The sequence below is a fragment of the Intrasporangium sp. genome (assembly GCF_032907665.1).
GTDB lineage: Bacteria > Actinomycetota > Actinomycetes > Actinomycetales > Dermatophilaceae > Intrasporangium.
Map to the genome: position 1 here is coordinate 1 of NZ_JAJJPG010000007.1, position 46,618 is coordinate 46,618.

The following is a 46,618-nucleotide window of genomic DNA, read 5'->3' on the forward strand; positions in this document are numbered from 1 at the left end:
CACACCAGACGCGCCACACCCAGCAGCCGCGACAGACCCCGTGGACCCGACCGGCAGGATCGACGCGACCGGCGCGAGCAGGCCCGTGGACCCGACCGGCGCGCTGGCGCAGGTGCCGGTCGAGGTGCAGCTGGTCATCACCGACCGCGCCCTGCTCGCCGGCGACGACAACCCCGCCCACATCCCCGGCTACGGACCCGTCCCGGCCGGCTGGGCCCGCGACCTGCTCACCCGGTCCCTCCACGACGAACCCGACCAGCCACACGCCCCAAACGACCCGACACGCCGGCGACAACGACATCGGGCCAAGGTCTGGCTGCGCCGCCTCTACACCCACCCCGACACCGGCACCCTGGTCGCCCTCGACTCCCGACGCCGCCTGTTCCCACCCGGCCTGCGCCGCTTCCTCATCACCCGCGACGGCACCTGCCGCACCCCCTGGTGCGACGCCCCGATCCGCCACGCCGACCACGTCACCGCCCACCAGCACGGCGGCCCCACCACCGACACCAACGGCCAAGGCCTCTGCACCCGCTGCAACCTCGTCAAGGAGCAACCCGGCTGGCACACCCAGGTCACCGACCCCGGCCCCACCACCGGCAGCCCCCGACCCCACACCATCACCATCACCACCCCCACCGGACACACCCACACGACGACCGCCCCACCCGTCCTGCCCGCACCCACCGGGCCGCCCGGAGTGCTGAGCTTCGCCATCGACCGCACCCGGGTCCCCGCCCCCGGCAGCCCGTTCGAGGTCCGCGTCACCGACCTCCTCGCGAGCTGACCCACAACCTGGCCCAGCGGCATACGGCACGATGGAACTCGTGACTGAGGATCCGCGCGCCTGGGTGCTGCACGTCGATCTCGACCAGTTCATCGCTGCCGTCGAGGTCCTGCGCCGCCCGGAGCTGGCCGGCAAGCCGGTCATCGTCGGCGGTCGCGGAGACCCGAGCGAGCGGGCCGTCGTGTCGACAGCGTCCTACGAGGCCAGGGAGTTCGGGGTCGGCTCCGGGATGCCGCTGCGGCTCGCAGCCCGGAAGGTGCCGGATGCCGTCATCCTCCCGGTGGACGCGGATGCCTACAACGCCGCGTCCGAGCACGTGATGGCCACGCTGCGAGGCCTCGCCAGCGAGCACGGACCAGTCGTCGTCGAGGTGCTCGGCTGGGACGAGGCGTTCGTCGGTGTGACGACCGACGACCCGGAGGCCTTCGCCCGACACGCCATGGCCGAGGTGCTCGAGGCGACGCAGCTGCACTCATCGGTCGGCATCGGGGACAACAAGATCCGGGCCAAGATCGCCACCGGCTTCGGCAAACCCCGCGGCGTCTTCCGCCTGACCAAGGACAACTGGCTCGAGGTCATGGGCGACCGACCCACGATCGACCTGTGGGGAGTCGGCTCGAAGATCTCGAAACGCCTGGCTGCCCTCGGCATCGAGACCGTCCGGCAGCTCGCCTACTCGGACGAGGAGGCGCTCGTCGCGGAGTTCGGCCCTCGAATGGGCGCGTGGTATCGCGAGCTGGGTCGCGGCCTCGGCTCAGCCGTGGTCGACGCCAGCCCGTGGGTCGCCAGGGGCCACAGCCGCGAGACGACCTACCAGCAGAACCTCACCACCCAGGACGAGATCCGTGACGCGGTCCGCGTGCTCGCCGAGCAGGTCCACGCCGACACCGCGAAGGAGGGTCGGCCCGTCTACCGGGTCACCCTGAAGATCCGCTACGCCCCCTTCTTCACCCAGACGAAGTCAAGGAAGCTCAAGGCGCCCACCCACGACAAGGACGACGTCGTGGCGGCCGCCGTGGCGCTCGCCGAGACGGTCGAGCCGGGTCGGGAGGTGCGGCTGCTCGGGGTCCGCGCCGAGATGGTCATGCCCGAGGAAGGCGACCCGGCCGAGCGGACTCCCATCCGCGGGCGGCTCTGAGAGCGGGAGCAGCCTCGCGCACTCGACGAGCGTCGTCAGCGGTCCCGAGGGCGGAGCCCCTCCCACCGCGCGAGTCTCTCGGCAACCTCACGCTCACGCTCGGCGTTGCGGCGAGCCCGATCCTGCTCAGCCGCGGCGGTCATCACGCCCCGGTAGACACTGACGATCGCGAGCGCCGTCGCACTGTAGGCCGCGATGGCCAGGACGAGCGCATTGCTTCCGCCGCCGAAGGCGGACCGGAAGAGGTGGAGGAACACTGCCGCCGCGCCGGCGACGGCGGCGAGGACGAACCACAGGATCGTCGCCCGGGTCACGGTGGAGTGCACGGCGTCACTCTCGCACAGGCGCGGGCACGGTGGGCAGGGAGCCTCCGTTGAGCCACAGGGGCAGCTGGTCGGCGAAGTGGTCGTCGCCCGCGATCCCTGACGACCCCATCGGGACGACCCACCGGCTCGCGTCACGGTCGGCGAGGTCCCACACATAGCGGGCCACCGGACCGATGTAGCAGCGATCCGTCACCCCCGGCGCGCTCCCGGCCGCGAGGACGCACCCCTTGTCGCCCGGCACGGGAGCGTCCGGCGCCGTCGGGAGGCCGCCGAGCCCGTCGAGGGCATGCACGGGGTCGAACCAGTGGCGATCGCCCCACACCGTCACCGTGTCCCCCTGGCGGGACACGCGCTCGAGGGCCTCGGCCACTCCGGCTGCCACGTCGATCCCGTGCCCGGCCGCGCCGTGCACCATCGCGTGCCAGCCGATCCCGACCTGGAGCGGCACGGTGAGCCAGGTGGTGAAGAGCCGGGAGTGGCCGGTCGGCTCGTGCAGCGGGGCGAGCGCGGGGTGCTCGGCGAGCCACTGGACGAGGGCGCTGCGCCACTCGGCGAAGACCGCCGCACCCCGGCTGTGCGGCAGACTCAGCCCGTCCCACGCGAGCAGCGCGTCACGCACGCCTGCCGCGGCGCCGGACACGCCTGCAGCAGAGACGAGCTCGCGCATGAGCGCAGCCTGCCCATTGAGGGTGTCGACGTGGATCGCGAGGAAGTCGTCGGCGGTCAGCCCGCGGCGCTCTCCGAGCAGCTCGCGGATCCGGGCGGCCCGGAACGGGGAGGCGTACTCCACGCCGAGCCCGCCGCCGCTCGCCCGGTCGTTGGCGCTGACCAGCACCTCCTCGACGGGCGTGGCTGCACCCTGTCGCCAGCCGGTCCACTCGTGCCTGGGGTCCCAGGCGTCGACCGGGACCTCCAGGTTCACCGCTGCGCGCTCGGCCACCCGCCCGACGACGAGGTGCCGGACCGCGCCGCTCGTGTCGGCGACGACGGCGCTGTTCACCGGCTCCACCCAGCGCGACAGTGCCGCCTCGACGTCGTCGACGGTCCGCGAGCGCAGGAGCGGCAGGAACGCGTCGAAGCCGAGGTCCAGGGTGACCTGGGCGGGGGTGCGAAGGCTGAAGCAGTCCGGACCCGGGCTCTCCGGGACCTCTGCCGAAGGCTCCAGCGCCGCATCAAGACCCTTCTCGAGCCCCGTGACCACCGGGCCCCGCTCGGTCGTCACGACGGGAACCTCGACCGGCTCGGCGCCGCGGACGACGACCGTGTCGAGCGTGCACGTCGCCGGTCCCCAGCCGTCGACGCCGAGCGCCTCGAGCGTGCCGTCGGATCGCCGTCTCAGCTGCTCCCGGGTGAGGTCCTGGTAGTCGGCCATCGCGTTGGTGATCCCCCAGGCGACGGAGCCGGCGTGCGCGAAGTGCTGAACGCCGGGCACCCCGGGGAAGGCGAAGCCGACGACGTCGAAGTCACTGCACGCGAGGCCGACCTGCTGGTAGCAGCCGGGCACCTCGATGGTCCGGTGCGGATCGCCACCGATGAGCGGAAGGCCGCTCGCCGTGCGTTCGCCGGTGACGGCCCAGGCGTTGCTGCCCGACTGGGTGACGCCCTCGGCGTGGAAGAGCGGCAGCCAGTCCGCGCCGAGCCGGTGCACCACGTGGTCGTTGAACAGCTTGGCCGGGAAGGTGCCGAAGAGCAGGTGCACTGCCCAGAAGATGCCGAGCGGTGTCCACGGTTCCCAGGGCCGTGGGCCGGCTGAGTAGTCGTCCAACCCCAGGAGGCGCAGCTCCTGGGCACGGTGCAGACCTGTGGCGAGCCGGTCGTTGACCCCGTCGACGTAGGCCGACACCCAGGCGCGCGTCTCGTCATCGAGCCGCTCGTAGCAGGCCTGCACGGTCGGCTCGAGCCGCACCTGACGGGCGAAGCGGTCCCACGGCAGGCCCTCCTCGCCGATGTACTCCGCCGTCCGCCCCTCCATCCGCCACCGGAACCACTCGAGCTGCCACGCGCGGTCCTCCGCCGTGACCTGTCCCTGGAGCCTGGCCAGGTCGAGGACGGTCGGCGCCGTGAGGTGCGGGATGCCGTGCGAGTCGCGGCGGACCTGACCAGTCATGTCGGACAGCATCACGGCAGGGAGCCTTCCACGTCCATGCCGATTCGTTGCCGGGCCAAGGCGCCCGGGGGTTGCACGAGCCGCCGCCACGGGGTCGGCGTGCGGCTAGGTTTGGTCCATGGTGCGCGGAGAACGCAACGTCCTGGGGGGCGACCTCGAGCTGTGCAGCGCCGACCCTCTCACCGGCTTCTACCGGGACGGGTTCTGCACGGCGGGGCCGGAGGACCGAGGGAGCCACACCATCTGCGTGGTCGTCACCGCCGAGTTCCTCGACCACCAGCACAGCGTCGGCAACGACCTCGTCACGCCACGCCCGGAGTGGCGCTTCCCCGGCCTCGCGCCGGGCGACCGCTGGTGCGTCGTCGCGACGCGTTGGCTCGAGTCCCACCAGGCGGGATTCGCCGCCCCGGTCATGCTCGCCGCCACCCACGAACGCGCCCTCGACGTCGTCCCGCTCCAGCTGCTCCAGTCGTATGCCGCTGACGTCCCCGACGATCCCAGCTCCCTCCTCTGACGGCAGGCCCACCGGAGCTCCCCCGCTCCGTCGAGGGGACGGGAGCGCGCAGGTTGAGAGCAATCTGACCATTTCTCCCCATGGAGGCCCTTGAGGTCCGACAATCAGGGATCGGCGCCTCGTGCCGTTCAGCCCCCGTCCCCGAGTGACGCCCGGAGGAGTCCATGCGCGTCGTTCGTGTCCGTGTGACGCGGGTGAGCGCTGCGCTGCTCGTGTCCACGGCAGTGGTCGTCGCCTCCTGCTCCGGCAACCCAGGGGTCGAGATCAGCCAGGCTCCCCGCGGCAGCGTGCCGACGCAGACGGTCACCGTCACGGTGTCGGCGTGGCGGACCGCGACCCAGACCGTGACCGCGACGACCACGATGGTCACCCCGACGACCGTCCTGGCGACGCCGACCGTGACCGTGACGCTGCCGCCGCGCCCCGTCGTGACCTCAACGGCGCCGTTCGACCAGGCGAGGGCCATGGCGAGCTACCAGGCGATCATCGGCGACATCACGGCTCTCGACGCCACCGGCGGTGCGGGAGCAAGCGCTGCCCTGCGTTTCGAGTCCCTCGCCCGCCATCTCACCGTGCTCGAGACGACGACTGCCCCGCCCGGGCTCGACCCGCCCAGCTTCTTCGGCCGGGTCGCCTCGCTCCGGCTCTTCGCCGACGCCGCCTCCGCGGAGGCGCTTGCCGGATCCCCGCAAGCACCCGCGCGCTACGCCGTGATCCGGTCCGAGGTCGCAGTCCTCCTGTCCATGGTCAACGGGGCGCTCCGCACGAGCCTCGCCCTGCCCACCCCACCGGCGACAACCGCCCCCTGAGGCGCCGTCCAGGGCCGTCCAGCGCCGACCGACACCCGCAGGCGCGCCGGCGTCGACCCGGCACGACTGAACCAGACCGGTCTCGGTGTCGTATCCACGTCCCACCACCCGATCTCACGGAGGGGCCTGCCATGCATCGAACCCGTTTCCTCGTCGCGGCCGCCGCTGTCGCCGCGTCCGCAGCACTCCTCGCCCCGGCCACAGCCTTGGCCGACGGGCGCCCGCTCTCCACCGATCTGCTCGGAGCCAACGAGCCCGGAGGGGGTGACCCGGACGGCATGGGCACCGCCGACGTCTGGGTCAACGTGGGCCAACGGGAGGTCTGCTACGCGCTCGCCGTATCGGGGCTCGATCCCGTCGTGGGCGCCCACATCCACAGCGCCCCAGCCGGCATCAACGGTCCGATCGTCGTTCCTCTCGAGGCACCGGTCTCCGGGACGTCCAGCGGCTGCGTGACGGTCGACCGATCGCTCGCCAAGGCGATCCTCAAGGCGCCCCAGGTCTTCTACGTCAACGTCCACACGACCGTCTTCCCGGGTGGGGCCATACGCGGCCAGCTCGGCTGACGCCCGCCCGAGCGGTCAGGGGCGGGGCAGGGCTCGGCCGAGCCGACGCGCAGCATCCGGGATGGCGTCGGCTTCGATGGTGCCGATGCCCATGACCAGCCCCTGCACCGGCGGCTGCTCGAGGTAGCGCGGCGTGAGCGCCTCGGTGCGCACGCCATGGCGCGCTGCCGCCGCGGCGATGGATCGGTCGTCGACGGACTGGTCGCGGAAGTGGACGCACACGTGGAGCCCGGCGACCGATGGCACGACCTCGAGCACGTCGTCGAAGCGGGACAGCTCGGCCAGCAGGCGACGCCGTCGCTCGCCGTAGACGCGGCTTGCCCGGCGCACGTGCGCCGCGTGATGGCCCTCGGCGATGAAGTCCGCCAGCGCGCCGTGCGTGACGACGTCGCCCTCCCACATGCTCACTCGCTTCGCCTCGCGCAGGGCGGGCTGCAGCGAGAGAGGGGCGACGAGATAGCCGACCCGGAGGGAGGGGAGCAGGGACTTGGAGAAGGTGCCGACGTAGATGACCCGGCCCTCGCGGTCGAGGCTCTGCAGCGGCTCGAGCGGGCGGTCGGAGAAGCGGAACTCGCTGTCGTAGTCGTCCTCGAGGATCACGGCGTCGTGGTCGACCGCCCATCGCAGCAGGGCAGCACGCCGGGACAGGGTCATGGCCACCCCGGTGGGGAACTGGTGCGACGGTGTGACGTAGACGATGCGTGCGTCGTCGGGCAGGGCGTCCACGACGAGGCCCTCGCGGTCGACCGGAATCCCGCGCACGACCGCCCGGTGGGTCGCGAAGAGCCGACGGGCGGCCGTGTAGCCGGGGTCCTCGACGGCGACGACGGTCCCCGGCTCGACGAGCACCCGTGCGACGAGGTCGATGGCCTGCTGGGCCCCGACGGTCACGATGACGTCCTCGCCCGAGCACACGACCGACCGGGCCAGGCCGAGGTGACGCGCGACCTCGTCGCGCAGCCGGCGGTGGCCGCGGCCGACGTAGGTGAGGTCCTCGAGCCGTGATCGTCTCAGCTGGGTCGACACGAGGCGGCGCCAGACCTCGAGCGGGAAGAGCCGGCGATCCGGCAGGCCCGCGTAGAGGTCGTGGACGCGGCCGTCGAGCGGACGCTCCGGCTCGCCGCCTGGGGTCAGCCACAGCTCGAGCGGTTGCACGGCGCCTGACCGGGCTCGCCGCTCCCGGTCCTCGGCGCCGGTCGCGAGCGCCACCTCCGAGACGAACGTGCCCGAGCCGGTCCGGCTCTCGAGGAAGCCCTCGGCCACGAGCCGGTCGTAGGCCGACGTCACGGTGCCGCGCGCCACTCCGAGCTGTTGCGCGAGGTCGCGGGTGGCGGGCACCCGGTCGCCGCGCGCGAGCCGTCCGTCGAGGATCGCCTCGCGCAGAGCGGTGTAGATCCGGGCGGTCCGGTCGCCCGGGGAGTCGAGGCTCACGTGGATGTCCACGAGGAGATCGTAATCGGACCAGCCGACTGCGGGAGAAGCGGACCTGCTCAGCGGTCCAACCACGACCCGAGCATGGAGTCATGGCACCCCGCACCCGACCCGTCACGGCCGCGGCTCGCCCACCGGGGCAGCCCGCCGGACCCTCGTCAGCGCCGGCGGCCCACGGCACGCTCACGGTCGCCCAGGGCACCGCCCTGTCCGTCGGAGCCGTGCTCGGCACGGGCGTCATCACCCTGCCCGCCCTCGCTGCGGCCGTCGCCGGCCCCGCCTCGCTCGTCGCGTGGGCTGCCCTCGTCCTCCTCTCGGTGCCGCTCGCCGCCACCTTCGCCGCGCTCGGCGCCCGGCTGCCGGACACGGGAGGGGTCTCGACCTATGTCCGGCGGGCGTTCGGGGACCGGGCTGCCGGGGCGATCGGCTGGTGCTTCTACTTCGCCATCCCGGTCGGGGCACCGCCGGCGGCGATGATGGCCGGCGGCTACGTCGCCGACGTCGTCGGCGGTGGGCGCGCGACGACCCTGGTCGTCGCGGTCGTCCTCATCCTCGGCACCGCGGCGATGAACGCCGTGGGGCTGCGGCTGTCGGGCCGGGTCCAGCTGGGCCTGGCCATCACCCTGGCGCTCCTCATGCTCGTCACCATGACGTTGGCCTTCCCGCACGGCGACCCGGATCACCTGGCGCCCTTCGCCCCGCATGGTTGGGGCGGTGTTGCCACCGCGGCTGCCCTCCTCGTCTGGGGCTTCGCGGGCTGGGAGGCGGTCGCGCCGCTCTCGGCCGAGTACCGCAACCCGCGCAGAGACGTCCCGCGTGCCACGGCAGTCGCTGTCGGCGTCGTCGGTGTGCTCTACCTCGGTCTCGCCTCGGCGAGTGTGCTCGTCCTCGGCTCCTCCGCGGGCCAGAGCGAGGCGCCCCTGTCCGACCTCATGGCAGTCGCGCTCGGTGAGGGCGCCCGCGTCCTCACCGCGGTGGCGGCGGTCATGCTGACGCTCGGCACCATGAACGCCTACTTCGCCGGCGCGTCCCGCCTCGGGGCCGCTCTGGCCCGCGACGGCGCGCTCCCCCGCCTGCTGGCGCGCGGCAGTGGCCCCGGTGAGGTGCCACGTCCCAGCCTCGCCGTGCTGACCCTCGGCGCCGGCCTGTCCCTCGTCGTCGCGGCCGTCCTCGAGCTGGGCCTCGCGCCCCTCATGCTCCTCACGACGGGGTGCTTCACCCTCGTCTACGTCCTCGGCACCGGCGCGGCGCTGCGTCTGCTGCCGAGGTTCTCCCCCGGCTGGTGGACCGCGGCCGTGGCTTTCGTCGCGGCCCTCGGGCTGCTCGCCGTCAACGGGGTGCACACGCTCTGGGCCCTGGGGATCGCCGCGGCCTCGCTGGCCTACCGGGCCCGCGGGCCCGCCAGGGTGACCGCGTCCTCCCCCTGAGCCCAGCGGCATACGGCCTCCACGACCCAATTGGGGCGAACCCATTGCGCCCGGTCACGGGGAAGGGCAGGCTCGCCCTCACAGTCTCAATGGGGAGGACCCACATGCACGTCTCACGACTTCGTGCAGTCGCAGCCGCAGCGGTCGGGGCGCTGCTGGCCGTGCCACTGCTCGTCGCGCCGTCCCAGGCGGCCGGAGGGCCCGCTGAGCGAGCCGCCGACCGACCGGGCAAGCCGCTCACCGTCATGACCCGCAACATCTACCTCGGCGCCGACATCAACCGTCCGGTCCGGGCGGCCCAAGCCGCGGCAGCCGCACCGGGCGCCACCCCGGAGTCGATCATCGCGGCTCTCGCCGTCGCGACGGACCAGACCCGGCGCATCGTCGACCAGACGAACTTCCCAGTGCGCTCGAAGCTCCTCGCGAGCGAGATCGCCTCGACCAAGCCGGACCTCGTCGGCCTGCAGGAAGTCGCGTTGTGGCGGTCGGGGCCGATCAACCCCGCGGCGATCGCCAACCCGAGCGCCACGACCGTCGACTACGACTTCCTCCAGATCCTCCTCGACGACCTCGCCGCTGCCGGCGTCGAGTACGAGGCGGTCAACATCGGCGAGCGGGCCGACGTCGAGGCGCCCGCCTTCACCGCGACGGGCCAGGACATGCGCAACGTCCGGCTCACCATGCACGACGTCATCCTCAAGAAGGCCGACAACTCGTTCCGCGTCACCGGGTCGCACGACGAGATCTTCGACGCCAACCTCCCCGTCTCGATCGCCGGAGCGGAGCTCAACTTCTCCCGCGGCTACCAGTGGGTCGACGTCCAGGCGGGCAGGCAGAAGCTCCGCTTCGTCAACAGCCACTTCGAGGCGTTCAGCTCCGACCTCGCACTGTTGCAGGCCAAGCAGACGGTGGCTGAGGCGACCGCGACCGACCGCACCACCGTCTTTGTCTGCGACTGCAACTCCGACCCGCTCAACACGTCGGTCAAGCCCATCGACCACGTCCCCCACAAGGCGCCCTACGACTTCATCACCGGTCCGGGCGGCTACACGGACCAGTGGCTCGAGTGGGCGCCCGCCGAGGAGGGCTGGACCGCGGGCCTGTCCGAGCTCGTCGACGACGAGACCCCCGCCAAGATCGACCACCGCATCGACATGGTCTTCTCCCACACCCTGGACGGGGAGCCGCTCGACGTCGACCGCGGACTCATCACCGGTGACGAGGTCGCCGACCGTGACCCCGCCACGGGCCTGTGGCCGTCGGACCACGCCGGAGTGCTCCTCCGCCTGCGCGGGTGGTGACCCGAGCACCGACGCACCGCAGCCGTATGCCGCTGAGTGAGCTCAGCGGCATACGGCTTGCTTTCGCGGTGACTGCACCCGGCAGGGCAGGATGGGCGCATGTCGACGCGCAGTGAGCACCAGGCCGTCGTCGAGCGAGCGGTCGCCGAGTACCGCGAGCGGCACCCTCGGCTCGTCGAAGCGACCGGCCGCTACATCGAGATGGTCCAGGAGCTGCTCGACGACGCGGGGATCAACTACCTCAGCGTGTCCGGTCGGACCAAGTCCGTCGAGTCCTTCAAGGGCAAGGCCGAGCGGCTCGTCGACGGGGTCCCCCTGCACCCCAACCCGATCGAGGACATCACCGACGCGATCGGCGTGCGCGTGATCACCTACGTCCAGGCCGACGTCACCGCGGTCGCCGACCTGCTCGCCCAGGAGCTCGCCGTGCTCGACGACCGCGACCTCGGGCTGGAGACGGCACGGGCCGGTAGGTGGGGCTACACGAGTCGGCACCTGCTCGTCGCCGTGGACGCCAGCCGCGTCGTCCCACCGGCCTACGAGCCCCTGCTCCGGCTCGCCGCCTCAGTCCAGCTCCGCACGGTGCTGCAGCATGCGTGGGCCGAGTTCGAGCACGACATCCGCTACAAGGGCAGCGTCCCCGAGGAGTACGCGTCCGACCTCGACCGGCGGTTCACCCTCGCCGCCGGCTTGCTCGAGCTCGCCGACCGGGAGTTCTCGGCGATCCGGGACCGCCTCCAGGTCGCCATCCCCGCCGAGCCGGAGCCCGAGCCCCACGAGCCCCCGGCCGGGCGCCAGATCGGGTCGCAGGACCTCGCCAGGTTCCTCGCGAGCAAGTACTCCGACGCGGGATGGTCGCGCACCGACCACTACGACTGGATCTCCGGCCTGCTCCGAGAGCTCGACATCACCGACGTCGAGACCCTCGACTCCGTGCTCGCACCCATCGACAGCGCCGACGTCACGGCCCGGATGGGCTACAAGTACCCGCCCGGCGCGGTGCGTCGTCTCGATGACGCCCTGCTCGCGTCCTTCGGCGCCCGCTACGCCGAGCTCGAGGGCAACGCGCACCGACGGGCGGCGCTCGAGAGCCGGCTGACGAAGCTGCGCGGATAGGGACGACCCGATCAGCACGGCTTGGCCCGGAGACTCGGGCCCGTCGGGAGCGGGCCCTGACGCTGCGCCCGTTCAGCCGCCGAGTCCTGGCATGCCCGGCAAGGAGGAGATGTGCGCCTGCCCGATCAGGACGCAGGCGAGGGCATTCCTGGCGTAGAGGACCCGACGTCCATCCCGTCTGGCATGCAGCAGCCCCGCCTCGGTCAGCACGGACAGGTGCCCGCTGACGGTTCCGGGGGCGAGCCCGAGGCGATGGGACAGGTTCGTCGTCGTGCGTGGCACGTCGAGCTGTTCGAGGATCGCGGTCCGCGACCTGCCGAGCAGCTGGACCAGGGGAGCCGGGCTGTCCTCACTGTCCGTGTCCCAGACCCGAGCAAACCCCCGCGCGGGATACGAGACCACGACGGCCCGGCTCCGCTCGACAACCACGACGTTCGGCCACCGGAACGCGGAGGGGACGAACCACAGCACTTCATGGTCATCTGTCCGCGGGCGTTGGACGGATTCGGTCGCGACCTGGATCCGGTCCGCACGACATCGGATCGCCGGGTCCAGATCGCCGATCGTCCGGCGCAGGCCGCACGACACAAGGCTCAGCGCCCGGTGCGAGATGTCAGCGCAGAGAACGGATTCCACCCGTTCCCACAGATCGTCGAGCACCGCGCTCCAGAACCCGCCGAGGGCGTGGCTCGCTCGACAGGCGAGGTCCTCCGCGTCCATGGTCGCGAGTCTGCTGCCCGGATCGAGGCGGTGCAGCACGGCCTGGTCGCCGACCACGAGGTCCAGCGGGGTGGTGGCCACGGCCGCGAGGCGATCGGCGGGGCACATCGGACCCGACACGGGTATGGGCGTCAACAGACTGGGCACCCAGCCGCTGCAGCGTGTCAGGTCGAGCAGCAGTCCGAGGTCGAAGTCAGGCCTGGCCGGAACCCGGGCGCGCAGGTGCCTGCTCATCGGGTACCCGCGAGCATGGCTGAGCACGGACAGTGCGGCCACCGCCTCCCACACCGGATCAGCCGCGAACTTGGCGCCTGCCAGGACCTGCGCCGTGAGACCGATCTCGATCATGTGGAACCCCCCGGATTGCTGTGCCCAGGTGCCGCCAAGCCCAGCTGTCACCCGGGCCGGCCTAGTGGTACACGATGGAGGCCACGTCCATGAGGAGTGCCTTGTACCACTTCCAGAGGTCGAGGGTAGGTTCGGGACGCGCAACCCGTCGAGTCCTTTTCGGGCACCGGGCACCCTCGTTCAGCACACCTGCTCGAGGATGCGAAGCAACAGGTCCAGCGCCCGGCGGTAGTCGCGCTCCGCCGGTGCCGCGTATCCGATGACCAGCCCGGGCCGCGCGTTGTCCGGGTCAAGATAGGAGGACCGCACGCCCCACAACCGCAAGCCCTCGGCCCGGGCCCGTTCGTACACGGCCCTTTCGTCGGTGCCTGCCGGCAGCGTGAGAAGGACATGCAAGCCTGCGGGCCTCCCCTCGAGGACGAACCCGCGTCTCGACAATCCGGAGTCCTGCAGAGCGCTGGTGAGCGTGGCGCGTCGCCGTTGGTAGGCCAGCCGTGCCGAGCGGACCGCCGCATCGTAGCCATCGCTGGCCAAGAACTCGGCCAGCGTCAACTGCGTGAGGACGTCGGTGTGCAGATCGGTGGCGACGCGGACGGCTTGCACATCCGGCACCCACTCGGGCGGAAGCACCATCCAGCCCAGGCGAAGTGCGGGCGCCAACGCCTTCGAGGCGCTGCCGAGGTAGATCACCTGGTTGGGGCCCAGTCCCTGCACCGTGCCCAGCGGGGAGCGACCGAACCGGAACTCGCCGTCGTAGTCGTCCTCCAGCACGATGCCCCCGGTGCTCGTCGCCCAGCCGAGCAGGTGTCGGCGACGAGAGGCGGACATGATCACCCCGGTTGGGAACTGGTGGGCGGGCGTGACGACCACGGCGCCGACCTGCCCCAGGTCCCCCGAGGCCAACAGGTCGGTGCGGGCTCCGTGCGAGTCGACCGGGAGGGGCACGACCTCGAGACCGCAGGTGGCCAGGACGTCTCGCTGAAGTGACCACATCGGTTCCTCGACGGCCACGCGGCGCGTCCCCCGGCGGCGAAGCACCGAGCCGAGGACGAAGGTGGAATGGATCGTGCCCGACGTGATGACCGTCGTGTCCGGAGTGGTGTCCACGCCCCGCGTTCTGCCGAGATAGTCCGAGATGGCTTCCCGCAGGGCGGGGACGCCCAAGGGGTGTCCGTAGTCGAAGACGCGCGGACCGGCGCTTGTCAGGGCCTTCCGCGAGGACCGCAACCACGCCGTGACGGGGAAGCGGGTCACATCCGGCACGCCGGGCCGCAGACTGAGCAGGTCGCGCTCTGCGGCGTTCACTGCACTCACGGCCGAGGGCCGGTCCGGCAGGCGCTCGACCACCGTCCCTGACCCCTGCGCTGCCGACAGGTACCCCTCCTCGACGAGCTGGGCATAGGCGGCTGCGACCGTGCCCCGCGACATGGCCAGCTGGTGAGCCAGCGCGCGAGACGAGGGAATTCGCGTTCCCGGTGCCAGCCGCCCACCGCGGATGGCGTCCCGGAGAGCGGTCTCCAGACCTGCCCGGCGACCCAAGCCCTCCGGCAGATCGAGGTCGAGGTTCACCCCAGTGCCGGCGGTGTCAGCCACGACTCGGACCCTACCTGCCCAGCAGGTCGGCAACCACACGGCCTAGCGCATCCCGGTCGCAGCGGCACATCAGTCAGATCACGATTGGGAATTCGGCGATGAATGAATCGTGGTGGGCCCTTTGGCTCGGCATCCACACTTCCGCGAGAAGTGCGGCGCCAGGAGGTTCACCCTACCTCGTCCGCTGCGCCTCGAATGCCGCCGCATCCCCGGCGACATCCTTGTGGCCGACCGCTACACAGGCGGCCGGCAGAGTCATCGAGGAGCCCTCCACATGAAACAACGAACCGCGAAGCGGCCGCTCATTGCGGCGCTCGTCGTCGCCGGCGTCGCCCTTGCCGGCTGCTCGTCCTCGTCGGCGGGCGACACGTCCGCCGATGCCAATCCCACCGACCAAGGGGCCGGCTGGCCCGAGACGGCCGAGATCTCCCTCGTGCCGGGCAAGCCCGGCGGCACCTTCCGGCTGGGCATCGTCGAACCAACGGCGATCGACCCGTACAACGCCCAGGAGTCCGAGGGGATCCTGGTCACGCAGTACCTCTTCAGCAGCCTCGTGAAGTTCGAGCCGGACGGCACTGTGGCCCCCGCTGTGGCAGAGAAGTGGGAGTCAGACGCGAGCTGTGCCACCTGGACGTTCACCCTGAAGAAGGGAACCACCTTCCACAACGGCGAGGAGGTCACCTCGGAGTCCTTCAAGCGCGGCTGGGAACGGGTTGCCGCCAAGACCGCGGCGTCAGACGTCGCGTACCACCTCGCGCCGATCAAGGGGTTCACCGAGATGAACGGCGGAAAGGCGGATTCCCTCTCCGGCGTCGACGCGACGGATCCCGGCGTCCTCAAGGTGAGCCTGGCCGAGCCGGACTGCGAGTTCTACCTGCGGACTGGGCACACCGTCTTCAGCCCCGTCCCCTCGGTGGCTGGGGCAGCCGACAACAAGCAGTTCAACGAGCAGCCGATCGGCAATGGCCCGTTCATGATGGACGGCCCGTGGCAGCACGATGTCGGTATCAAGCTGAAGCGGTTCGAGAACTACACCGTCGGCCCGAAGGCATACCTCGACGCGGTCGAGATCTCCATCACCGCGAACGGGAACCAGGACGAGTACGACGGTTTCAACAACGGCAGCTTCGACTGGGCCAGGATCCCCGTCCCGCTGCTCCCCCAGGCCCGCGCGGCGAACGAGAGCAAGGGCAACTGGATTCGCAAGAACACCAACGGGATGAACTTCCTGCTGCCCATGGTCACCCAGAAGCCGTTGGACTCGGCGGACGCGCGCAAGGCGATCTCGATGGCGATCGACCGGGACGCGATCATCAAGGGGATCTTCGGAGGCTCGCAGACAGCAGCCACCTCGTTCGTTCCGCCGGTGTTCAAGGACGCGTTCCAGGAGGGCGTCTGCACGGCGTGCACGTTCGACCTGGCCAAGGCCAAGGAGCTCGCCGCCAAGGCCGGCCTGGTTCCGGGGACGGAGCTCAAGTTCCAGATCAACACCGGCGGCGGCCACGAGGAGTGGAGCGCCGCGGTCAAGCAGCAGCTGGAGAAGAACCTGGGTCTCAAGGTGGACTTCAGTGCCGTCGAGTTCAGGGACATGCTGGAGAACCAGCAGCAGCCCGGCGCGTCCGGCATCTTCCGCCTCGCGTGGGGCGCCGACTACCCGACTCCTGGCAACTTCCTCGGCCCGCTCCTGTCCACCGCATCCATCGGTGCTCCCGCGGACAAGCCCGTCATCGGCGACAACCGAGGGCGCTACAGCAACAAGGCGTTCGATGACCTGCTCGCCAAGGCGCAGGCCACGAGCGACGCGGGCGCCCGGACCACGCTCTACCAGCAGGCCGAGAAGCTGGCCATCGGCGACGACCTCGCCCTGATCCCACTCTGGAACCGGACACAGAACCGCCTGGCCAACTCGGCGAAGTTCACGAACCTCCGAATGGACTTCAACGAGAACCCGGACCTGTCCGTCATCAGCGTGAAGTAGTCCTCGCGCCGCAGCTCACCGACGACTGCGCGGGCCGGGCAGATCGGCTCCCGCCATCCCACAGGCAGGGACCGGCCCGCGCAGTCCCTTGAGGAGGAACCAGTGGTCCCGTACATCGTGCGCCGCCTGCTCCAGGCCGTCGGTGTCGTCATCGCCGCGACGATGCTGCTGTTCGTCGTGCTGTTCCAGCTCGGCGACCCCTTCGCGTCCAACGGCGACAAGGTCGTCCCACCCGAGGTCCAGGCGGCGCTCCGCGAGAAGTTCGGGATGGACCAGTCCCTCCCGATGCAGTACCTGAACTATCTGGGTGGCCTGCTCACCGGCAACCTGGGGATCGACTTCGAGCAGCGCCGCGATGTGACCGAGCTCATCGGGGCCGCCCTCCCCGGAACCCTGCGCCTGGCCGCGGTCGCAATTGTCATCGACATCCTCATCGGTGTGACCGCTGGTGTCATCGCCGCAGTGTGGCGCTACTCCTTCTGGGACACGCTCGTCACGATCCTGTCCACGCTCGCGATCGGCGTGCCCTCCTTCGTCATCGCGGTGGCGCTGCGGGCGAACCTCAGCGGAGAGTGGATCTTCCCCATGGTCCCCCGCCCGTTCACGGAAGAGGTGCCGTGGTACCTGGAGGTGCTCCTGCCTGCCTTCACCCTGGCGATCATCGACGCGGCGTTCATCGCCAGGCTCATGCGCGGGTCCATGCTCGAGGTTCTCCGCGCCGACTACATCCGGACGGCGCGCGCCAAGGGCCTCAGTGAGCACCGGGTCGTCCTCCGGCACGCCCTGCGCAACTCGGTCATCCCGGTCGTCACCTACGTCGGGATCAGCCTGGGCGTGTTCATGGGTGGAGCGATCATCACCGAGGCGATCTTCCAGTACCGCGGGGTGGGGTTCCTCACCGCCCAGGCAATCTCGCAGAACAACAACCCCGTGATCATGGCGATCGCGACCTTCGCCGTCGTCACCTTCGTGGTTCTCAGCCTCATCGTCGACATCATCTACGCCTCCCTCGACCCCCGCATCCGCCTGGAGTGACGCCATGACCTCCCCGGTTCCTGCCGACACCGCGACGACCACCGCGACGACCACCGCGACGACCCCGCTGGCCCTGGCACCGGACCAGACGCGTCCGCTTGCCGACATCTGGGCGCGGTATCGCCGCAACCGACTCGCCCTCGCCGGGCTCGTCGTCGTCCTCGTCCTCGTGCTCCTCGCGCTCCTCCAGCCCTGGATCACACCCCATGACCCGTTCGAGCAGGACCTGCTCAACGTCGCGGCCACCCCGTCCCCCCAGCACTGGTTCGGGACCGACGTCCTCGGCCGGGACCTGCTCTCCGGCATCCTCTACGGCCTGAGGCTCGCCATCATCGTCGGCGTGAGCACCATGGCGGGGAGCCTGCTGGTCGGCGTCACCATCGGCGCGATCGCCGGCTACCGCGGTGGCATCGTCGATGCCGTCCTCATGCGGGCCACGGACATCGTCCTCGCCTTCCCGTTCCTCATCGGCGCCATCGTCATCGTGCAGGCCCTCGGCGACAGCGTGGCCGTCGTCATCGTCGCGTTGGTCGCGCTCGGCTGGACGACCGCCGCCCGACTGACGCGCGGCCAGGTCCTGTCGATGCGCGAGGCCGAGTACGTCGAAGCGGCAACGTCGATCGGCGCGTCGGGACCGCGGATCGTCATCCGGCACATCCTGCCCAACGCGATCGCTCCCGTCCTCGTGTACGCCTTCACGAGCATCGGCGTCGCCGTCGTCGCCATGGCCGCGCTCGCCTTCCTCGGTGTCGGCGTCCCCGCCGACGTGCCCGAGTGGGGTCGCCTGATCAGCCAGGCCATCCCGCAGATCCAGGTGCCGGACCGCCAGTTCCTGTGGATGTTCCCGGCTGGAGCCATCTGCCTGTTCACGCTCGCCTTCGCGCTCGTCGCCGACGGGCTGCGTGACTCACTCGACCCGAAACTGCGATAGGACCGCGAATGACCACCCAAGACACAGCGCGTGGGTCGCACCTGCTCGAGGTCAAGGACCTCCGCGTCCACTTCGATGTCGGCCAGCGGGTCGTCAAGGCGGTGGACGGCGTGAGCTGGAGCATCGACGAGGGGGAGACCCTCGCCATCGTCGGCGAGTCGGGCTCGGGCAAGTCGGTGTCCGCCATGACGATCCTCGGCCTGGTCCCCACCCCGCCCGCACGGATCCCCGGTGGCCGGGTCTTCTTCCGGGGTCGTTCGTTGCTCGACATGTCAGAGAACGAACAGCGGCAGCTCCGGGGTCGCGACATCGCGATGATCTTCCAGGACCCGTTGACCGCACTGAACCCGGTGTTCCGGATCGGGGACCAGATCGCGGAGATGGTGCGCCAGCACCAGCAGGTGTCACGAGCGGCCGCCCGTCGCAGGGCGCTGGACCTGCTCGGGGAGGTCGGCATCCCCAACCCCACACAGCGCATCGACCAGTACCCCCACGAGTTCTCGGGCGGGATGCGCCAGCGCGTCATGATCGCCATGGCGCTCGCCAACGACCCGAAGGTCCTGCTCGCCGACGAGCCCACGACAGCCCTGGACGTCACCGTGCAGAGGCAGATCATGGCGCTGCTCGGGCGCCTGCAGGAGGAGCGCAACACCGCGATCGTGCTCATCACGCACGACCTCGGCCTCGTGGCCAGCCACGCCGACCGCGTCAGCGTCATGTATGCCGGCAGGGTCGTGGAGACCGGCACGTGTCGCGACATCTTCCATCAGCCGCGCCACGCCTACACGCTGGGCCTGCTCACCAGCCTGCCCCGCCTCGACCGGCGCACCCAGGAGCGCCTGGCACCGATCCCGGGTGCGCCTCCGAACCTGGCGCTGGTGCCGCCCGGGTGTCCATTCCACCCGCGATGCTCCCTGGCCACGCCCAGCTGCGAGGACGACCGACCGGATCTCATGCGGGTCGGCGCCGACGACCACCACGCCGCGTGCCTGCACACCGATCGAGTGCACGCGCTCGCCACCGGCAGGATCGGCGCATGACCACCGCTGAGGCCCGGGCGCAGCGGATGGCGGAGCCGCCGCAGTCGGATCCACACCCGCCAACGCTGGAGGTCGTGGACCTGGTCAAGCACTTTCCGGTCCGTCGAGGCGCCCTGCTCAAACGGGTGGTGGGTCAGGTGCGCGCCGTCGACGGGGTGAGCTTCACCATCGCCCGTGGCGAGACGTTGGCCCTCGTCGGCGAGTCGGGCTGCGGCAAGTCCACCACGGCCCGTGCCGTTCTGCGCCTCATGCAGCCGACCAGCGGGACCGTCCGCCTCAACGGGGTGGACCTCGGCACGATCGACCCACGACAGCTGCGCCGGAGCCGGGCACAGATGCAGATCGTCTTCCAGGACCCGTACGCGTCCTTGAACCCCCGCATGACGGTCGGGCAGATCCTCGCCGAGAAGCACCAGCTCCTCGGCGACGGCACCGGCGTCTCCCCGGGCACCGTGGGCGACCTCCTCGAACGGGTCGGGCTGTCGGCCGACGTCGCTTCCCGCTACCCGCACGAGTTCTCCGGAGGCCAGCGGCAGCGCGTGGGCATCGCGCGCGCCATCGCGCTCAACCCCAGCTTCGTCGCGCTCGACGAGCCCGTGTCCGCGCTGGACGTGTCGATCCAGGCCCAGATCATCAACCTCCTGGAGGACCTCCAGGACGACCTCGGCCTGACCTACCTGCTCATCGCGCACGATCTGTCCGTCGTCAGGCACATCAGTGACCGCATCGCCGTCATGTACCTCGGCAAGATCGTCGAGACCGCAGGCCGGGACGACCTCTTCGACAACCCCCGGCACCCCTACACCAAGGCACTCATCTCCGCCGTTCCGGTGCCAGACCCCGACGTGGAGACGACGCGCGAGTCGATCATCCTGCGCGGTGACGTGCCGAACCCCGCGGACCCGCCGTCCGGTTGCCGGTTCCGCACCCGGTGCTGGCTGCTCCCCCAGCTGTCGGACGCTGAGCGCCGGCGTTGCATCGACGAGGTACCGGATTTGGAGCCGGCCGCGGGGGCCGAAACGCATGAGGTCGCCTGTCACCACGCGGGCGCGCTCACGTCATAGGAGAACATGGAGGCCGTGTGCCGCTGAGCCAACTCAGGCGGGGATGCCGCGATGTCGATTCCCGCGGGGCGAGTTCGTCAGGATGGTGTGGCGAGGGTCGCCACACCCTGACCGAAGGAGCCGACCATGGCCGACACGTACCTGTTCCTCATCCACGAGCCCGACTGGGACTCCGACGCCTACCTCACCGGCGACGGGTCGGCGGCGCCCGAGGGCCGCGACCCGAGCGCCCCGGCCGAGACCGACTTCCCCGAGCATGCGGCGTTCCAGGCAGCCGTCGCCGAGCTCGGCGCCCGGATCGTCGGGGGCGCGGCCCTGCAGCACTCGAAGTACGGCGGGACCGTCAAGGACGACGTCTACACCGACGGTCCCTTCACCGACACGTCGGAGGTCATCACCGGCTTCTACCTCGTGGAGACCGACGAGGCGACGGCACGCAAGGTCGCCGCCCTCGTGCCATCCGGCGGGCACGTCGAGTGGCGCAAGGTCTTCCCCACGGGGTGACGCTTGCTGGACAGCGAGTTCCAGGACGCGTGGCCGCGCATCGTGCGCGCCCTCGCGTCCCACACGGGGAGCCTCGACGACGCGGAGGAGTATGCCGCTGAGTCCCTTGCGCGCGCGGCTGACCAGCTTCGCCGGCCGGGGTCGCGGATCGACTCCCTGGCGGCGTGGTGCATCGCCGTCGCCAAACGCGCCTGGACCGACGAGCGCCGCCGCCGCGCCGTCGAGGCACGCCTCACCCCCGAGCTCGTTGTGCCGCAGGTGGACCCGACCTCGGTGCCCGACATGCCCGACGACCCACTCGTCCGCGGTTCCGACTCGCTCGACGACCGCCTCGCGCTCCTCTTCGTGGCGTGCGACGACGCACTGTCCGCGACGTCCCAGCTGGTCCTCGCCCTGCGGGTCGTCTGTGGACTGACCACCCGTCAGATCGCCAGCCACCTCGGCATCCAGGAGACCGCTGCCGCCGCGCGGCTCACCCGCGCGAAGCGCACCCTGGCCGAGGCCAGAGGTGCCTTTCGCGTGCCCGACCCGGCGGAGCAGCAGCGTCGACTGCCTGTCGTCCTCGCTTGCGTCGCAGGGATGTTCACGGTGGCTCATCGGACCGTCCTCGACCCGGTCGACGCGCTCGCCGACACCGGGAGGCAAGCCCTCTCGATAGCCGACGCCCTCGTCGCGGCCTTCCCGGCCGACCCCGAAGTGCGCGGCCTCCGCGGTGTCATCCGGCTCGGGCTCGCCCGACGACCGGGTCGGATCGACAGCGCAGGGACGGCGCTCGCCCTCGACGAGGTCGACCGCCGCCGCTGGAACCGAGGGCTGCTCGCGAGGGGGCTCGAGGATGCCACCTTCGCCTCGGCGCGCAGCAGCGGCCGGTTCGCCCTCGAGGCGGCGATCTCCGGGCTCCACTCGGTCGCAGCCACCTATGCGGACACCGACTGGACTCGGATCATCACGCTCTACACCGCGCTGGAGCAGGTGTGGCCCTCGCCGTCCGTCGTCGTCGCACGGCTGGCGGCAACGGCGCACCTGCTCATCGCGGAGCACGAGTCGCCGGCCCGGACAGAGGGGCTCAGGCACGTCGAGGAGGAGCTGCTCCGCTGGGAAGCGAGCCCAGCGGCATACGCCTCCCGCGACGCGAGCCTCACCCTGGCCGACCTCACCTGGCGCACCGGACGCCGGGAGGAGGCGTCCGCCCGCTACCGCGACCTGGCCGAGGTCATGGCGGCGGAACCGCTCCGACTCTTCTGCCTGCGACGCGCCGACAGCTGATCAGGCCGCGACCGCCCCACGGGCCCGCGAGGCCGAGGCCAGGAAGGCCGCGCCGGTCGCGAGGTGCATCGCCGCGAGCAGCGCTCCGCTCGAGGTGTCCTCCGCCAGCGTCAGGGGGCCGATCGCGGAGAGGACGGCGAACAGCGCGGCCGAGACGAGCACGGCGCGCGCCCAGGCGGGGGAACGGCGCGTCGCCCAGACGAGCAGCCCGGCCCCGACGGCGAACATCACCACCGTGCCCAGCAGGATCTCCAGGATGCCGACCGTCATCTCCCCGAACGCGGTGTGGGCCAGGAAGGTCACGTCGGCGGCTCGGCCGGCGAGCCAGAGCCCGGCGTTGACGAGGGCCGCGACCATCCCTCCGACAACGAAGGACGAGCGGCTCGGTGCTGCGGCTCGGACGCCGGGGCGAGTGGTGGACGTGGTGCTCATGTCGGACCTCCTGATGGGTCTTCGGTGGGTGTCCACGCCGGGCGATCGGCCCGACGCGTTCAGCAGTCCGACGAGGCACAGCCGCGGGATGTCAGGTCTCCCGTCATCGCCTCACATCCGCGGCCCCCGTCTCGTCAGAATGGTGTGGACCCCTCTGGAGAGAGCCGTCACGGATGACCGAGACACCTGAGACCAACGAATCGGGGCCGGACCTGGCCGCGCTGCTCGACGAACGCCGGCAGCTGATCAACCTCGCCTACCGACTCACGGGTTCGCTCGCCGACGCCGAGGACGTGGTTCAGGAGACCTACCTGCGGTGGTACGCGCTGCCGGAGGAGCAGCGTGACGCCATCGAGTCGACGGGCGCCTGGCTCACCAAGGTCGCCAGCCGCGTCTGCCTCGACCTGCTCCGCTCGGCCCGACACCGCCGAGAGCGCTACGTCGGCGAGTGGATCCCCGAGCCGGTTCCCGACCGGAACGAGTGGGTGGGCGCCGGCACCGAGGCCGCCCCGGTCGATCCCGCCGACCGGGTGACACTCGACGAGTCCGTCAACATGGCCTTCCTCGTCGTCCTCGACTCGATGACCCCGGCCGAGCGGGTCGCGTTCATCCTGCACGACGTCTTCCGCTACCCCTTCGCGGACGTCGCCGAGATCGTCGGCCGGAGCCCGGCCGCCTGTCGCCAGCTCGCCTCGTCGGCGCGGGGCCGGATCCAGTCCGCCCACGTCCACACGCCAGCGGCAGGCCAGGCCGAGATCATCCGGGACTTCAAGCGGGCCTGGGAGGCGAAGGACATCAGCGCTCTCATCGCACTCCTCGACCCGGAGGTCACGGCCGTCGCCGACGGGGGTGGGCTCGTCACCGCCGAGCTCCACCCGATCAACGGCAGCGCTCAGGTCGCGCGGACCGTCGTCGACCTCGCGACCCGGCTCCCCGGGCTCACCCTCCTCGAGCGGACGGTCAACGGGTCCCCCGGTCTCGTGCTGCAGGAGGACGGCTCCACGGTGACCGTCATGGCGTTCGGCCTCGAGGGTGGCCGGATCCGGCACATCTGGGCCGTGCGGAACCCGGAGAAGCTGCGTCCCTGGACGCGCTGAGCCGGGCCCTCAGACTCCGGTCTGCCCGTCGATCGCCTCACGGAGGAAGTCGGCGTGCCCGTTGTGGCGTGCATACTCCTCGATCATGTGGAGCAGGACGTAGCGGAGCGTGAAGTGCTCGCCCGCCCGGTTCTGCCGTGCCGACCGATAGTCCATCCCGCCCTCCGCGAGCGCGGTCTCGGTGCAGCGGCGCGAGTCCTCGATCGCCTCGTCCAGCATCCGTCGCAGGTCGTCGGGATCGTCGTCGACCGCGGTGTGCAGCTCCCAGTCCGGGTCGGCGTCCCAGTCCACCGACGCCCAGGGCTCGGCCTCGTCCCGGCCCAGCAGGCGGTAGGCGAACCACGTGTGCTCGACGAGGGCCAGGTGCTTGAGGAGGCCGGCGATCGTGAGGCTGGACGCGGCAGTGGTCCGGGCGAGCTGGTCCTTGTCGAGGCCCTCGGCCTTGAGACGCAAGGTGTCGCGGTGGTAGTCGAGGAAGGCGAGCACGCTGGTCACGTCGTCGGCGTCGCGGGGCGGGTCGGTCCGTTCGATCGTCATGCCGGGGACGCTAGCCACCCGGACGTGGTTCGCCCACCGGATATTCCACTGGACGTGAGCCCGGCCGCGCGCCCCGGTCGGATGTCGGTCAGTCGGGCTGGCTCGGGCTCGGCAACGGGCCGAAGGTGAAACCGTGACTCGCCGACTCGCGGGACTCACGCGCCAGCGGCTCCTCCGAGAACCCGTCGGCGAGCGCCGCCGCGACGTCCATGAAGGCGCGGCGCGTCCTGCGGTGCAGCCCGGACAGGGTCGTGCGCCCACCGGCTTCCAGGGTCTTGTCCCAGGGCACCATCGTCACCTGGCGGCAGCGGGTCTCGAAGTGCTTGCGCGTGAAGCCGATGATCGGGTCGGTCTCGCGCTCGAAACCGTTGACGACGACGACGGCGGAGGAGACGAGCTCCTCGTGGCCGTGCTCCTCCAGCCAGTCGAGGGTCTGCGCGCCGGCCTTGGCCCCGTCGAGCGCCGGCCGCACGACGAGCACGAGCTGGTCGGCCTCGGTGATGAGTCCCTGGTTGGCACTGTCGAGGATGCCGGTGCCCGTGTCGAGCAGGATGAGGTTGTAGAAGTGGTCGAGCAGCGAGACCACCTGCCGGTAGGCGTCCCGGTCGAGCGCCTGGGCGATCCGCGCGTCGTCGTCCGATGCGAGGACCTCGAGCCGCGACTCGGCGCACTGCGAGGTGTAGCCGCGGATCTGGGCGAAGGACCGCACCCGTCCCGAGTCGGCGAGCAGGTCGGTGATGGTCCGCTGGCAGTCACCGGCGATCCGGTGGGCGAGGTTGCCGGCATCGGGGTTGGCGTCGACGGCCACGACCCGGTCGCCGCGCACTGCCGCGAAGGTGGATCCGACGCCGACCGTGACCGTCGTCTTGCCGACGCCGCCCTTGCGGCTCATGACGACGATCCGCCGGGTGCCATCGAAGGGCGTGCGCACTCGGTTGACCAGCTGGTTGCGGCGCATCTCGGCGAGGCTCGGAGGCAGGCGGAGCCGACCTCCCGTCAGGTTGGTGAGCACGTGTCGCCAACCGGTGCGCGCCGCCTGTCCGCGTCTGCCGAGGACGGCCGACTCGCTGAAGTCCGATGCGGTGGGCCGATGCGGGAGTGACGGCTCGAGGAACTGCTGCAGCCCGGCGACCCCGGCCGGCTCCTCGGTTTCCTCCACGGGTCGCTCGTCGGTGCGCAGCCCGTCCGGCTCCTGGGCCTGAGGTCCTGCGTTCTGGAGGGCACGGGGCTCCATGATTGATCCTTCGTCAGTGACCGACTGGGCGCGCCCTGCGCGTCCTGAGCCAATTCAACCGTGCCGGTGCGGCGTTCGGCAGCCGGGTGACGATATTTCCTTCCGGCCCTTCGCTCCGTGCGGGAATCACCGTTGGAATCCGCCCGCTCCTTTGGTTCACTCGACTCATGTCGACGCACGTGGCAGCCGAATCACACGTCGATCCCATCGAGGCGGCGGCACGGGACTTCGCTGCCCTGCCGCCGGACCGGCCGGTGCGACTGGCCAAGCGGACCTCCAACCTCTTCCGTCACGGTGACGCCCGCAACGGCGTCCGCGAGGGCCTCGACCTCTCCGCCTTCCGGGGGGTCTTCGAGCTCGACACCGAGGCAGGGACGGCGCGCGTCGGGGGGCTCACGACCTACGAGGAGCTCGTCGACGCCCTCCTGCCGCGGGGATTCGTCCCCCTCGTCGTGCCACAGCTGCGGACGATCACCATAGGAGGTGCTGTCACCGGACTGGGGATCGAGGCCTCGTCCTTCCGCAACGGGCTCCCCCACGAGTCGGTCCGAGAGATGCGGGTCCTCACGGGCGGCCGGGACGGACGTGGCGAGGTGGTCACGGCGACGCCGGACAATGAGCACGCCGAGCTGTTCCGGACCTTTCCCAACTCCTACGGTTCGCTCGGCTACGTCCTCGACCTCGTCATCGAGCTCGAGGCCGCCTCCCCCTTCGTCGCGCTGCGCCACGTGCGCTTCGACAGCGTGGAGACGCTCGCCGACGCGGTCGGCCTCGTCATGCGCACCGGCGCGTGGGACGGCCACCGTGTCGACTTCGTCGACGGGGTCGTCTTCGGGGCGCAGGAGTCCTACCTCACCCTGGCCCACTGGACCGACCATCTCGAGGGCCAGTCGGCACCGAGCGACTACACCGGCGACCGGATCTACTACCGCTCGATCCAGGAGCGCCGGACCGACCTCCTCACCGCGCACGACTACCTCTGGCGCTGGGACACCGACTGGTTCTGGTGTTCCCGAGCGTTCGGGGCGCAGCACCCGCTGGTCCGCCGCCTCTGGCCCAAGCGCAAGCTGCGCAGCGACGTCTACTGGAAGATCGTCGCCTTCGAGCAACGCCACGGCGTCATGGCCGCCATCGACGCGAAGCGCGGCCGGCCCCCCCGCGAACGCGTCATCCAGGACGTCGAGATCCCCCTCGACCGCACCGCCGAGTTCCTCACCTGGTTCCTCCGGACCGTCCCGATCGAGCCGGTCTGGGTCTGCCCGATCCAGCTGAGAAGGCCACCGGCGAGCGAGACCGAGCCCAGCGGCATACAGGCTGCCGGGGGCGACCCGACCGACCACGAAGGCCCACCGTGGCCGCTCTACCCGATGGAGGCCGACGTGCCCTACGTCAACGTCGGCTTCTGGTCATCGGTCGAGATCCAGCCGGGAGCCCAGCACGGCGACGTCAACCGTGCCATCGAGGCGAAGGTGACCGAGCTCGGCGGGCACAAGTCGCTCTACTCCGACGCGTACTACGACGAGGCGACCTTCGCGCGGCTCTACGGCGGCGAGGCCGGCACCGCGGCCAAGCGCCGCTACGACCCCCACGAGCGTTTCCCAACCCTCTACGAGAAGGCGGTGCAGGCACGATGACGATCACGGTCGGTCAGGCATTCGAGCGGGTTCTCGGCAGGAACACCTCCCTGCGGGTCGTCGCGTGGGACGGCTCCAGCGGAGGCGCGGACGACGGGCTCACGGTGCGACTGCACTCCCCACGCGCCCTCAGCTACCTCGTGACGGCGCCGGGCGAACTCGGCGTCGCCCGAGCGTACCTCCAGGGTGAGCTCAGCATCGACGGCATGGACGAGGGCGACCCCTACGAGGTGATCAAGCACCTCGGCCGCGGGCTGCGCCTGAGGCTGCCCTCCTGGCGCGAGCTCGGCGACGTCGTGAGCGTCCTCCGGGCGACCGGGCTGAGCCTGCCCGAGCTGCCACCGGTCGAGACACCGAGCCAGTGGCGCCGGCTCACCCACGGGTTGCGGCACGGGCGGCGGCGGGACGCCGAGGCGATCCAGCACCACTACGACGTCGGCAACGAGTTCTACGAGCACGTCCTCGGTCCCTCGATGACCTACACCTGCGCCGTCTTCGAGACACCGGAGACGTCGCTGGAGGATGCGCAGTTCGCGAAGTACGACCTCGTCGCCCGCAAGCTCGGCCTCGAGCCGGGCATGCGCCTGCTCGACGTCGGCTGCGGCTGGGGCGGCATGGTCCGTCACGCCGTGAAGCACTACGGCGTCACCGCCCTCGGCGTCACCCTGTCCCGCGAGCAGGCGACGTGGGCGCAGGAGGCGATCCGGCGCGACGGGCTGGAGGGACGCGCCGAGGTGCGCCACGGTGACTACCGCGACGTCACCGAGCGCGGCTTCGACGCGATCAGCTCGATCGGGCTGACCGAGCACATCGGGGTGAAGAACTACCCCGCCTACTTCCGCTTCCTCCGCGACCACCTTCGTGACGAGGGCCGGCTGCTCAACCACTGCATCACGCGGCCGGACAACACGCACCCGGGCCTGCCGACGCGGGGCTTCATCAACCGCTACGTCTTCCCCGACGGGGAGCTGACGGGCTCCGGCGACATCGTGCGGGTCATGGAGGACGAGGGCTTCGAGGTCAAGCACCACGAGAACCTCCGTGAGCACTACGCCCTGACACTGGCCGGGTGGAGCACGAACCTCTCCAAGCGCTGGGACGACTGCGTCGCCCTCGCCGGGCTCGGCAGGGCGCGCGTGTGGGGCCTCTACCTCGCGGGGTCGCGACTCGGCTTCGAGGACAACGGGATCCAGCTGCACCAGGTGCTCGCGACGCGGACGAGCGAGGCGGGGACGGCTGGCTATCCCCTGCGGCCGCAGTTCACGTGAGGGATTCTGGCCGTATGCCGCTGGGCTGAGTCCCAGCGCCCGGTGGACGGGGCGCGCCTGATTGGGGCGCGTCGCCGCATCTCCGCGCGGGACGACTGCTCAACCGGACCCGCCGAGGTCGACGTTGTAGGCCTCGTAGACGAGGTCGCCGCCGATCTGCCGGTGCCGGACCAGTCGACCGACGAGGGCCGTGACCTCCTCGCGGAAGGCGGGCAGGTCGGCGACCATCCCGCCGTGCTCGAGGACCGCGAGGTAGCCGTGGATCTGCTCCCGGAAGTCACGATGCTCGGCGAGGAGCCGGTTGACCGCGCCGCTGAGGCGCGGCGCACTCCGCGTGGCGCGGTCATAGATGCCGCCGGGGCTCTCCGTGATGGCGATGTGGTCGTCGAAGTCGTGCGCCAACTCAGCCAGAGCCGCCCGGACTCGTTCGCGCCAGGCGCCGCCCTGGGCGATGGGCGACTCGAGGGCGAGGTCGACGGCGGCGACGGATTCGCGCAGCTCTGCGCGGTGGGCGCGGACCCGTTTGATGTGGTCTGCGAAGTCACTGCTGGTCGTCGGGCCCGCGTCGGGCGCGGCCGACTCAGCTGTGGCTGGCTCGGCGGGGAACATCGTGGTGTCTGAGCTGGCATCCATGGTGGCCTCCTCCGGTGCCTTCCATGGTCACCCGGCAGTGGCCCGTCGTCCACCCCTGGGACGGGGGCATTCTGTCGCGACGACGGACGGCGGGGTCGGTTGACGGCTCGAACGTCGGACCGGCAGAACCGCTCAGGCCAACGAGAGGAAGAGCTTCTCCATGTCGCCCACGTCCATCTCCTCGCCCTCTGGGTTGGTGATGCACTCCTTGAGGCCGGTGGCGATCACGGCGAACCCGGCCCGGTCGACGGCCTTCGAGACCGCGGCGAGCTGGGTGACGATGTCGCGGCAGTCCCGGCCCTCCTCGATCATCTTGACGATGCCACCGAGCTGGCCACGGGCCCGGTTGAGGCGACGGATCACGGCCTGCATCTCCGCGGCGTCGAGCTCCATGGCGTCCTCCTGCTGTGTGTGGGACTGAGTGTGGATTCCAGCATACCCCACCGGGTATCACGTCACAGGTCTCCGGCGGCGCGGCGCTCCTCGTCGCTGCGCAGGATGCAGAACTCGTTGCCCTCCGGGTCGACCATGACCACCCATCCCCGACCGTCACCCGTGCGGCGGTCCTCGACGACCGCCGCCCCGAGGCCCGCCACCCGCTCGACCTCCTCGTCCCGCGACCGGTCGGTGGGACGAAGGTCGAAGTGGATCCGGTTGCGGATCGCCTTCGCATCCGGCACCTCGATGAAGAGGATCCGGTGCGACTCGTCCGGCGAGAGGATCATGCACACGTCGTGCCCCGGCTCGTTGGGGTCGTCCGCATCCTCGTGGTAGCCGAGCAGATCCGCCCACCAGACGGACTGGGCGTGGGCATCGAGAGCGTTGACGGTGGTGTGTGAGATGACGAGGGCCATGGGCAGAGTCTGGCGGAGCAGGCCCGCTTGCCACCATGCCTTTTGCCCGAGAGGGTGTCGGCATGACGTCGAGCGACCTGTCCTTCGAGGGCCATGCAGGGACGATCGTGGGGCGGCGGTGGACCGCCGACACCGCCACCCCGCCCGAGTACGTCGTCCTCATCGTCCACGGCTACGGCGAGCACTCCGGCCGCTACGGGCACGTCGCGGCACGGCTCGTCGAGGACGGCGCCGTCGTCTACGCGATCGACCACGTCGGCCACGGTCGCAGCGATGGCGAGCGCGTGCTCATCAACAGCTTCCAGGAGGTCGAGGAGGACGTCCACCTGCTCGAGGCCCGCGCCCGCGAGGAGCACCCGACGCTGCCCGTCGTGCTCATCGGCCACTCGATGGGCGGCCTCATCGGGGCTCGCTACGCGCAGCGCTGGGGCGACGGCCTGGCCGCGATCGTCCTGTCGGGGCCGGTCCTCGGACGCTGGCGCGCCGCCGAGGCCCTGCTCGCCGCCGACGAGATCCCCGACGCCCCCATCGACCCCTCGACCCTGAGCCGGGACCCCGCCGTCGGCGAGGCCTACGTCGCCGACCCGCTCGTCTGGCACGGCCCCTTCAAGCGGCCCACCCTCGAGGCCATCGAGGAGGCGCTCGCGATGATCACCGGTGGCGGTGCCGTGGACGACCCGATCCTGTGGCTGCACGGCGAGGAGGACGAGCTCGTGCCGATGGCCGACACGAAGCAGGGCTGGGCCACCCTGGCCGGCCGGCACGCGAGCTCGACGTCATACCCCGGTGCGCGGCACGAGATCTTCAACGAGACGAACCACGACGAGGTGCTGGACGACGTCATCGCCTTCATCAGGGCCCACGTGCACCGACCCGACGACGATGCCGACTTCGTCGTCCCGGCCCGGTTCTGCGGACCGCCCGAGTCCGGCAACGGCGGGTGGGTCAGCGGCCATCTCGCCGCCCGCCACGCGGCGAGCACGCAGGGCGGGGGCGTGTCCGTCCGCCTCATGAGCCCGCCTCCCCTCGACCGGCCGATGCGGGTCGACTCCGCAGGCGACGAGCTCCACCTGGTCGACGGGGACGTCCTCGTCGCGCGGGCGAGCGCGTGGTCCGGGAGCCGGCCCAGCGGCATACGGCCCCCGGTGTCCTATGTCGACGCGCTGGCCGCCGCTGAGCACTTCCAGGGCGTGCACGAGCACCCCTTCCCCACGTGCTTCTCGTGCGGAACGACCCGGGACCCTGATGACGGGCTCTGCCTTCGCCCGGGCCCGGTTCCCGGCACGGACGTCCATGCCGCGGCCTGGGTGCCGAGGGAGTCGACACCCGAGATCGTGTGGGCCGCCCTCGACTGCCCGGGGGCGTGGGCGCTCGGCGTCGGCGGCCGGCCGATGGTCCTCGGCACGATGACCGCGTGGGTCGACCGGCTCCCCGAGATCGGCGCCGAGCACGTCGTCGTCGCGTGGGTCATCGGAGGCGAGGGCCGCAAGCACCGGACCGGGACGGCGCTCTACGCCGGCGACGAGCTGGTCGCGCAGGCCGAGGCGACGTGGATCGCGGTCGATCCGGAGACGATCAGACCCGCCTGAGCATGACCACGGTGTCGAGGGCCTCGCGGGGGCCGTCCTCCGTCTCGACGGGACGCACCCGGATGCCCGCGTGCTCGACCGCGACGGGGAGCCCCTCGACGGCGTCGACGACCTCGTCGGGGTCGTAGAGGACCTCGCGCGAGCTCGGGCCGCCCCAGCCCTCGGTGAGGTTGCGGGCCGCGTGGACCACGATGAGGACGTGTCCGCCCGGCCGCACGGCCTCGACGCCGTTGCGCAGGGCCAGCCGCCACTCCGCCCGCGGGAGCTGGAGGTAGGAGAACAACACGAGGTCGTATGCCGCCGGGCCGCCCGGCGCGGCCACCGTGGCGTCGGCGACGAGCGCAGTCAGACGACCCGCGTCCGCTCCCAGCACCGCCTCCGCCCTGGCGCGCATGCGCTCCACCCCGACCGCCGAGTAGTCGGTCGCCGTGACCGTCCAGCCCTGCTGGGCGAGCCAGATCGCGTTGCGCCCCTCTCCCGCCGCGATGTCGATCGCCGTCCCGGGGGTCAGGGGCGAGACGAGCTCTGCCACGAAGCGGTTCGGCTCGGCCGACCAGACGAGCTCCGTCGCGGCATAGCGCTCGTCCCAGTCCTTGGCGTCCATGTGTCGTCTCTCCTCCGTGTGGGTCGTCCGGTCCAGCCGGCGCCTCCATTGTGCGCCGGGAGTCTGATGAGTCACGATCCGGCACTGCTCGTCGGTGAGGCACCTAGCGTGGGGGTTGAGAGATAGGGGGTTTGACCATGAGAACGCTCATCATCCACGAGTCACTCTTCGGCAACACCAAGGCCGTGGCGGCTGCGATCAAGCAGGGCCTGTCGCGCGGCAAGGCGCCCGACCATGTGGAGGTCGTGCGCGCCGACGAGGCGCCCGGGGTCATCCCGGACGACGTGAGCCTGCTCATCGTCGGGGGCCCCACCCACGCGTTCAGCATGACCCGGGAGTCGACCCGGAAGGACGCGGAGACGAAGGGAGCCAGCGAGCACGTCCGGACCGGCATCCGTGAGTGGATCGACACGGTGCTCCCGAAACCGGACCTCCCGATCGTCACCTTCGACACGCGCGTCAAGGTCAAGCTGCTCCCGGGGTCGGCCGCCAAGTCGGCGGTCAGGGCACTGCGTGCGCGCGGCTTCCGGCGTGTCGAGCAGGGTGAGACGTTCTGGGTCGAGGACACCGACGGACCGCTCAGGGCCGGCGAGCTCGTCCGTGCCGAGGAGTGGGGCCACGACCTGGCCAGCCGCGCCGACCTGCGGCCGGGAGCCACCGCGGCTCGCTAGGGCCCGACGACGGCGCCACCCGACGTCTCGACATCGACCGTGCCAGGGCGCTGCTCGAGGTTGATGACGACCCCGCCCGAAGCGGTGCCGGTGACCGACGAGCTCACGGCGAGGGTCGCCACGACGCCCCCGCTGAGGTCGACGCGCGCGGTGTTCGCCCGGAGCCCGCCGAGCTCGATGACGGCGCCACCGTCGCCCGCGACCTCGAGGTCGTCCACCGTGCCGATGAGCGTGACGCGGGCGCCGCCGGACAGGTCGAGGGACAGGGACTCGGCGTCGCTGAGATCTCCCGTGGCGCTGGAGCCGCCGCTCAGGGCGATGACCGTCAGCCGAGGGGCCGTGACGGCGACCGTGATCCCGCGTGTCGTCGTGAACCCCTTGGTCGTGGCGACGGTGAGCCGGGAGCCGTCCACGGTCGTGGTCGTCAGGGGAAGCAGGTTCGGCTGCGCCGTGACGCTGACCCCGACGGCCGCACCCGTGGAGACCTCGAGCGCCACTCCGCCGCTCGCCTCGACCTCGACGAAGTCGGCGACCTGCCGCACCTCCGTCGTCGGCTCCCCCGAGCCGATCACGACGTTCCCCGGCAGGTCTCCGGAGCACGCCGCCGCGAACGCGACCAGGCCGGCCAGGCCGGCCAGGAGGAGCGCGCCGGCAACGCGCGGCGTCGGGAGGTGGGACGAGCGGGACTGTGACACGCGAGTCGACGGCAGAACGTCCATGCTTGACCGTGCACCTCGGCCATCCTCAGAGACAGGGCACAAGGTCCCGCGAGTGGCCGGACCTCCTCGAGCGCTACCGGCGTCACGTCGCCGGCTGAGTGAGCCGGTCGAGCCAGGGGACGATCCGCTCGACGACTCGATCGGGCGCCTCGAGCTGCGGCGTGTGGCCGACGCCCGCGAGCCACTCCGTCTCCCAGTCGGGATTCGCTGCGGCGACCCGGCGAGCCGCCTCCACCGGGACCAGGCGGTCCTGCTCGCCGTGGATGAGCAGCACCGGCGACGACACGGATCGGATGAGCTCGGAGTAGGCCCGGCCTCGACGGAGCACGGTGAGCAGCGACCTCGCGGCCCGGAGGAACTCCGCCTCTGCCCGTGGCAGGGTGTCGCGGTAGGCGAGGAGCGAGGCGCCTGCCTCGATCACGGCGGCGTCCGCTCGGGCCGGGTCGGCGAAGCAGAGCCGGACCGTGCCCGTGACCCGCTGGTGGGACGTGTAGCGCCGGCGCATCCGCACGAGGAACTGCTCTCCCAGCAGGGGCGTGGCGTAGAGCCCGAACTGGAACGCGACGAGTCGGTCGAGGTTGGTCACGCCCGTCGGCACGGACGGGTCGACGAGGACGAGGCCGGCGACGCTCTCGGGCTCGGCCTTGCCGAGGAGGAGCGAAACCATGCCCCCCATCGAGTTGCCGACGAGGACGGCGGGCGAGCCCACCACCTCCCGGACGAACCGGCCGAGGAGCGAGGCGTTGGCGCGCACTCCCGTGTCGCGTCCCGCACTCGGGGTCAGCCCGAAGCCTGCGAGGTCGACCGCCACGACGCGCCGCTTCCGGGCGAGCTCCGGCGCCACGTGCACCCAGTTGAGGTGGGAGCCGCCGAGTCCGTGGACGAGGACGACGGGGGCTCCTTGACCCTGCGGTCGGGGAACCGGCGCGTCAGCGGGACCCGGCGCGTCAGCGGGACCCGGCGCGTCAGCGGGACCCGGCGCAGCGGCATACGGCCCGGCGAAGTCCACCCAGTGCACCGGCCCGTCAAGGTCGCTGACGCGGCTGCGCCCACCCCATCGCTCGGCGAGACCCAGTGGCGCAGTGTCGTGGAGGGCGGTCACGAGGGTCAATGTAGCCCTGCGAGGCGTCTCCTGAGGTGGGCGCGCTCCACGTCGTTGCCGGCCAGCTCCAGCCCCCTCTCGTAGGCCTGGGCGGCCTCGGCGTGGCGACCGAGTCGTCGGAGCAGCTCCGCACGGGCGACGTGGTAGGGATGGAAGGCAGCCAGGCCACTGCCGTCGCGGGTGCCGATGAGCTCGTCGACGAGCGCCAGCCCCCGCTCGGCCCCCTCAATCTCCGCCACGGCGACGGCGCGGTTGAGCGCAGCGACGGGGGTCGGCGCGCGGACCATGAGCTGGTCATACAGGGCGACCACCTGGCGCCAGTCCGTGGCGGCGAAGCTCGGCGCATCGGTGTGGACGGCGTTGATGGCCGCCTGGAGCTGGTAGGGCCCGGGGGCGTTGCGGCGCAGGCACCGACGAACCAGCGCGTGCCCTTCGTCGATGAGCGCGCGGTCCCACCGTGAACGGTCCTGCTCGGCGAGGATGACGAGCTCACCGCCCCGGCCGACACGCGCGGGGCGCCGCGCCTCGGTGAGGAGCATGAGGGCGAGCAGGCCGACGACCTCCGGCTCGTCAGGCATGAGCTCGGCGAGGAGGCGCCCGAGCCGGATGGCCTCGGCGCAGAGGTCGGTGCGCACGAGGTCGGCGCCGCTCGTCGCAGCGTGCCCCTCCGTGAAGACGAGGTAGAGCACAGCGAGCACCCCGGCGAGCCGGTCGGGAAGGTCGACGTCGCGAGGGACTCTGTAGGGAATCCCCGTGACGCGGATCTTCTTCTTGGCTCGCACGATTCGCTGGGCCATGGTGGCCTCGGGAACGAGGAAGGCATGTGCGATCTCAGGCGTCGTGAGGCCGCCGAGGAGCCGGAGCGTCAGGGCGACCTGGGCCTCGCGGGACAGGGCGGGGTGGCAGCAGGTGAAGATGAGCCGCAGGCGGTCATCGTGCACAGGCCCCTCCTCGAGGGTCGCGTGGAGCGCCTCGTCGGGCGCGTGGAGCAGGAGCGACTCCGTATGCCGCTGGGCTCGGGTCGCCTCCCGGCGCAGTCGGTCGACAGCGCGGTTGCGGGCGGTCGTGATGATCCAGCCGGCCGGGCTGGGCGGGAGCCCGTCACGGGGCCAGCGGTCGACGGCGGTGGTGAAGGCGTCCTGGACGGCGTCCTCGGCGAGGTCGATGTCGCCGAGGACGCGGATGAGGACGGCGACGGCCCGCCCGTGCTCCTCGCGGAAGATGCGGGCGATGTCGTCGGGCGTCACGGTCATTCGGTGGCCGGCGCCTGTCCCGGTCCCTCCTCCTGGAAGGGCCGGACCTCCACCGGTAGCCCGGTCGCCCGGCCGATGCGCTTGGCCCACCCGAGAACGACGTCGTAGTCCTCCGCCTTGACGATGGTCAGGCCGCCGAGGTGCTCCTTCACCTCGAGGAACGGGCCGTCCGTGAGCAGCTGCGCCGACCCATCGTCGGGTGTCGTGATCGTCGTGGCCGCGTCGAGATCGTCGAGTCCTCCGGCGAAGACCCACCCGCCAGCAGTGCGGATCTCGTTGTTGACGACCTCGAGGTCGGCCATGATCCCGGTGAGGTCCAGGTCCTCGGGCGGCGGGCCCGGCGGCGAGTAGAGGGTGATGAGGTAGGTCTTCATCGTGGGACTCCCTTCCTGGGCTCCGTCTCAGGATGCCGCTCGATAGGTGGTGATGACGACTCCCTTGGAGGTCGACACGCTGCCCTTCAGGTCGAGCTCGATGCGCCGACCGATACCGTCGAAGAGGCGTTGCCCCTCGCCGAGGACGAGCGGGCAGGTCTCCTCGAGGTCGGCACCGCCCTTGACGAGGATCGAGTTCTGCCACGGCAGGGGTTCGGTCAGGGTGGCGGAGACGACATGCTTCGACGCCGCGTTCAGCACGTTCGTGTAGGGGTTGTCGGCCCGCCGGGGCCAGTAGTCGTACATCGCAAGGTAGGTGTTGCGGCCGAGGAGAATCGGACCTCCACCGGCCATCCGCTTGCCCATCTCGGCGCCCATGACGTCGTCGTTGTAGGCCCTGCCCCACCCGCCGTGCGTGAACCCGCCGCGAGTGTCCTCATCAGGTCGCCCGGGCGCCTGGATGACGCCATCGAGGGTGACGCTCATGACCGAGACCAGCTTCCCCATTCCCTGCTCCTCACGTTCTGCGGCGGGCCCGTCCCCTGCCTTCACCTGCTACACGAACGCGCCCCCGTCAGATCGACACCCGAGTGGGATCCACGCCACCTCGCGTCCCAACCTCACTCGAGCCGGTCGGGCCGGCCGATCGATCAACGGCGGGAGCCGCGCTATCAAGCAGCCGTCGACCCGTCCGCCGACACTTGGTCCGTGCCCAGCCTGACCACCACTCAGTCCACGCCCCCAGTCGTCGTGTCCCGGACCCCCGTCGTAGCGCTCGGTTTCGGCATCGCGATGCTCGTCGCCAGTGAGTTCCTCCCGGCCAGCGTGCTTCCCGCCCTGGCCGCGGACATCGGCGTGAGCGAGGGAACCGCAGGCCTCGCGGTTGCAGCGACGGCCATCGCCGGCGCTGTCACAGCGCCCACGATCGCCATGGTGCTGCCCCGGATCGACCGGCGCCTGGTCCTCGTCTCGCTGCTCGCGGCGGCCGCCCTCGCCAACCTCGCGGTCCTGGCGGCTCCGGGCTTCGCGGTGCTGCTCGCCGGGCGCTTCCTCCTCGGCATCGCGATCGCCGGCTTCTGGACGTTCGCCTTCGGGGCGGGAACGCACGCCGTGCCGGCCCGGCCGGCGCTCGTCTCGGCGTCCCTTGCCTTCGGCGTCAGCGTCGCGACCGTGCTCGGCGTCCCGCTCGCATCGCTCGTCGGCGACGAGGTCGGCTGGCGCACCGCCTTCGGCGGCGCTGCGGCGCTGTGCGGCGTCGCCGCCCTCGCCGTGGCCAGGACCCTACCGCCCGTGCCCGCGCACCCGAGCGCCGGCTTCCGCATGATGCGCGGAGCGGTGGCCAACCGGAGGCTGATGGCCGGCATCGCTGCTGTCGTCCTGGTTGCCTTCGGCAACTTCGCGGCCTATCCGTACATCCGGATCGCCATCGAGCGCGTGCACCCGTCCAATGACACCTGGCTGTTGCTTCTCTGGGGGCTCGGGGGCGTGGTCGGCACGATCGTTGCCGGAGCTCTCGCTCGCTGGCTGCGACCCCTCGCGGCGGTGACGCCGATCGTGCTCGCGCTCGGCCTCGTCGGCGCTGCGGCGGCCGGATCGCTACCGGTGCTGACGGTGGCGATCGTCCTGTGGGGCCTCGGCTTCAACATGGTCCCCGTCGCGACCCAGATCTGGGTCACCCGTGTCGAGGCCGCGCGGGCCGAGTCCGCAATGGCCCTGCAGGTGACGGCGTTCCAGGTCGCGATCACCCTCGGGTCAGGCGCAGGCGGGGCGCTCCTCGACGGATCCGGCATACGTGCGCCGCTGCTGCTCGGAGCCGCCACCGCGACGGTCGCGGGCTTCGTCTGGGCGGTGATCCGCGTCCCCCGCACGTGACCGGCTGCTGCGCCACACCTGCGGAGGCGTCCCGTGGTGGGTGGCGAAGGCCCTGCTGAACGCAGCCACCGAGCCGTAGCCGACCTCGAACGCCACTCGGGTCACCGGCAGGGACCGCTCACCGAGCAGGACACGCGCATGCTGCATGCGCACGTCCCGGAGAAGCTGCATGGGGCTTCGACCCACCGCACGCCGAAACCGCTCGGTCAGAGCGGATCGTGACAAGTGGACCATGCCTGCCATCCGGTCCAAGGTCCACGCCTCGCCCGGTCGACACGCGAGCGCCGCGATGACATCGGCCACCTGGGCATCGACCAGCGGGGTGGCACCGTCCTCGTCTGACGACCAGGACGACGTGAGCGCCGCTCCGACGAGGCCGGCGTAGCTCGCGGCGAACGAGGTCACGCCGCACGCGGTACCCAGCGTGCAGGTACGCAGGAGACTGGCGACGCCGGGGTGCCGCCCGGCGAAGTCCTTGACCACCCATGGGCTCGGCAGCGGCGGCGACGGTACGACCTGTCGCAGATCGGCCAGGACGAGGTCACATGCGTCGACGGCGGTGATCCGGTACGCCGTCCGCGGGTCCACCAGGGCACCATCGCCGGTGTGGAGGACCCAGCGCTCCCGGTTCGCCTCGAGCTCGGCCGCACCGGACAGCAGGAGCAGCCAGCCCGCGTCCGCTCCCGACCTGGTGGCACCGACGTCGAGGTGCTCGTGTCGCACGACGGACAGCTCCCAGTCCATACGATGCGCAACCCGTCCGACGGCGCTCGGATTCCCTGAGGGGCGGTGGGAGGGTATCGACACCCGACCACGCCGTCCGTGATGTCACAGGCACCCGGTCTGTCTCGTCGCAGGGGTCAGTGACCGGTCGACCAACTGAAGGGTGATGACGATGCGTGTGTTCGTAGCGGGAGGCACGGGGGTCCTGGGGCGGCGGCTCGTGCCACAGCTCGTGGCCCGCGGCCACCAGGTGACGGCGACGACGACGACGGCAGCCAAGCTGGGCGTGCTGGAGCGGATGGACGCGGAGGGGGTCGTCATGGACGGCCTCGACGCGCAGTCCGTCGGGGAGGCGGTGGCGCGGTCCCGACCCGACGTCATCGTCCACCAGATGACATCGATCGCCACCACGCCCGACATGAAGCACTTCGACCGCTGGTTCGCCGCGACGAACCGGCTGCGCATCGAAGGCACCGACCACCTCCTCGCGGCGGCTGAAGCCGTCGGGGTGCCCCACGTCGTGGGCCAGAGCTACGGCAGCTGGAACGGCGTGCAGCAGGGCGGGTGGATCAAGACCGAGGCGGACGGCATCGACCCGCTCACCGGGACGGTGGCCGAGTCGGGAATGGCTGCGATCCGGCACGCTGAGGAGGCACTCGTGCGCGCCGGTGGGGCCGCCCTGCGCTACGGCTGGCTCTACGGCCCGGGCTCCACCGAGGATCTCGTGGCGCCCGTGCGGAAGCGGCAGTTCCCACTCGTGGGCGGCGGTGCCGGCCACACCTCGTGGGTGCATCTCGACGACGCGGCGGCAGCCACGGTGCTGGCCGTGGAGCAGCGGGCCACCGGCGTGTTCAACATCGTCGACGACGAACCGGCCGCCGTCAGCGAGTGGCTGCCCTACCTGGCCGAGTGCGCAGGGGCCAAGCCGCCGATGCGGGTCCCCGTGTGGCTCGCCCGCCTGCTCGCCGGCGAGGTGGCGGTGCGCATGATGACCGAGGGTCGCGGCTTCTCCAACGCCAGGGCCAAGCAGGAGCTCGGGTGGGAGCTGCGCTACCCCTCCTGGCGCGTGGGATTCAAGGAAGAGCTGGCGTGACCCGCGCGGATCCCGCCTCCAAGGCGCGGGAGTTCGAGGCGCTGCGACCACTGATGTTCTCCATCGCCTATCGGATCCTGGGCAGCGTGACCGAGGCCGAGGACGCGGTCCAGGAGGCCTGGCTGCGCTACGACGGGGCTCCGACGCCACCCAGGTCAGCCAAGGCCTTCCTCTCCGCGGTGGTGACCCGGATCTCGATCGATGTCCTGCGGTCCGCACGTGTGCGACGCGAGGCGTATGTCGGGCCGTGGTTTCCCGAGCCGCTGCTGACCGACCCCTACGAGGACCCGGAACGCTCGGCGGAGCTCGCCGACTCGGTGTCGATGGCGGCGTTGCTCCTGCTGGAGCGGCTCACACCACTCGAGCGTGCGGTCTTCGTGCTGCGGGACGTGTTCGGATTCGCCTTCCCGGAGATCGCGGCCACCATCCAGCGCTCAGAGACCGCGTGCCGCCAGCTGGCGGTGCGGGCGCGCAGTCACATGGAGGCCGGCGGACGCCGGTTCGAGGCGGACCGCGCCAAGAGCGAGCAGATCGCGCGGCAGTTCTTCGACGCCTTCAGCACCGGGGACGTCGACGGTCTGCGTGAGCTCCTCGCATCCGACGTCCACATGGCCGGTGACGGCGGAGGCAAGGCTCCCCAGTGGGGTCAGGGGGTCATCGGCGCGGAGAAGGTGGCGCGGCTGTTCGCCGCCATGGTGGGGCCCATGGAACGCATCGGCGCGACAGCAGAGCTCCGGGACCTCAACGGGCAACCGGGTGCCATCTTCCGGGACCGCGACAGCAAGGTCATCAGCACCCTGGTGCTCGAGATCGTCGCCGGGAAGATCCAGGCGATCCGCGCGGTGCTCAACCCGGACAAGCTCGGTCACGTGGGTCCGGTCGCCGACGCCCGGGCCGTTCTCCGCGAGGCGAACCAGGCTCGCCGGTTCGGTGCCACCAGCCCCGGTTCAGGCGCGCGGGCGCTGCTCGACGAGGCCGACGAGGTTGCCCTCTGAGTCCGTGATGAAGGCCATCCACTCGTCGGTGCCGGCCGGACCGAGCGTGTCGTCGTCATGGCCGAAGATGACGTGCGGCTCGCTCTCGACGTGGACGTCGGACTCCCGCAGCCGCTCGACCGTCGCGGGGAGGTCGTCGACGCGCAGGTAGACGAGGCCGCTGGGAGCGCCGCGGTCGAGCAGGAGCCGCACACCGCCGACGTCGAAGAAGACGAGACCGGGCGGGTCGAACGTCGCGACCGGCTCCACGCCGAGCAGGTCGGCGTAGAAGGCGCGCGCCCGCGCGAGGTCCTCCACGCGCTGCGCGACCTGGACGAGCCGGCGACCGTCGGGCTCCAGTCGTGGGTCCAGCTCCTGGAAGAGCGTCAGGTGGACGCCTCCGGGCGCGTCGAAGCGGGCGTTGAGCGAACGCCACGGCGTCTCCGTGGGCTCGGCGACGAGGGTTGCCCCGGCGGCGACGACGGCACGCGTCTCCGCGGCGGTGTCCTCGACCTCGAGGGCCACGCGGAAGTGCGGGGCGACCCGGCGCCCCACCTCGACCTCGTCGATCATCTCGACCTGCGCCGTGTTGGCCAGCTCGAGCGTCGCGCGCCCGGCGCCGAGGATCTTCACGATCGCGCCGTTGCCCCCGGAGTAGGACTCCTCCTCGGGCATCCCGACGACGTCGCGGAAGAAGCGCACCGCTTCGTCGAAGTCCTCGGCATGAACGACCAGTCGCAGCTGCTTGACCCGCTTCGTCATCGCGCACCTTCCTCGTCGGGGAGCACCATCGTGCTGGCCGTCACGGTAACGCCCGCCATCCGGCGGGCGTCCAGCACATTGCTGACCCGACGTCTCACCGCCGCCATTCCAGCCTGTGCCGGAGGGCGGCGAGCCTCAGTCCGCCCCGATGGAGGGCCGGCGCAGGACTCGACGCCACCACGCCCGACGGGGGACGGTCGGCGGCTCGGCCGTCGCCTGCGCCGCAGCCACCGCGGCCGCCCGCTCGGCCTCCCGCTCCTCGCGGAGCCCTCGCCACGCCTCCACCATCTCGTCGACGTCGAGGGTCTTGGCGAGCAGGGGCGGCAGCTGACCGAAGGCGGGACGGAGTCGGTCGGCGAGGACCCGCTTGTTGTAGTCCTCGATGATCTCCCTCACGTGCTGCTCGTCACCGACGGCGACGAGCGAGTCGGGGTAGCGGGACGCTTCCTTGCGCAATGCCAGAGGGCCCGGCAGTGCGTCGCCCAGGTCGAGGTCCTCGCGCGCGGCGTAGCGCTTGATCCACCAGTCCGGGTCGTTCGAGTCGCCCAGGTCGAGGGGCTTCCCCGCGCCCGGGAGGTTGTCGAACTCGCCGCGCTCCTGGGCCTCCCGGATCGCCTTGTCGACCAGGCTCTCGTAGTACGGAGGTTGCGACATGCATCAACGCTACCGGGCAGCCTCACGATCACGGCACGGGCTCGGGCTCGGGCTCGGGCGATGGCACCCGACGGGAGCGCTCTGCCGAGGCGAGCTCCCAGGCCTCGACGAAGGCACGGAACTGGTCGGCATCGAGCTGCTGGATGGCGTTTCGGGCCCCGTCCGAGTCGCAGGCCGCGAGGACCGCCTTGAGCGCGTCGCCCGCCTCGAAGGCCTCCACGGCAACGAGCGGAGCATAGGTGAGGAGGGGCAGGTCATGGAGCGACGTGCCGTCGAGGGTGAACTCGAAGCGGTTCTCGCGAAGTCCCTTGCGGGACGGGGGGATCTGGAAGACCATCGATCGGGCTCCTTCACGGTGGTGGCCGTTGCCGGCGTGGGCGGGGGTCGGGAGGTGGTCAGGCCTCGGGCGGCGCGTGTCGAGCCGGCGGGGACGCTGCATCAGGTGCTGCTTGAGCAGGTCGCCCTCGACGTCGAGGTTGGGCAGGACGGCCGCGAGCCGGCGGGGCAGCCACCAGGCCGCTTCGCCGAGGACGGACATGATCGCGGGCACGAGCGTCATGCGGACGAGGAAGGCGTCGATGAGGATGCCGACCGCGAGCGCGAGGCCGAACTGCTTGATCGTCGGGTCGCTGCTGAAGATGAACCCCGCGAAGACCGAGACCATGATGACGGCGGCGGCGACGACGACCCGGCTCGCCTGGTCGAAGCCGTGGACGATCGCATCGCGTCCCCGATGCCCGTGGACGTGCGCCTCGCGCATCGAGCTGACGAGGAACATCTCGTAGTCCATGGCCAGGCCGTAGAGGATCCCGGTGACCATGATCGGCAGGAAGCTGAGGATCGGCCCCGTCGTGTCGAAGCCGAAGAGGTCCTTGAGCCAGCCCCACTGGAAGATCGCCGTCATGAGCCCGAACGTCGCGCCGATGCTGAGCAGGAAGCCCAGGGTCGCCTTGACGGGGATGACGACCGAGCGGAAGACGAGGAGCAGGATGACGAGGGAGAGAGCCACGACGATGGCGATGTAGAGCGGCAGGACGTCCGCGAGCTTCTCGGAGATGTCGATGTTGACCGCCGTCAGTCCGGTGACGCCGAGGGAGACCGACTCCGACCCGGTGACGGCCGCGCCTGACGCACGCAGGGTGTCGACGAGCGCCGAGGTCGAGGCGGCGTCCGGTCCCTCTGCCGGGATGACGGAGAAGATCGCCGTGCCGCCGTCGGGGTCTGCACCCATGACGCTGACCGTCGTGACGTCGGGCAGGTCCCCCAGACCCGTGCTGATCCGACCGATGTCCTGCTGGTCGAGCTTCCCGCCGCTCTCCGGCGTCGCCACGACGACGAGTGGCGCGTTGTAGCCCTCGCCGAAACCGCGCGTGACCGCGTCGTAGGCGCGCCGCTCATCCGTGTCGAGGTTGGCGGTGGACCCGTTCGGCATGCCGAGCGACATGGAGGCGACTGGCACGGCGGCGAACCCGAGGACGGCGACGATGCCGACGATGGCGAGCCACCGGTGGCGCACGACCGCCTCGGACCAGCGGTGGGCGAAGTGCCGGTGCTCCTCGATGGTGAGGCTCGCCCCCTTGGCGCGGGCCTTGTCGCTCGCGATGCGCTCGCCGACGAGGCCGAGCAGTGCGGGCAGGAGGGTGAGGGCCACGAGCACGGCGAGCACGACCGTCACAGCCGCGACGAGGGCCATCGTGGTGAGGAACGAGATGCCGATGAGAGTGAGTCCGGTCAGCGCGATGACGACGGTGAGGCCGGCGAAGAGCACGGCGCTGCCCGCGGTGCCGACCGACCGGCTCGTCGCCTCCTCCGCGGTGAGGCCCTGGGTGAGGATGAGCCGACGCTGACGGTTGACGATGAACAGGGCGTAGTCGATGCCCACCGCGAGCCCCACCATGAGGGCGAGGACCGGCGTCGCCGTGGTCAGGGTGATGGTCTGGGAGAGCGCGAAGGCGCCACCGAGACCGATGCCGACGCCGGTGAGGGCGGTGAGCAGGGGCAGTCCTGCCGCCCGGAGCGATCCCAGGGTGAGGAGCAGGACGAGGGCGGCGACCCCGAGACCGATGGCCTCGTGACCGCCGATCGGCGGCTCGTGCGGCTTGAGCGACTCGGTCGCGAGGACCTCGACTCCCGTGCCCGCAAGAGCGTCCTCGGCGAGGTCGGTGACCTGCTCGACGGACCCCTCGGGGAGGTCCTGCACCTGCTCGGTGAACTGGATCTGGAGCATGGCCACGGACCCGTCCTCCGAGACGACGACTCCGGGGACCGGCTGGCCGTCGACGGCAAGTGGCCGTATGCCGCTGGGCTGGCTGCCGCTCCCGGGCGCAGCCTGCGTGGTCGCCCCCTTCGTGTCGGACCCTGGCGTGGCCTGATCCTGTGCGGCCTGGCCCTGGGAGGCTTGCTCCTTGGCTGCCTGCTCGCTGCGGTCGACGACGACCGGCAGCTCTGCGATGCCGGCGGCGGCCGCACCGATCCCCTCGGCGCGCTCGCCCGTGTCGAGCCGATCGCCCTCCGGTGCGGTGAAGACGATGGTGCCCTGCCCGCCCGCGGCTGCGGGCAACTCGGCGCGGAGGCGGTCCGTGACGTCCTGGCTCTCCGTGCCGTCGATGGTCACGCTCGACGAGATCGTCACACCGCCGTTGGCGGCAGCGAGGCCCACCACACTGCCGAGCAGCACGAGCCAGAGGGCGATGAACGCCCAGGGGCGCCGGTAGGCGGTCCGGCCGAGGCGATAGAGCAACACGGACATGGGGGTCCTTTCGGGCAGGTCGACATCGCGGCCGGGCGGCGACCGGGTCGGGTCGGGTTGTGTCGGTGAGGAGGAGGAACGTGGTGGGCGGCGGGGTCAGAAGCCTCGTCGGAGGTGCGAGAAGACCGTGGTGAGGAACTCGTCGACGGTGACTGCGTCGCCGCTCGCGGGCGCGGGATCACCGGGTAGCCGCACCGGAACCCGGCCGTCCAGCACGGACATCAGCGCGCCGTAGGCCGCGCCGACGAGGATGTGCGCGGAGAGCCTGGAAACGCCCGAGCCGGCGCGCGCGAGGACCGCGTCCTGGGCGGTCCGGCGGATCTGGACCTGCACGTCGGCGAGGTAGGGCTCGAGACCGTGGTGCTCCAGGGCCATCCCCCGCAGCTGCTGGAGCAGCGGCAGCATGCCCCCGGAGAGCTGGTGGCGGGCGAGGGCCATGAGCCACTCGAGGAGCGGGGTGTCCTCCGGCATCGGCGGCAGGGTCTCGAGCCCCTCTCTGAGGCGCTCGACCGCGAGGGCGGTGATGGCCTCCTCCTTGCACGCGAAGTGGTTGGCGAAGGTGCGCCGGGAGTAGCCCGCCCGCGTCGCGACGTCGTCGATGGTGAAGCCGTCGACGCCCCGCTCGACTGCGAGGTCGAAGGCCGCCTCCGCCAGCGCATGGGCCGTCGCGCGGCGCTTGGCCTCACGGAGTCCCTTCTCGGTCATTGGGCCACGATGACACAACATTGCCCATTGGGCAACTTTTCCCTTTGAGCACCGGGGTCGCAGCGCGTGGCAGTCCCAACACCTTCGGACCGCTCAGACCCGCGCGAGCACCTCGTCGAGCATGGCCTCCGTGAGCTTGCCCGTGAAGGTGTTCTGCTGGCTGACGTGATAGCTGCCGAGGAGCCGCACCTCGCGCCCGTCCGCGAGGTGGAGGATGGCCTCTGCGCCGTGCCCGAAGCGCGGCTTGGGCCGTGGCACCTGCCACCCGAGACGCCGGGCTGCACCCAGTGCCGCGTCCCAGCCGATGGACCCGAGCGCGAGCAGGGTGCGCAGACCGGTCGGCGACGCAGCCGTCAGCTCGAGGTCGCGGTCGAGCCAGCCGGAGCAGGTGGACTTCTCCTCGGTCGTCGGCTTGTTGGCTGGTGGTGCACAACGGACCGTGGCGACGATGCGGACACCCTTGAGTGCCAGACCATCCCCAGCACCGATCGAGGTCGCCTGCGAGGCCAGGCCGGCACGGTGGAGTGCGGCGTAGAGCCAGTCGCCCGAGCGGTCTCCCGTGAACATCCGACCCGTCCGGTTGGTGCCGTTGGCCGCCGGTGCCAGTCCGACGATGAGCACGTCCGCGTCGGGATCGCCGAACGACGGACCCGGACGGCCCCAGTAGGGCTGGTTCGCAAACGAGGCTCGACGCCCTTGCGTGGCAACGGACTCCCGCCAGGCCACGAGCCGCGGACAGGCCCGGCACACCGAGACCCGGGCGTCGAGATCGCCGATGCTGCTCACCTCCGCCGCGAGCCGGCGCACGTCGAGTGCCGTGCGAGCCACCGGAGTGGCCGCCGTGGCCGGGTCGCCGGGCCAGCCCGTCCCCGGGGGCACGGGCGACGGGAAGAGCTGCCCGGTGAGCGGGTGCGGGTCCAGGCGCTCGGTGGTCATGGCCAGACTCTGCCACCTGATCCGCACCCACTCGAATGGCCCCACCGTCCACAGGCGGCCAGTGCACTTCAGAGCCACTCGACGGACGGCGCCCTCGAATGGCCCCACCGTCCACAGGCGGCGCACTCCGTGGATTCCATGCTGTGCA

General features: G+C 71.2%; 46 protein-coding genes and 1 pseudogene. 23 read left to right on the forward strand and 24 right to left on the reverse strand.

The window, feature by feature from the left end:
- On the forward strand, positions 1-787 hold a 787-nt coding region (locus tag LOY02_RS02105), incomplete at its 5' end, for an HNH endonuclease signature motif containing protein (protein ID WP_317180667.1).
- 31 nt (positions 788-818) lie between these two features.
- The gene (locus tag LOY02_RS02110; protein WP_317180668.1) at positions 819-1,925 is read left to right on the forward strand and encodes a DNA polymerase IV; all 1,107 of its coding nucleotides are present in this window, start codon (positions 819-821) and stop codon (positions 1,923-1,925) included.
- A 35-nt stretch (positions 1,926-1,960) separates the two neighbouring features.
- On the opposite strand, the gene LOY02_RS02115 is transcribed toward LOY02_RS02110, so the two are convergent.
- Both LOY02_RS02115 and LOY02_RS02120 read right to left on the reverse strand, forming a co-directional pair.
- Positions 1,961-2,251: a hypothetical protein gene (locus tag LOY02_RS02115; protein ID WP_317180669.1), complete on the reverse strand. Its 291-nt coding sequence runs from the start codon at positions 2,249-2,251 to the stop codon at positions 1,961-1,963.
- Between the two features lie 4 nt (positions 2,252-2,255).
- Positions 2,256-4,358: a penicillin acylase family protein gene (locus LOY02_RS02120; protein WP_317180670.1), complete on the reverse strand. Its 2,103-nt coding sequence runs from the start codon at positions 4,356-4,358 to the stop codon at positions 2,256-2,258.
- A gap of 118 nt (positions 4,359-4,476) precedes the next feature.
- Between LOY02_RS02120 and LOY02_RS02125 the strand changes: the two genes are divergently transcribed.
- The 3 genes from LOY02_RS02125 (at position 4,477) to LOY02_RS02135 (ending at position 6,247) form a co-directional block, all read left to right on the forward strand.
- Positions 4,477-4,872, forward strand: a complete 396-nt coding sequence (locus tag LOY02_RS02125; RefSeq protein ID WP_317180671.1) for a DUF2237 domain-containing protein — start codon at positions 4,477-4,479, stop codon at positions 4,870-4,872.
- Between the two features lie 164 nt (positions 4,873-5,036).
- On the forward strand, positions 5,037-5,681 hold the full coding sequence (locus LOY02_RS02130; protein WP_317180672.1) for a hypothetical protein: 645 nt from the start codon (positions 5,037-5,039) through the stop codon (positions 5,679-5,681).
- 131 nt (positions 5,682-5,812) lie between these two features.
- Positions 5,813-6,247, forward strand: coding sequence for a CHRD domain-containing protein (locus LOY02_RS02135; RefSeq protein WP_317180673.1), 435 nt, complete (start codon positions 5,813-5,815; stop codon positions 6,245-6,247).
- A gap of 15 nt (positions 6,248-6,262) precedes the next feature.
- On the opposite strand, the gene LOY02_RS02140 is transcribed toward LOY02_RS02135, so the two are convergent.
- Positions 6,263-7,690 (reverse strand): PLP-dependent aminotransferase family protein, encoded by a 1,428-nt coding sequence (locus LOY02_RS02140; protein ID WP_317180674.1) that lies wholly within the window; start codon positions 7,688-7,690, stop codon positions 6,263-6,265.
- Between the two features lie 80 nt (positions 7,691-7,770).
- Between LOY02_RS02140 and LOY02_RS02145 the strand changes: the two genes are divergently transcribed.
- From LOY02_RS02145 to LOY02_RS02155, 3 genes are all read left to right on the forward strand, one after another.
- Positions 7,771-9,105, forward strand: coding sequence for an APC family permease (locus tag LOY02_RS02145; RefSeq protein WP_317180675.1), 1,335 nt, complete (start codon positions 7,771-7,773; stop codon positions 9,103-9,105).
- 104 nt (positions 9,106-9,209) lie between these two features.
- Positions 9,210-10,406, forward strand: coding sequence for a hypothetical protein (locus LOY02_RS02150; protein ID WP_317180676.1), 1,197 nt, complete (start codon positions 9,210-9,212; stop codon positions 10,404-10,406).
- Positions 10,407-10,505: 99 nt separating this feature from the next.
- Complete coding sequence (locus LOY02_RS02155) at positions 10,506-11,522, forward strand: GTP pyrophosphokinase (RefSeq protein WP_317180677.1); 1,017 nt, start codon at positions 10,506-10,508, stop codon at positions 11,520-11,522.
- 72 nt (positions 11,523-11,594) lie between these two features.
- Here LOY02_RS02155 and LOY02_RS02160 read toward each other — a convergent pair whose 3' ends face one another.
- A complete protein-coding gene (locus LOY02_RS02160; RefSeq protein ID WP_317180678.1) occupies positions 11,595-12,590 on the reverse strand; it encodes an ArsR/SmtB family transcription factor in 996 nt (331 codons plus the stop codon).
- A 180-nt stretch (positions 12,591-12,770) separates the two neighbouring features.
- Complete coding sequence (locus tag LOY02_RS02165; protein ID WP_317180679.1) at positions 12,771-14,183, reverse strand: PLP-dependent aminotransferase family protein; 1,413 nt, start codon at positions 14,181-14,183, stop codon at positions 12,771-12,773.
- Positions 14,184-14,457: 274 nt separating this feature from the next.
- Here LOY02_RS02165 and LOY02_RS02170 point away from each other — a divergent pair, with 274 nt between their 5' ends.
- From LOY02_RS02170 to LOY02_RS02200, 7 genes are all read left to right on the forward strand, one after another.
- The gene (locus LOY02_RS02170; RefSeq protein ID WP_317180680.1) at positions 14,458-16,161 is read left to right on the forward strand and encodes an ABC transporter substrate-binding protein; all 1,704 of its coding nucleotides are present in this window, start codon (positions 14,458-14,460) and stop codon (positions 16,159-16,161) included.
- A gap of 102 nt (positions 16,162-16,263) precedes the next feature.
- Positions 16,264-17,196: an ABC transporter permease gene (locus tag LOY02_RS02175; RefSeq protein ID WP_317180681.1), complete on the forward strand. Its 933-nt coding sequence runs from the start codon at positions 16,264-16,266 to the stop codon at positions 17,194-17,196.
- Between the two features lie 4 nt (positions 17,197-17,200).
- The gene (locus LOY02_RS02180) at positions 17,201-18,127 is read left to right on the forward strand and encodes an ABC transporter permease (RefSeq protein ID WP_317180682.1); all 927 of its coding nucleotides are present in this window, start codon (positions 17,201-17,203) and stop codon (positions 18,125-18,127) included.
- Between the two features lie 8 nt (positions 18,128-18,135).
- A complete protein-coding gene (locus LOY02_RS02185) occupies positions 18,136-19,167 on the forward strand; it encodes an ABC transporter ATP-binding protein (RefSeq protein WP_317180683.1) in 1,032 nt (343 codons plus the stop codon).
- The gene (locus LOY02_RS02190) at positions 19,164-20,231 is read left to right on the forward strand and encodes an ABC transporter ATP-binding protein (RefSeq protein WP_410505905.1); all 1,068 of its coding nucleotides are present in this window, start codon (positions 19,164-19,166) and stop codon (positions 20,229-20,231) included. Before LOY02_RS02185 ends, LOY02_RS02190 begins: the two co-directional genes overlap by 4 nt.
- 126 nt (positions 20,232-20,357) lie before the next feature.
- Entirely contained in the window at positions 20,358-20,735 is a 378-nt protein-coding gene (locus LOY02_RS02195; RefSeq protein ID WP_317180684.1) for a YciI family protein, read from the forward strand.
- Between the two features lie 3 nt (positions 20,736-20,738).
- Positions 20,739-22,001, forward strand: a complete 1,263-nt coding sequence (locus tag LOY02_RS02200) for a DUF6596 domain-containing protein (protein WP_317180685.1) — start codon at positions 20,739-20,741, stop codon at positions 21,999-22,001.
- Here LOY02_RS02200 and LOY02_RS02205 read toward each other — a convergent pair whose 3' ends face one another.
- Positions 22,002-22,433, reverse strand: a complete 432-nt coding sequence (locus LOY02_RS02205; RefSeq protein ID WP_317180686.1) for a DUF6069 family protein — start codon at positions 22,431-22,433, stop codon at positions 22,002-22,004.
- Positions 22,434-22,606: 173 nt separating this feature from the next.
- Between LOY02_RS02205 and sigJ the strand changes: the two genes are divergently transcribed.
- On the forward strand, positions 22,607-23,530 hold the full coding sequence (sigJ, locus tag LOY02_RS02210; protein ID WP_317180687.1) for an RNA polymerase sigma factor SigJ: 924 nt from the start codon (positions 22,607-22,609) through the stop codon (positions 23,528-23,530).
- 9 nt (positions 23,531-23,539) lie between these two features.
- Here sigJ and LOY02_RS02215 read toward each other — a convergent pair whose 3' ends face one another.
- Together LOY02_RS02215 and LOY02_RS02220 are read right to left on the reverse strand one after the other, a co-directional pair.
- Entirely contained in the window at positions 23,540-24,067 is a 528-nt protein-coding gene (locus LOY02_RS02215; protein ID WP_317180688.1) for a DinB family protein, read from the reverse strand.
- A gap of 88 nt (positions 24,068-24,155) precedes the next feature.
- Positions 24,156-25,301 (reverse strand): MinD/ParA family protein, encoded by a 1,146-nt coding sequence (locus tag LOY02_RS02220; protein WP_317180689.1) that lies wholly within the window; start codon positions 25,299-25,301, stop codon positions 24,156-24,158.
- Between the two features lie 167 nt (positions 25,302-25,468).
- Here LOY02_RS02220 and LOY02_RS02225 point away from each other — a divergent pair, with 167 nt between their 5' ends.
- Together LOY02_RS02225 and LOY02_RS02230 are read left to right on the forward strand one after the other, a co-directional pair.
- Positions 25,469-26,935 (forward strand): FAD-binding oxidoreductase, encoded by a 1,467-nt coding sequence (locus LOY02_RS02225; RefSeq protein WP_317180690.1) that lies wholly within the window; start codon positions 25,469-25,471, stop codon positions 26,933-26,935.
- Positions 26,932-28,203: a cyclopropane-fatty-acyl-phospholipid synthase family protein gene (locus LOY02_RS02230; RefSeq protein ID WP_317180691.1), complete on the forward strand. Its 1,272-nt coding sequence runs from the start codon at positions 26,932-26,934 to the stop codon at positions 28,201-28,203. Before LOY02_RS02225 ends, LOY02_RS02230 begins: the two co-directional genes overlap by 4 nt.
- Before the next feature lie 99 nt (positions 28,204-28,302).
- Here LOY02_RS02230 and LOY02_RS02235 read toward each other — a convergent pair whose 3' ends face one another.
- The 3 genes from LOY02_RS02235 to LOY02_RS02245 all read right to left on the reverse strand — a co-directional run bounded on the left by LOY02_RS02235 (position 28,303) and on the right by LOY02_RS02245 (position 29,690).
- Positions 28,303-28,836 (reverse strand): hypothetical protein, encoded by a 534-nt coding sequence (locus LOY02_RS02235; RefSeq protein WP_317180692.1) that lies wholly within the window; start codon positions 28,834-28,836, stop codon positions 28,303-28,305.
- A 132-nt stretch (positions 28,837-28,968) separates the two neighbouring features.
- Entirely contained in the window at positions 28,969-29,229 is a 261-nt protein-coding gene (locus tag LOY02_RS02240) for a metal-sensitive transcriptional regulator (protein WP_317180693.1), read from the reverse strand.
- A 62-nt stretch (positions 29,230-29,291) separates the two neighbouring features.
- Entirely contained in the window at positions 29,292-29,690 is a 399-nt protein-coding gene (locus tag LOY02_RS02245; protein ID WP_317180694.1) for a VOC family protein, read from the reverse strand.
- Positions 29,691-29,752: 62 nt separating this feature from the next.
- On the opposite strand from LOY02_RS02245, the gene LOY02_RS02250 reads away from it, so the two are divergent.
- A complete protein-coding gene (locus LOY02_RS02250) occupies positions 29,753-31,279 on the forward strand; it encodes an alpha/beta hydrolase (protein WP_317180695.1) in 1,527 nt (508 codons plus the stop codon).
- On the opposite strand, the gene LOY02_RS02255 is transcribed toward LOY02_RS02250, so the two are convergent.
- Entirely contained in the window at positions 31,266-31,883 is a 618-nt protein-coding gene (locus LOY02_RS02255) for a class I SAM-dependent methyltransferase (protein WP_317180696.1), read from the reverse strand. The genes LOY02_RS02250 and LOY02_RS02255 overlap by 14 nt on opposite strands.
- A gap of 137 nt (positions 31,884-32,020) precedes the next feature.
- Here LOY02_RS02255 and LOY02_RS02260 point away from each other — a divergent pair, with 137 nt between their 5' ends.
- Entirely contained in the window at positions 32,021-32,554 is a 534-nt protein-coding gene (locus LOY02_RS02260) for a flavodoxin/nitric oxide synthase (protein WP_317180697.1), read from the forward strand.
- Here the strand turns inward: LOY02_RS02260 and LOY02_RS02265 are convergent.
- From LOY02_RS02265 to LOY02_RS02285, 5 genes are all read right to left on the reverse strand, one after another.
- Complete coding sequence (locus tag LOY02_RS02265; RefSeq protein ID WP_317180698.1) at positions 32,551-33,273, reverse strand: GIN domain-containing protein; 723 nt, start codon at positions 33,271-33,273, stop codon at positions 32,551-32,553. The two genes, LOY02_RS02260 and LOY02_RS02265, sit on opposite strands and share 4 nt — an antisense overlap.
- 82 nt (positions 33,274-33,355) lie before the next feature.
- Complete coding sequence (locus tag LOY02_RS02270; protein WP_317180699.1) at positions 33,356-34,375, reverse strand: alpha/beta hydrolase; 1,020 nt, start codon at positions 34,373-34,375, stop codon at positions 33,356-33,358.
- Between the two features lie 5 nt (positions 34,376-34,380).
- Positions 34,381-35,628 (reverse strand): RNA polymerase sigma factor, encoded by a 1,248-nt coding sequence (locus tag LOY02_RS02275; RefSeq protein ID WP_317180700.1) that lies wholly within the window; start codon positions 35,626-35,628, stop codon positions 34,381-34,383.
- The gene (locus tag LOY02_RS02280; RefSeq protein WP_317180701.1) at positions 35,625-36,002 is read right to left on the reverse strand and encodes a YciI family protein; all 378 of its coding nucleotides are present in this window, start codon (positions 36,000-36,002) and stop codon (positions 35,625-35,627) included. Before LOY02_RS02280 ends, LOY02_RS02275 begins: the two co-directional genes overlap by 4 nt.
- A 27-nt stretch (positions 36,003-36,029) precedes the next feature.
- Positions 36,030-36,509 (reverse strand): dihydrofolate reductase family protein, encoded by a 480-nt coding sequence (locus tag LOY02_RS02285; protein WP_317180702.1) that lies wholly within the window; start codon positions 36,507-36,509, stop codon positions 36,030-36,032.
- A 201-nt stretch (positions 36,510-36,710) separates the two neighbouring features.
- On the opposite strand from LOY02_RS02285, the gene LOY02_RS02290 reads away from it, so the two are divergent.
- On the forward strand, positions 36,711-37,874 hold the full coding sequence (locus LOY02_RS02290; RefSeq protein WP_317180703.1) for an MFS transporter: 1,164 nt from the start codon (positions 36,711-36,713) through the stop codon (positions 37,872-37,874).
- On the opposite strand, the gene LOY02_RS02295 is transcribed toward LOY02_RS02290, so the two are convergent.
- Positions 37,755-38,597: an AraC family transcriptional regulator gene (locus LOY02_RS02295; RefSeq protein WP_317180704.1), complete on the reverse strand. Its 843-nt coding sequence runs from the start codon at positions 38,595-38,597 to the stop codon at positions 37,755-37,757. The two genes, LOY02_RS02290 and LOY02_RS02295, sit on opposite strands and share 120 nt — an antisense overlap.
- Positions 38,598-38,769: 172 nt before the next feature.
- Here LOY02_RS02295 and LOY02_RS02300 point away from each other — a divergent pair, with 172 nt between their 5' ends.
- Entirely contained in the window at positions 38,770-39,690 is a 921-nt protein-coding gene (locus LOY02_RS02300) for an NAD(P)-dependent oxidoreductase (protein ID WP_317180705.1), read from the forward strand.
- Complete coding sequence (locus LOY02_RS02305; RefSeq protein ID WP_317180706.1) at positions 39,687-40,685, forward strand: RNA polymerase sigma-70 factor; 999 nt, start codon at positions 39,687-39,689, stop codon at positions 40,683-40,685. Before LOY02_RS02300 ends, LOY02_RS02305 begins: the two co-directional genes overlap by 4 nt.
- On the opposite strand, the gene LOY02_RS02310 is transcribed toward LOY02_RS02305, so the two are convergent.
- The 6 genes and pseudogenes from LOY02_RS02310 to LOY02_RS02335 form a co-directional block, all read right to left on the reverse strand.
- Entirely contained in the window at positions 40,638-41,024 is a 387-nt protein-coding gene (locus LOY02_RS02310; protein WP_317180737.1) for a VOC family protein, read from the reverse strand. The genes LOY02_RS02305 and LOY02_RS02310 overlap by 48 nt on opposite strands.
- Positions 41,025-41,066: 42 nt before the next feature.
- Positions 41,067-41,426: pseudogene (locus tag LOY02_RS02315) on the reverse strand (VOC family protein); the annotation flags it as partial.
- 135 nt (positions 41,427-41,561) lie between these two features.
- Complete coding sequence (locus LOY02_RS02320; protein WP_317180707.1) at positions 41,562-42,080, reverse strand: DUF1992 domain-containing protein; 519 nt, start codon at positions 42,078-42,080, stop codon at positions 41,562-41,564.
- Between the two features lie 28 nt (positions 42,081-42,108).
- Positions 42,109-44,829, reverse strand: a complete 2,721-nt coding sequence (locus LOY02_RS02325) for an MMPL family transporter (protein ID WP_317180708.1) — start codon at positions 44,827-44,829, stop codon at positions 42,109-42,111.
- A gap of 96 nt (positions 44,830-44,925) precedes the next feature.
- Complete coding sequence (locus tag LOY02_RS02330; RefSeq protein ID WP_317180709.1) at positions 44,926-45,534, reverse strand: TetR/AcrR family transcriptional regulator; 609 nt, start codon at positions 45,532-45,534, stop codon at positions 44,926-44,928.
- Positions 45,535-45,627: 93 nt separating this feature from the next.
- Positions 45,628-46,470, reverse strand: a complete 843-nt coding sequence (locus tag LOY02_RS02335) for a uracil-DNA glycosylase (protein ID WP_317180710.1) — start codon at positions 46,468-46,470, stop codon at positions 45,628-45,630.
- Positions 46,471-46,618: the final 148 nt, after the last annotated feature.

Excerpts from the sequence above, each read along its gene's own strand:
- LOY02_RS02110 (WP_317180668.1), top strand. The coding sequence starts at position 819 with ATGGAACTCGTGACTGAGGATCCGCGCGCCTGGGTGCTGCACGTCGAT.
- LOY02_RS02120 (WP_317180670.1), bottom strand. The coding sequence starts at position 4,358 with ATGACTGGTCAGGTCCGCCGCGACTCGCACGGCATCCCGCACCTCACG.
- LOY02_RS02125 (WP_317180671.1), top strand. The coding sequence starts at position 4,477 with ATGGTGCGCGGAGAACGCAACGTCCTGGGGGGCGACCTCGAGCTGTGC.
- LOY02_RS02130 (WP_317180672.1), top strand. The coding sequence starts at position 5,037 with ATGCGCGTCGTTCGTGTCCGTGTGACGCGGGTGAGCGCTGCGCTGCTC.
- LOY02_RS02135 (WP_317180673.1), top strand. The coding sequence starts at position 5,813 with ATGCATCGAACCCGTTTCCTCGTCGCGGCCGCCGCTGTCGCCGCGTCC.
- LOY02_RS02145 (WP_317180675.1), top strand. The coding sequence starts at position 7,771 with ATGGCACCCCGCACCCGACCCGTCACGGCCGCGGCTCGCCCACCGGGG.
- LOY02_RS02150 (WP_317180676.1), top strand. The coding sequence starts at position 9,210 with ATGCACGTCTCACGACTTCGTGCAGTCGCAGCCGCAGCGGTCGGGGCG.
- LOY02_RS02155 (WP_317180677.1), top strand. The coding sequence starts at position 10,506 with ATGTCGACGCGCAGTGAGCACCAGGCCGTCGTCGAGCGAGCGGTCGCC.
- LOY02_RS02160 (WP_317180678.1), bottom strand. The coding sequence starts at position 12,590 with ATGATCGAGATCGGTCTCACGGCGCAGGTCCTGGCAGGCGCCAAGTTC.
- LOY02_RS02170 (WP_317180680.1), top strand. The coding sequence starts at position 14,458 with ATGAAACAACGAACCGCGAAGCGGCCGCTCATTGCGGCGCTCGTCGTC.
- LOY02_RS02180 (WP_317180682.1), top strand. The coding sequence starts at position 17,201 with ATGACCTCCCCGGTTCCTGCCGACACCGCGACGACCACCGCGACGACC.
- LOY02_RS02185 (WP_317180683.1), top strand. The coding sequence starts at position 18,136 with ATGACCACCCAAGACACAGCGCGTGGGTCGCACCTGCTCGAGGTCAAG.
- LOY02_RS02190 (WP_410505905.1), top strand. The coding sequence starts at position 19,164 with ATGACCACCGCTGAGGCCCGGGCGCAGCGGATGGCGGAGCCGCCGCAG.
- LOY02_RS02195 (WP_317180684.1), top strand. The coding sequence starts at position 20,358 with ATGGCCGACACGTACCTGTTCCTCATCCACGAGCCCGACTGGGACTCC.
- LOY02_RS02205 (WP_317180686.1), bottom strand. The coding sequence starts at position 22,433 with ATGAGCACCACGTCCACCACTCGCCCCGGCGTCCGAGCCGCAGCACCG.
- sigJ (WP_317180687.1), top strand. The coding sequence starts at position 22,607 with ATGACCGAGACACCTGAGACCAACGAATCGGGGCCGGACCTGGCCGCG.
- LOY02_RS02215 (WP_317180688.1), bottom strand. The coding sequence starts at position 24,067 with ATGACGATCGAACGGACCGACCCGCCCCGCGACGCCGACGACGTGACC.
- LOY02_RS02220 (WP_317180689.1), bottom strand. The coding sequence starts at position 25,301 with ATGGAGCCCCGTGCCCTCCAGAACGCAGGACCTCAGGCCCAGGAGCCG.
- LOY02_RS02225 (WP_317180690.1), top strand. The coding sequence starts at position 25,469 with ATGTCGACGCACGTGGCAGCCGAATCACACGTCGATCCCATCGAGGCG.
- LOY02_RS02230 (WP_317180691.1), top strand. The coding sequence starts at position 26,932 with ATGACGATCACGGTCGGTCAGGCATTCGAGCGGGTTCTCGGCAGGAAC.
- LOY02_RS02235 (WP_317180692.1), bottom strand. The coding sequence starts at position 28,836 with ATGGATGCCAGCTCAGACACCACGATGTTCCCCGCCGAGCCAGCCACA.
- LOY02_RS02240 (WP_317180693.1), bottom strand. The coding sequence starts at position 29,229 with ATGGAGCTCGACGCCGCGGAGATGCAGGCCGTGATCCGTCGCCTCAAC.
- LOY02_RS02245 (WP_317180694.1), bottom strand. The coding sequence starts at position 29,690 with ATGGCCCTCGTCATCTCACACACCACCGTCAACGCTCTCGATGCCCAC.
- LOY02_RS02250 (WP_317180695.1), top strand. The coding sequence starts at position 29,753 with ATGACGTCGAGCGACCTGTCCTTCGAGGGCCATGCAGGGACGATCGTG.
- LOY02_RS02255 (WP_317180696.1), bottom strand. The coding sequence starts at position 31,883 with ATGGACGCCAAGGACTGGGACGAGCGCTATGCCGCGACGGAGCTCGTC.
- LOY02_RS02260 (WP_317180697.1), top strand. The coding sequence starts at position 32,021 with ATGAGAACGCTCATCATCCACGAGTCACTCTTCGGCAACACCAAGGCC.
- LOY02_RS02265 (WP_317180698.1), bottom strand. The coding sequence starts at position 33,273 with ATGGACGTTCTGCCGTCGACTCGCGTGTCACAGTCCCGCTCGTCCCAC.
- LOY02_RS02275 (WP_317180700.1), bottom strand. The coding sequence starts at position 35,628 with ATGACCGTGACGCCCGACGACATCGCCCGCATCTTCCGCGAGGAGCAC.
- LOY02_RS02280 (WP_317180701.1), bottom strand. The coding sequence starts at position 36,002 with ATGAAGACCTACCTCATCACCCTCTACTCGCCGCCGGGCCCGCCGCCC.
- LOY02_RS02285 (WP_317180702.1), bottom strand. The coding sequence starts at position 36,509 with ATGGGGAAGCTGGTCTCGGTCATGAGCGTCACCCTCGATGGCGTCATC.
- LOY02_RS02300 (WP_317180705.1), top strand. The coding sequence starts at position 38,770 with ATGCGTGTGTTCGTAGCGGGAGGCACGGGGGTCCTGGGGCGGCGGCTC.
- LOY02_RS02320 (WP_317180707.1), bottom strand. The coding sequence starts at position 42,080 with ATGTCGCAACCTCCGTACTACGAGAGCCTGGTCGACAAGGCGATCCGG.
- LOY02_RS02325 (WP_317180708.1), bottom strand. The coding sequence starts at position 44,829 with ATGTCCGTGTTGCTCTATCGCCTCGGCCGGACCGCCTACCGGCGCCCC.
- LOY02_RS02330 (WP_317180709.1), bottom strand. The coding sequence starts at position 45,534 with ATGACCGAGAAGGGACTCCGTGAGGCCAAGCGCCGCGCGACGGCCCAT.
- LOY02_RS02335 (WP_317180710.1), bottom strand. The coding sequence starts at position 46,470 with ATGACCACCGAGCGCCTGGACCCGCACCCGCTCACCGGGCAGCTCTTC.